The organism is Delftia tsuruhatensis NBRC 16741, from assembly GCF_001571325.1.
Lineage (GTDB): Bacteria > Pseudomonadota > Gammaproteobacteria > Burkholderiales > Burkholderiaceae_C > Comamonas > Comamonas tsuruhatensis.
In genome coordinates this window covers 1-54,814 of sequence record NZ_BCTO01000068.1, presented here as the reverse complement: position 1 = coordinate 54,814, position 54,814 = coordinate 1, and the positions used below count along the sequence as shown (strand labels likewise).

At 67.7% G+C, this 54,814-nt stretch carries 52 protein-coding genes and 1 tRNA gene; 26 read left to right on the top strand and 27 right to left on the bottom strand.

What is annotated here, in order from left to right; translation table 11 throughout:
• Nucleotides 1-497: 497 nt before the first annotated feature.
• The 9 genes from tolA to DTS01S_RS25900 form a co-directional block, all read right to left on the bottom strand.
• On the bottom strand, nt 498-1,640 hold the full coding sequence (tolA, locus tag DTS01S_RS25940; protein ID WP_017406058.1) for a cell envelope integrity protein TolA: 1,143 nt from the start codon (nt 1,638-1,640) through the stop codon (nt 498-500).
• Nucleotides 1,641-1,664: 24 nt separating this feature from the next.
• On the bottom strand, nt 1,665-2,090 hold the full coding sequence (locus DTS01S_RS25935) for a biopolymer transporter ExbD (RefSeq protein WP_016453907.1): 426 nt from the start codon (nt 2,088-2,090) through the stop codon (nt 1,665-1,667).
• Between the two features lie 30 nt (nt 2,091-2,120).
• Entirely contained in the window at nt 2,121-2,825 is a 705-nt protein-coding gene (tolQ, locus tag DTS01S_RS25930) for a protein TolQ (RefSeq protein WP_016450454.1), read from the bottom strand.
• Nucleotides 2,822-3,238, bottom strand: coding sequence for a tol-pal system-associated acyl-CoA thioesterase (gene ybgC / locus DTS01S_RS25925; RefSeq protein ID WP_016450455.1), 417 nt, complete (start codon nt 3,236-3,238; stop codon nt 2,822-2,824). Before ybgC ends, tolQ begins: the two co-directional genes overlap by 4 nt.
• Nucleotides 3,239-3,250: 12 nt before the next feature.
• The gene (locus tag DTS01S_RS25920) at nt 3,251-4,435 is read right to left on the bottom strand and encodes a pyridoxal phosphate-dependent aminotransferase (RefSeq protein ID WP_061289592.1); all 1,185 of its coding nucleotides are present in this window, start codon (nt 4,433-4,435) and stop codon (nt 3,251-3,253) included.
• Between the two features lie 115 nt (nt 4,436-4,550).
• The gene (gene nusB, locus DTS01S_RS25915; protein ID WP_016453904.1) at nt 4,551-5,141 is read right to left on the bottom strand and encodes a transcription antitermination factor NusB; all 591 of its coding nucleotides are present in this window, start codon (nt 5,139-5,141) and stop codon (nt 4,551-4,553) included.
• Complete coding sequence (gene ribH / locus DTS01S_RS25910; protein WP_016450458.1) at nt 5,138-5,608, bottom strand: 6,7-dimethyl-8-ribityllumazine synthase; 471 nt, start codon at nt 5,606-5,608, stop codon at nt 5,138-5,140. The genes nusB and ribH overlap by 4 nt, the downstream gene beginning before the upstream one ends.
• Nucleotides 5,609-5,611: 3 nt before the next feature.
• Nucleotides 5,612-6,733: a bifunctional 3,4-dihydroxy-2-butanone-4-phosphate synthase/GTP cyclohydrolase II gene (gene ribBA, locus DTS01S_RS25905; RefSeq protein ID WP_061289589.1), complete on the bottom strand. Its 1,122-nt coding sequence runs from the start codon at nt 6,731-6,733 to the stop codon at nt 5,612-5,614.
• Between the two features lie 212 nt (nt 6,734-6,945).
• Nucleotides 6,946-7,260 (bottom strand): 2Fe-2S iron-sulfur cluster-binding protein, encoded by a 315-nt coding sequence (locus DTS01S_RS25900; RefSeq protein ID WP_016450460.1) that lies wholly within the window; start codon nt 7,258-7,260, stop codon nt 6,946-6,948.
• A gap of 156 nt (nt 7,261-7,416) precedes the next feature.
• Here DTS01S_RS25900 and DTS01S_RS25895 point away from each other — a divergent pair, with 156 nt between their 5' ends.
• The 3 genes from DTS01S_RS25895 to gshA all read left to right on the top strand — a co-directional run bounded on the left by DTS01S_RS25895 (nt 7,417) and on the right by gshA (nt 11,125).
• Nucleotides 7,417-7,842, top strand: coding sequence for a hypothetical protein (locus DTS01S_RS25895; protein ID WP_016453902.1), 426 nt, complete (start codon nt 7,417-7,419; stop codon nt 7,840-7,842).
• Between the two features lie 575 nt (nt 7,843-8,417).
• Entirely contained in the window at nt 8,418-9,329 is a 912-nt protein-coding gene (locus DTS01S_RS25890; protein WP_016453901.1) for an SDR family NAD(P)-dependent oxidoreductase, read from the top strand.
• 266 nt (nt 9,330-9,595) lie between these two features.
• Nucleotides 9,596-11,125, top strand: coding sequence for a glutamate--cysteine ligase (gshA, locus tag DTS01S_RS25885; RefSeq protein ID WP_017405584.1), 1,530 nt, complete (start codon nt 9,596-9,598; stop codon nt 11,123-11,125).
• A gap of 7 nt (nt 11,126-11,132) precedes the next feature.
• Here gshA and DTS01S_RS25880 read toward each other — a convergent pair whose 3' ends face one another.
• A complete protein-coding gene (locus tag DTS01S_RS25880) occupies nt 11,133-11,345 on the bottom strand; it encodes an oxidoreductase-like domain-containing protein (RefSeq protein ID WP_017405583.1) in 213 nt (70 codons plus the stop codon).
• Between the two features lie 2 nt (nt 11,346-11,347).
• Nucleotides 11,348-11,590, bottom strand: coding sequence for a hypothetical protein (locus tag DTS01S_RS25875; RefSeq protein WP_013803403.1), 243 nt, complete (start codon nt 11,588-11,590; stop codon nt 11,348-11,350).
• A 168-nt stretch (nt 11,591-11,758) separates the two neighbouring features.
• Between DTS01S_RS25875 and ylqF the strand changes: the two genes are divergently transcribed.
• Together ylqF and DTS01S_RS25865 are read left to right on the top strand one after the other, a co-directional pair.
• The gene (ylqF, locus tag DTS01S_RS25870; RefSeq protein ID WP_016453899.1) at nt 11,759-12,712 is read left to right on the top strand and encodes a ribosome biogenesis GTPase YlqF; all 954 of its coding nucleotides are present in this window, start codon (nt 11,759-11,761) and stop codon (nt 12,710-12,712) included.
• A 126-nt stretch (nt 12,713-12,838) separates the two neighbouring features.
• Complete coding sequence (locus DTS01S_RS25865; protein WP_026062425.1) at nt 12,839-15,127, top strand: putative bifunctional diguanylate cyclase/phosphodiesterase; 2,289 nt, start codon at nt 12,839-12,841, stop codon at nt 15,125-15,127.
• Between the two features lie 41 nt (nt 15,128-15,168).
• Here the strand turns inward: DTS01S_RS25865 and DTS01S_RS25860 are convergent, their stop codons facing one another.
• Nucleotides 15,169-16,377 (bottom strand): M20 aminoacylase family protein, encoded by a 1,209-nt coding sequence (locus DTS01S_RS25860; RefSeq protein ID WP_017405580.1) that lies wholly within the window; start codon nt 16,375-16,377, stop codon nt 15,169-15,171.
• A gap of 233 nt (nt 16,378-16,610) precedes the next feature.
• On the opposite strand from DTS01S_RS25860, the gene DTS01S_RS25855 reads away from it, so the two are divergent.
• Nucleotides 16,611-17,603: a DHH family phosphoesterase gene (locus tag DTS01S_RS25855; protein WP_017405579.1), complete on the top strand. Its 993-nt coding sequence runs from the start codon at nt 16,611-16,613 to the stop codon at nt 17,601-17,603.
• Here the strand turns inward: DTS01S_RS25855 and DTS01S_RS25850 are convergent.
• Entirely contained in the window at nt 17,543-18,412 is an 870-nt protein-coding gene (locus DTS01S_RS25850; RefSeq protein WP_227469543.1) for a pseudouridine synthase, read from the bottom strand. The genes DTS01S_RS25855 and DTS01S_RS25850 overlap by 61 nt on opposite strands.
• A 228-nt stretch (nt 18,413-18,640) precedes the next feature.
• Here DTS01S_RS25850 and DTS01S_RS25845 point away from each other — a divergent pair, with 228 nt between their 5' ends.
• Entirely contained in the window at nt 18,641-19,639 is a 999-nt protein-coding gene (locus DTS01S_RS25845) for a diaminopimelate dehydrogenase (RefSeq protein ID WP_061289598.1), read from the top strand.
• Here the strand turns inward: DTS01S_RS25845 and DTS01S_RS25840 are convergent.
• Nucleotides 19,636-21,009, bottom strand: coding sequence for an MFS transporter (locus DTS01S_RS25840; protein ID WP_016450471.1), 1,374 nt, complete (start codon nt 21,007-21,009; stop codon nt 19,636-19,638). The two genes, DTS01S_RS25845 and DTS01S_RS25840, sit on opposite strands and share 4 nt — an antisense overlap.
• A gap of 90 nt (nt 21,010-21,099) precedes the next feature.
• Between DTS01S_RS25840 and DTS01S_RS25835 the strand changes: the two genes are divergently transcribed.
• Together DTS01S_RS25835 and cls are read left to right on the top strand one after the other, a co-directional pair.
• Complete coding sequence (locus DTS01S_RS25835; RefSeq protein ID WP_012204400.1) at nt 21,100-21,447, top strand: MoaF-related domain-containing protein; 348 nt, start codon at nt 21,100-21,102, stop codon at nt 21,445-21,447.
• A 355-nt stretch (nt 21,448-21,802) separates the two neighbouring features.
• On the top strand, nt 21,803-23,254 hold the full coding sequence (gene cls, locus DTS01S_RS25830) for a cardiolipin synthase (RefSeq protein WP_061289586.1): 1,452 nt from the start codon (nt 21,803-21,805) through the stop codon (nt 23,252-23,254).
• A 64-nt stretch (nt 23,255-23,318) separates the two neighbouring features.
• Here cls and DTS01S_RS25825 read toward each other — a convergent pair whose 3' ends face one another.
• Nucleotides 23,319-24,161: an META and DUF4377 domain-containing protein gene (locus tag DTS01S_RS25825; protein ID WP_016450473.1), complete on the bottom strand. Its 843-nt coding sequence runs from the start codon at nt 24,159-24,161 to the stop codon at nt 23,319-23,321.
• A gap of 330 nt (nt 24,162-24,491) precedes the next feature.
• Here DTS01S_RS25825 and DTS01S_RS25820 point away from each other — a divergent pair, with 330 nt between their 5' ends.
• A complete protein-coding gene (locus DTS01S_RS25820) occupies nt 24,492-25,070 on the top strand; it encodes a DUF2242 domain-containing protein (RefSeq protein WP_016450474.1) in 579 nt (192 codons plus the stop codon).
• Between the two features lie 24 nt (nt 25,071-25,094).
• Here DTS01S_RS25820 and DTS01S_RS25815 read toward each other — a convergent pair whose 3' ends face one another.
• From DTS01S_RS25815 to DTS01S_RS25795, 5 genes are all read right to left on the bottom strand, one after another.
• Nucleotides 25,095-25,976, bottom strand: coding sequence for a peptidoglycan DD-metalloendopeptidase family protein (locus DTS01S_RS25815; RefSeq protein WP_016450475.1), 882 nt, complete (start codon nt 25,974-25,976; stop codon nt 25,095-25,097).
• Between the two features lie 94 nt (nt 25,977-26,070).
• On the bottom strand, nt 26,071-28,197 hold the full coding sequence (locus tag DTS01S_RS25810) for a DUF3300 domain-containing protein (protein WP_061289583.1): 2,127 nt from the start codon (nt 28,195-28,197) through the stop codon (nt 26,071-26,073).
• 161 nt (nt 28,198-28,358) lie between these two features.
• Entirely contained in the window at nt 28,359-28,676 is a 318-nt protein-coding gene (locus DTS01S_RS25805) for a DUF2322 family protein (RefSeq protein ID WP_016453887.1), read from the bottom strand.
• 56 nt (nt 28,677-28,732) lie between these two features.
• Nucleotides 28,733-29,449 (bottom strand): class I SAM-dependent methyltransferase, encoded by a 717-nt coding sequence (locus tag DTS01S_RS25800; protein WP_061289595.1) that lies wholly within the window; start codon nt 29,447-29,449, stop codon nt 28,733-28,735.
• 127 nt (nt 29,450-29,576) lie between these two features.
• A complete protein-coding gene (locus DTS01S_RS25795) occupies nt 29,577-31,385 on the bottom strand; it encodes a glutamine--tRNA ligase/YqeY domain fusion protein (protein ID WP_016450551.1) in 1,809 nt (602 codons plus the stop codon).
• Between the two features lie 230 nt (nt 31,386-31,615).
• Between DTS01S_RS25795 and DTS01S_RS25790 the strand changes: the two genes are divergently transcribed.
• The 7 genes from DTS01S_RS25790 to DTS01S_RS25760 all read left to right on the top strand — a co-directional run bounded on the left by DTS01S_RS25790 (nt 31,616) and on the right by DTS01S_RS25760 (nt 36,755).
• Entirely contained in the window at nt 31,616-31,987 is a 372-nt protein-coding gene (locus DTS01S_RS25790) for a hypothetical protein (protein ID WP_061289581.1), read from the top strand.
• Between the two features lie 125 nt (nt 31,988-32,112).
• Nucleotides 32,113-32,556, top strand: a complete 444-nt coding sequence (gene aroQ, locus DTS01S_RS25785) for a type II 3-dehydroquinate dehydratase (RefSeq protein ID WP_016450549.1) — start codon at nt 32,113-32,115, stop codon at nt 32,554-32,556.
• Nucleotides 32,553-33,437, top strand: coding sequence for an alpha/beta fold hydrolase (locus DTS01S_RS25780; protein ID WP_026062445.1), 885 nt, complete (start codon nt 32,553-32,555; stop codon nt 33,435-33,437). Before aroQ ends, DTS01S_RS25780 begins: the two co-directional genes overlap by 4 nt.
• Nucleotides 33,430-33,840 carry an alternative ribosome rescue aminoacyl-tRNA hydrolase ArfB gene (gene arfB, locus DTS01S_RS25775; RefSeq protein WP_017405644.1) on the top strand — a complete coding sequence of 137 codons (411 nt, stop codon included), beginning with the start codon at nt 33,430-33,432 and terminating at the stop codon, nt 33,838-33,840. The genes DTS01S_RS25780 and arfB overlap by 8 nt, the downstream gene beginning before the upstream one ends.
• An 82-nt stretch (nt 33,841-33,922) precedes the next feature.
• Nucleotides 33,923-34,861 (top strand): dioxygenase family protein, encoded by a 939-nt coding sequence (locus DTS01S_RS25770; protein WP_026062446.1) that lies wholly within the window; start codon nt 33,923-33,925, stop codon nt 34,859-34,861.
• Nucleotides 34,862-34,956: 95 nt separating this feature from the next.
• Nucleotides 34,957-35,622: an alpha/beta hydrolase gene (locus DTS01S_RS25765; RefSeq protein WP_016450545.1), complete on the top strand. Its 666-nt coding sequence runs from the start codon at nt 34,957-34,959 to the stop codon at nt 35,620-35,622.
• Between the two features lie 221 nt (nt 35,623-35,843).
• Nucleotides 35,844-36,755 (top strand): DUF3014 domain-containing protein, encoded by a 912-nt coding sequence (locus DTS01S_RS25760; protein ID WP_026062447.1) that lies wholly within the window; start codon nt 35,844-35,846, stop codon nt 36,753-36,755.
• 18 nt (nt 36,756-36,773) lie between these two features.
• Here DTS01S_RS25760 and DTS01S_RS25755 read toward each other — a convergent pair whose 3' ends face one another.
• Nucleotides 36,774-37,244 (bottom strand): Lrp/AsnC family transcriptional regulator, encoded by a 471-nt coding sequence (locus DTS01S_RS25755; RefSeq protein WP_012204416.1) that lies wholly within the window; start codon nt 37,242-37,244, stop codon nt 36,774-36,776.
• Between the two features lie 104 nt (nt 37,245-37,348).
• On the opposite strand from DTS01S_RS25755, the gene mdeB reads away from it, so the two are divergent.
• Both mdeB and DTS01S_RS25745 read left to right on the top strand, forming a co-directional pair.
• Nucleotides 37,349-39,979: an alpha-ketoglutarate dehydrogenase gene (mdeB, locus tag DTS01S_RS25750; protein ID WP_017405647.1), complete on the top strand. Its 2,631-nt coding sequence runs from the start codon at nt 37,349-37,351 to the stop codon at nt 39,977-39,979.
• A gap of 322 nt (nt 39,980-40,301) precedes the next feature.
• On the top strand, nt 40,302-42,482 hold the full coding sequence (locus tag DTS01S_RS25745) for a c-type cytochrome (protein WP_017405648.1): 2,181 nt from the start codon (nt 40,302-40,304) through the stop codon (nt 42,480-42,482).
• A gap of 241 nt (nt 42,483-42,723) precedes the next feature.
• Here DTS01S_RS25745 and DTS01S_RS25740 read toward each other — a convergent pair whose 3' ends face one another.
• Complete coding sequence (locus DTS01S_RS25740) at nt 42,724-43,479, bottom strand: sulfite exporter TauE/SafE family protein (RefSeq protein ID WP_026062448.1); 756 nt, start codon at nt 43,477-43,479, stop codon at nt 42,724-42,726.
• A gap of 126 nt (nt 43,480-43,605) precedes the next feature.
• Between DTS01S_RS25740 and DTS01S_RS25735 the strand changes: the two genes are divergently transcribed.
• On the top strand, nt 43,606-44,574 hold the full coding sequence (locus DTS01S_RS25735; RefSeq protein ID WP_026062449.1) for a LysR family transcriptional regulator: 969 nt from the start codon (nt 43,606-43,608) through the stop codon (nt 44,572-44,574).
• Here the strand turns inward: DTS01S_RS25735 and DTS01S_RS25730 are convergent.
• From DTS01S_RS25730 to DTS01S_RS25710, 5 genes are all read right to left on the bottom strand, one after another.
• Nucleotides 44,565-45,434 carry a M90 family metallopeptidase gene (locus tag DTS01S_RS25730; protein WP_017405651.1) on the bottom strand — a complete coding sequence of 290 codons (870 nt, stop codon included), beginning with the start codon at nt 45,432-45,434 and terminating at the stop codon, nt 44,565-44,567. The genes DTS01S_RS25735 and DTS01S_RS25730 overlap by 10 nt on opposite strands.
• A complete protein-coding gene (locus DTS01S_RS25725) occupies nt 45,431-46,306 on the bottom strand; it encodes a UDP-2,3-diacylglucosamine diphosphatase (protein WP_016450538.1) in 876 nt (291 codons plus the stop codon). The genes DTS01S_RS25730 and DTS01S_RS25725 overlap by 4 nt, the downstream gene beginning before the upstream one ends.
• A gap of 157 nt (nt 46,307-46,463) precedes the next feature.
• Nucleotides 46,464-46,970 (bottom strand): peptidylprolyl isomerase, encoded by a 507-nt coding sequence (locus DTS01S_RS25720; protein ID WP_016450537.1) that lies wholly within the window; start codon nt 46,968-46,970, stop codon nt 46,464-46,466.
• A 57-nt stretch (nt 46,971-47,027) separates the two neighbouring features.
• The gene (locus DTS01S_RS25715) at nt 47,028-47,615 is read right to left on the bottom strand and encodes a peptidylprolyl isomerase (protein ID WP_016450536.1); all 588 of its coding nucleotides are present in this window, start codon (nt 47,613-47,615) and stop codon (nt 47,028-47,030) included.
• A 148-nt stretch (nt 47,616-47,763) separates the two neighbouring features.
• Complete coding sequence (locus DTS01S_RS25710; RefSeq protein WP_016450535.1) at nt 47,764-48,297, bottom strand: tetratricopeptide repeat protein; 534 nt, start codon at nt 48,295-48,297, stop codon at nt 47,764-47,766.
• A gap of 204 nt (nt 48,298-48,501) precedes the next feature.
• On the opposite strand from DTS01S_RS25710, the gene cysS reads away from it, so the two are divergent.
• The 6 genes from cysS to DTS01S_RS25680 all read left to right on the top strand — a co-directional run bounded on the left by cysS (nt 48,502) and on the right by DTS01S_RS25680 (nt 54,536).
• Complete coding sequence (gene cysS, locus DTS01S_RS25705; protein WP_026062450.1) at nt 48,502-49,887, top strand: cysteine--tRNA ligase; 1,386 nt, start codon at nt 48,502-48,504, stop codon at nt 49,885-49,887.
• 49 nt (nt 49,888-49,936) lie between these two features.
• Complete coding sequence (locus DTS01S_RS25700; protein ID WP_016453875.1) at nt 49,937-50,746, top strand: DNA-3-methyladenine glycosylase family protein; 810 nt, start codon at nt 49,937-49,939, stop codon at nt 50,744-50,746.
• A gap of 83 nt (nt 50,747-50,829) precedes the next feature.
• Complete coding sequence (locus DTS01S_RS25695) at nt 50,830-51,807, top strand: acetyl-CoA carboxylase carboxyltransferase subunit alpha (protein WP_016450532.1); 978 nt, start codon at nt 50,830-50,832, stop codon at nt 51,805-51,807.
• Nucleotides 51,808-51,916: 109 nt separating this feature from the next.
• Nucleotides 51,917-52,948, top strand: coding sequence for a tRNA lysidine(34) synthetase TilS (tilS, locus tag DTS01S_RS25690; protein WP_016453874.1), 1,032 nt, complete (start codon nt 51,917-51,919; stop codon nt 52,946-52,948).
• A 176-nt stretch (nt 52,949-53,124) separates the two neighbouring features.
• Nucleotides 53,125-54,390: an aspartate kinase gene (locus DTS01S_RS25685; RefSeq protein WP_016450530.1), complete on the top strand. Its 1,266-nt coding sequence runs from the start codon at nt 53,125-53,127 to the stop codon at nt 54,388-54,390.
• Nucleotides 54,391-54,443: 53 nt separating this feature from the next.
• Nucleotides 54,444-54,536: transfer RNA gene (locus DTS01S_RS25680), tRNA-Ser, on the top strand.
• Nucleotides 54,537-54,814 lie beyond the last annotated feature (278 nt).

Here is a 54,814-nt window from a genome sequence, read left to right as displayed (position 1 = left end):
ACGACACCCTCGGTGCGGGGCGGCCCTTCCTCGGTGTCTCTGGCTTGAGTGATTGCGGGTGCCGCGTTTGCGCCACGGAATACTATGGAATTGCCCATGAATGGCTTTCGATCGAGTGCTTGGGGCACATTCCGGCAGATGCGGAATGCGCAATGGGCAGTCGCCGCAAGCTCGATGGACAGGCATCAGGAAAAGCGCACGCGCAGCCGAAAGCCGGGCCTCTTGCGGGGCCGGGAATCAGGTCTGCAGCGTGGCCTGGAGGCGCTAGGGCTTCAAGCGTGCACGACTGCAAAGGGACGTGTCGAATGGGACATGGGTTCTCTCCTTTGCGATGGTGGACGGGAGCCGCGAATGCGGCAAAGACGGGGATGCTAGGGACAAGCGGCCGGTGCCGCAAGCGAAGTCGCAGGCGCGTGGCGGATTGCATACAACGCAAGATGGAAAAAGCCCCGCAGGCAGGTGCCGGCGGGGCTTTTTGATGAAGGGCCTGTGCCCGTTCAGTCCTGCGGGCGGAATCCGATGACCAGGTCCGAAGGCACGCGGCCATCGATGTCGCGCGGCAGCGTCTCGGTCTTTTGCAGCGCGCGGATGACGGCATCGTCCCAGGCCTTGTTGCCGCTGGACTTGGCGATGGTGGCGCCGGTGATGGTGCCATCGGGTGCGGTGCGCACGCGCACCTCGGCCCGCGGGTTGCCGCTGATGGCGTCCGGGTAGACGATGTTGGGCTTGACGCGCGCGGCCACCTTGGCGCCATAGCCGGCCGAGGGGCCTCCGGCCGAGCTGCCCGAGCCGCCGCTCTTGCTGCCACCGGCGCCTTCGCCGGCCGAGCCGCCGCTGCCGGCCAGGCCCTGCATGCGGCGGATGTTCTCCAGGCGGCGTGCCTCGGCTTCCTTGGCCTCGCGCGCTTCCTTGGCGGCCTGTTCCTTCTTGCGCTTGTCCTCGGCGGCCTTCTTCTCGGCTTCTGCCTTGGCGGCCTTTTCTTTCTCCGCCTTCTCGGCTTTCTCGCGCTCGGCCTTGTCCTTGGCAGCTTTTTCCTTGTCCGCCTTTTCCTTTTCGGCCTTGTCCTTCTTTTGCTGCTCCAGGCGTTCCTTGCGGTCCTGCTCGGCCTTGTCCTTTTTCTGCTGCTCGAGCTTGTCGCGGCGGTCCTTCTCGGCTTTTTCCGCCTTCTCGCGCTCGGCCTTGTCCTTGGCCGCCTTCTCGGCCTTTTCCTTGTCCAGGCGCTCCTGGCGTTCCTTTTCGCGCTGCTCGCGGGCGGCCTGTTCGGCGCGCTCCTTCTTTTGCTGCTCGATCTTGCGCTTCTTCTCCAGCGCGATCTCGGCCTCGCGGTCGTCGTCCACGGCCTGCGGCTTGGGAGGTGGGGGCGGCGCAATCACCGGCGCGGGCGGCGGCGGTGGCGGCTGGGGAACGGGCTCGGGCGCAGGTGGCGGGGGCGGCGCGGGCACGGGCAGGGCAGGGGCCGGTGCGGCCGTGGACCAGAACTCGGCCTCGACCATGGGCTCGTCGGCCTGCTTCGGGGGGCGCACGGTCCACAGCATGGCGGCCACGAGCAGCCCGTGCGCGGCCACGGCCATGGCCCACGAACGGGTGCGGCCGCGCGTGCGCGGCGGTGCGAACTGGTCGTGGTCTTGCAGGTTGGGCATGGAGTCGAAGGCGGGCGGCGCTGCTTACTGGGAGGACTTGACGCCGAAGGCCACGCGCTTGACGCCGGCCGATTGCAGGGCCGACATGGCGGCCATCACGGTCTCGAAGGGCAGCTTCTTGTCGGCCGAGATCAGCACGGCGCTGTCGTCGCTTTGCTGGTCCTGCCAGCTCCTGGCGACCGCGCCCAGTTCCTGGATCGTGACGGTCTTGTCGGTGCTGCCGGCCTTGATGCGGATGCCGCCGTCCTTGTCGATCATCACGTCGGCGCGCTTCGGGGGCGTGCGCGCGGCCTTGCCGGCACTGGGCACGTTGATGGAGCCCGGCGTGAGCATGGGCGCTGTCACCATGAAGATGATGAGCAGCACCAGCATCACGTCGATGAAGGGCACCATGTTGATCTCGTTGACGGTGCGGCGGCTGCGGCCGCCGCGCGAGGCTACTGCGGGCATGTGCTCACTCCTTGCAAACTGTGCGCGACTTCAATGGCCTGACGGGGTGCTGGAGCCGGTCGCACCCACGTTGCGCTGCAGGATGTTGGAGAACTCTTCGATGAAGGTTTCCTGCTGGCTGGCCACGCGGTCGATCTGGTGGGCGTAGCGGTTGTAGGCCGTGACGGCCGGGATGGCGGCGAACAGGCCCATGGCCGTGGCCACCAGCGCCTCGGCAATGCCGGGGGCCACGGTGGCCAGCGTGATCTGCTCCATGTTGGCAAAGCCGGTGAAGGCGTGCATCACGCCCCAGACGGTGCCGAACAGGCCCACGTAGGGAGAGACCGAACCCACGGTGCCCAGGAAGGACAGGCCCGACTCGACCTCGTCCATCTCGCGCTGGAAGCTGGCGCGCATGGCGCGGCGCGTGCCGTCCATCAACTGGTTCACATCGGCGATGCGGCGCTCGCGCAGCTTCTGGTACTCGCGCATGCCGCTGGCGAAGATGCGTTCCATGGGGCCGCCCTGCTTGGCGTGGTGGGCCGCCGAGGCATAGAGATCGTTGAGGCTGGTGCCCGACCAGAAGTCCTGCTCGAAGCCGTCGTTGAGCGTGCGCACGCGCTTCAAGGTCTGCGACTTGCGGAAGATGGTGGCCCAGCTGGCCACCGAGGCGCCCACAAGGATCAGCATGACCAGCTGCACGACCCAGCTGGCCTGCAGCACGAGGCTGAGTATGGACATGTCATGGGAGTTCATGAGAGTTGCTCCAGGATGCGGTTCGGAATTCTTGCGGGGCGCATGGTCGAGCCATCCACCCATCCAATGCGGATCGTGCCTTCGCACAACAGGGGCGGCGGCGCATTGCCATCGCCGGCGGATGCCAGCAGCGCCTGCTGGCGTATTGTCAGCGAAGCGCGGCCGCTGCTTTGCAGCTCGGCGGTAACAAGGAGTTGGTCATCGAGCCGGGCCGCCCGCAGGTATTGCAGCTGGGCCTGGGTTACGACAAACATGCCGCCCGTTTGTTCCCGCAACTGCTGCTGGCCTATGCCCAGGGCGCGCAGCCACTCGGTGCGGGCACGCTCGAAGAACTTCAGATAGTTGGCGTAGAACACGATGCCGCCGGCATCGGTGTCCTCCCAGTAGACGCGGATGGGAAATTCGAAGGCCATGTGCGGCGGGCCTCAGGCCAGCAGGCGCTGCAGGCGGCGCACGGCCTCCTGCAGCTGTTCCATGGAGTTGGCCGTGGAAAAGCGCACGAAGTCGGCGGTCTCGAACGTGCCGAAGTCGCGGCCCGGCGTGATGGCCAGGTGGGCGCGCTCCATGACGGCGTAGGCAAAGTCCCAGCTGCCCTGGACGCCGAGCCTGGCGGCAGCGGCACGGCAGTCGGCCCAGGCGTAGAAGGCGCCGTCGGGCTGCACGGGCACGGGCAGGCCCAGGGCCTCGAGCGCGGGGATGAAGAAGTCGCGCCGGGCCTTGAACTCGGCGCGGCGGCGTTCGTACTCGGCAATGGACTCGGGCTCGAAGCAGGCCAGGGCGGCGCGCTGCGAGACGGTGCTGGCGCAGATGAAGAGGTTCTGCGCCACGCGCTCGACCACGGGCACCATGGCCTCGGGCACCACCATCCAGCCCAGGCGCCAGCCCGTCATGTTGAAGTACTTGCTGAAGCTGTTGATGCTGATCACGTCCTCGCCCAGCGCCAGCGCGGTCTGGCCGAAAGCCGCATCGTACGAAAGGCCCAGGTAGATCTCGTCGATGATGGTCAGCCCGCCCCGGGCGCGCACCACGTCGAGGATGCGGCGCAGCTCGGCCGGCGCAATCGAGGTGCCGGTGGGGTTGGAGGGCGAGGCCAGCAGCACGCCGCGCGTGTGCTCGTTCCAGGCGGCCTCGACCTTGTCGGCGCTCAGCTGGTAGCGCTCGGCCGCCGTGGTCGGCACCATCACGGCCCGGCCTTCGGCTGCGCTCACGAAGTGGCGGTTGCAGGGATAGCTGGGGTCGGGCATGAGGATTTCGTCGCCCGCGTCGATGGTCGCCAGGCAGGCCAGCTGCAGCGCGGCCGAGGCGCCGGCCGTGACCACGATGCGCCGCGCCGGCACATCCACGCCGAAGCGCTGCGCATACCAGTGGCTGATGCGCTCGCGCAGCTGGGGCAGGCCCAGGGCCGGCGTGTACTGCGTGGCGCCGTCCTGCACGGCACGGGCCGCAGCCTCCTGCACCAGCGGGGGCGCGGTGAAGTCGGGCTCGCCGATGTTCAGGAAGATCATCGGCGTGTCGCTGTCCGCGCAGCCGCGCGCCATCTCCTGCGCCGCCTTGGCGATCTCCATCACGTAAAAGGGCTCAATGCGGTCGGCGCGGGTCGAAAACTTCATGACGGGTGAAATCCTGAAAGAGGCGCCCGCGCCCGGCAGGCGCGGGCGGGCCAGGGACGGCCGGATGCGGCGGGGCCTGTGCCCCGGTGGATGCAGGCGCGTGGCAGGACGCGCTTCAGCCGGCCTGGCCGGCCGCGTCGTCGGCCGCAGGCGCGGCCGGTGCAGCAGGCGCTGCGCTGCTCTTTGCGGCGCGGTCGTGTGCCACCTCATCGGCGCGCAGCGTGGGCGCCAGGCCGTTGAGCACGGCGTTCACGTACTTGTGGCCGTCGGTGCCGCCGAATTCCTTGGCCAGCTCGATGCACTCGTTGAGCACCACGCGCCAGGGCACGTCCATGCAGTGCTGGAATTCATAGACGCCTATCCACATGCTGGCGTGCTCGATGGGCGAGATCTCGGCCATGGTGCGGTCCAGCTTGGGGGCGATCAGTGCGTCCAGGTCCACCTGGGAGTTGATGCAGCCGCGCAGCAGCGCGTCGTAGTGCACCGAGTCGGCCTTGTGAAAGCCCGACAGGTCGCGCGTGAAGCGGTCGATGGCCTCCACGTCGTTGCCGCCCACCAGGTGCTGGTACAGGGCCTGCAGCGCGAATTCACGCGCGCGGCTGCGGTTGGACTTGGAGGCGGCCTTGCGCGCGCCGGTGCTGGTCAGGCCGGTGCGGCTCTGGCGGGGAGGGCGTGCGGAGGCCGGTGTGGAGTGTTCGTCGCTCATGGTCGGTCAATGGTTTGGAGCAGGTTGGCCATTTCCACGGCGACCCGGGCCGCGTCGCGTCCCTTTTCGGTCTGGCGTGCAATGGCCTGCTCGGTGTTCTCGGTGGTGATGATCGCGTTGGCGATCGGCAGCTGGTAGTCCAGGGCCAGGCGCGTGACACCCGCGCCCGATTCGTTGGCCACCAGCTCGAAGTGGTATGTCTCCCCACGGATGATGCAGCCCAGCGCCACCAGGGCGTCGTAGCGGTCGGACTCGGCCATCGCCTGCAGCGCCACGGGCACTTCGAGGGCGCCGGGCACGGTGACGTGGTCGATGTTTCCGGCCTGCACGCCCAGGGCCAGCAGCTCTTCGCGGCAGGCCTGGGTCAGGCTGTTGGTGATGCTTTCATTGAAGCGGGCCTGCACGATGCCAATGCGCAGTTGCGCACCATCAAGATTCAGGGCCTGGCCCTTTTCTGCGTTCAACATTTCTTATTCCTTGGGGATGTAGCCGCTGATTTCGAGGCCGTAGCCGGCCATGCTGGGCAGGCGGCGCGGCTGGCCCATGAGCTGCATGCGCTGCACGCCGCACTCGCGCAGGATCTGCGCGCCCACGCCATAGGTGCGCAGGTCCATGCGGCCGCGCTCGGGCGCCTGGGCGGCGCGTGCGCTGCCGTCGAACTGGGCCAGCAGCTGGTCGCCGCTTTCGCCGCAGTTGAGCAGCACGGCCACGCCGTGGCCCTGGCGGGCGATGTATTCGAGGCTGGTGTCCAGGCTCCAGGAATGCAGGGTGCGGCCGGTCTCCAGCGCGTCCAGCACGGACAGCGGCTCATGCACGCGCACGGGCACGGGCGTGTCGGCATCCCACTGGCCCTTGACCAGGGCCAGGTGCACGGACTGGCTGGGCAGGTCGCGGAAGGCATGGGCGATGAACTCGCCATGCGCCGTCTGCAGCGGGCGCTCGCCGACCTTGCTGAGCAGGGATTCGTTGCGGCTGCGGTACTGGATCAGGTCGGCAATGGTGCCGATCTTCAGGCCGTGCTCGGCCGCGAACAGCTGCAGGTCGGGCAGGCGGGCCATGGTGCCATCGTCCTTCATGATCTCGCAGATCACGGCGGCGGGGCTGCAGCCGGCCAGGGCGGCGAAGTCGCAGCCGGCCTCGGTGTGACCGGCGCGCATGAGCACGCCGCCGTCGACGGCCTGCAGCGGGAAGATGTGGCCCGGCTGGACCAGGTCCGTGGGCTTGGAGTCCTTGGCCACGGCGGCCTGCACGGTGCGGGCGCGGTCGGCGGCGGAGATGCCGGTGGTCACGCCCTCGGCCGCTTCGATGGAGACGGTGAAGGCCGTGCTGTACACGGTGCCGTTGCGCGCGGCCATGGGCGGCAGCTTCAGGTATTCGCAGCGCTCGCGCGTGAGCGTCAGGCAGATCAGGCCGCGGCCGAAGCGCGCCATGAAGTTGATCGCCTCGGGGGTGACATGGTCGGCGGCCAGCACCAGGTCGCCTTCGTTCTCGCGGTCTTCCTCATCGACGAGGATGACCATGCGGCCCGCGCGCATGTCGGCAATGATGTCTTCCACCGGCGAGATGGGCACGGGGGACGTGGAGTTGTTCATGGAGTGCCTTCTGGAGGAGCCGGGTCGTGCGGACGGGGCGCGGCACACGCGCCGGCTTCCTCGGCCTGGCAGGCGTCAGAAGTGGGCTTCCAAAGAACGTGTGGCGCGGCGCAGCCGCTGTCGGCAATCGGCATGACCCGGAATGACCTTGCGAAAGCGCACATTCTATTCCAGCGGCCATCGGCCGCAGGCGGCGCGGGCTTTGGCCGGATTCAGGGGCCGGGGTCCTGCAGCACCACATCGCCTTCGGGATAGGCGATGCAGGGCAGCACGCAGCCCTCGGCCCGCTCCTCGCGCGTCACGCCCGGCCATTCGATCTCGTAGCGCACGCTGCCCGACACCAACTGCCCGATGCAGGTGCGGCAGGTGCCGTTGCGGCAGGAACTGGGCCAGTCCACGCCGCCCTGCTCCAGCGAGTGCAACAGCGGCTGGTCGGCCCAGGCATCGACCTGCAGACCGCTGGGCGTGAGGCGGGCAGTGAAGAAGGGCGGGGAAAAAGGGGAGGAGGCGGGGGAATCCTGGCTCATGGTTATCAAGGGGGGGCTGCAATTCTGTGGGGCGAAGGGTGTTTGTACCCTGTATCGGGCTCTGTATCGGGCCTATATCAGGCAATGTCTGGCACCAGGGGCCGGGTTGAGGTGGGTCTCCCGGGCAGCGGTCAGCGGTGCGCTAGGCTTGGCGCCATGCATATCAAGCCCTACCTCCTGCCTGTGCTCGTTTTCCTGCTGGTCGGTCCCGGTGTGGGCGTGCTGACCGTGATGCTTGTGGGCGCGGACGGTGCGCCGGTCCTGCCGGTGAACTGGCTGCTCGTCGTGTTCGGCTATGGCATAGGTGCTGTTCCTGCCGCTTTGGCGGGGGTGATCTATGTGGTCGGCTGGCCTCTCAGGGGCCTGCTCCAGGTACTGAGCACCAGGGAGTTCGGCGCCGTGCTGGGTGCGGTGAGCGGTGTCGCCGCACTGGCGGCATGCTTTTCAGCGACCTCCGGCACGCCGTTTCCCAAATCCCTCGGCGTCTATGTCTTTCCCCTGGTTGCCGGTGCCGTCTGCGGGGCGCTTGCAGCGCATGCGCGTGATGAGGCCTGTGAGGGGAGCGGGTCGCAAGGCGTTTGAACGCGTCCGGCTGCGACGCACAGGTTTGCCTGTTTTTTGAGCAATTGGCTGGCTTGTTTGTCAAATCAATGACTTATGTTGCGAATTCGGCATTTTTGGCGGCTTGTCCACATGCTTGTCCAGTACGAATGGGGGTAAATGCGTACATGCGGGTTGCGCGGTGGATAAGCGGGACGCGGCCCGAAAATCCGGGGTCTTCTGCCTATTTTTTAAGCGTTCCTCCTGTTTCTCTTTTGAATCAATGACTTGCGTTTCTTATCCCGCCCGCCGTGAAAGTTGTTCACAAGATTGTTCAGGGTGAGGCGGGATAAGTCGGGCACACGACTTGTGGATTTGATTAAAAAATAGGCAAAACGAAAAAATCTAATCAAAACAATTACTTAACCAGCCAGTCCCGAGCCTGCACATGGTTTTCCACAGGCTTGTCACGAAATGATGGGGACAAGGCCGGCGGGCCTGCCGCAGTCGCTTCGGCAACCGGAATGCGGCCGGCGTCCGTCTACATTGCTGGGTGGCCGGTGCCCTGCCATCCGGAGGGCGCAACCGGCATCCAACGACACAAAGGGAGCATCTCCATGGCGATTGAGTTTGAAGGCCGCGTGGCCATCGTGACGGGGGCCGGCGGCGGCCTGGGGCGCCTGCATGCGCTGGCGCTGGCGGCGCGCGGCGCCAAGGTGCTGGTCAATGATCTGGGCGGCGCGGTCGATGGCAGCGGCGGTTCGGCCACGGCGGCCCAGGCCGTGGTGGACGAGATCCGCGCGGCGGGCGGCCAGGCGCTGGCCAACGGTGCATCGGTCACCGATTTCGAGGCCGTGCAGGCCATGGTGCAGCAGGCCGTCGATGCCTGGGGCCGCGTGGACATCCTGGTCAACAACGCCGGCATCCTGCGCGACAAGAGCTTTGCCAAGATGGGCATGGACGACTTCCGCCTGGTGGTGGAAGTGCACCTGATGGGCGCCGCGCATTGCTGCAAGGCCGTGTGGCCGCACATGCAGGCGCAGAACTACGGGCGCATCGTGATGACCACCTCGTCCACGGGCCTGTACGGCAACTTCGGCCAGGCCAACTATGGCGCGGCCAAGCTGGCCCAGGTCGGCCTCATGCAGACCCTGGCCATAGAAGGCGCCAAGCACGGCATCCATGTGAATGCGCTGGCACCCACGGCGGCCACCCGCATGACGGAAGGCCTGATGCCCGAGGCCGTGCTGGCCGCCCTCAAGCCCGAGGCCGTGGTGCCCGCCATGCTGGTGCTGGCCCACGAAAGTGCGCCCACACGCACCACGCTGTGCGCAGGCGCGGGCGGCTTCGAGGCCGCCTTCATCACGCTGACCGAAGGCGTTTACCTGGGCCAGGGCGAGCAGGTGCCGGAACAGCTGGCCGCGCAGCTGGCCCAGGTGCTGGACCGCAGCGGCGAACAGGTGCCCGCCAGCGGCGCCGCCCAGGGCACGCTGGAAGTGGGCAAGGCCATGGCTGCAGCCCGTCGATGACCAGGGGCCGGCCAGAGGTTTCGCCGCTGGCCGGCCTGCCCTTGCCCGGTATCAAGGCAGCGCCGGCCGGGAGGGCAAAACTCTGACATATTCCTTTCGCTCGCGGCGATCCCATGCGGGGCAACAGGCCAAAACGCGTGGTTAAGCGGACAGGCGCCATCGCGTTTCCTGCCGTTTCTCTATCATTCGGCGTCCGGGTCGGGTCCGCCGGGAATCCTGGTGGTTTCCGTGTGGGCCGATGCCCATCAACGAATCGGTAAACAAGAATGAAAACATCGCAGGCATCCATGGCGGTTCCCGGTCCTGAGCGGCTCAAGGGCATACGCCGTGGCATAGAAAAGGAGGGCCTGCGCGTGCTGCCTTCCGGCAGCCTGGCACTGACGCCGCATCCCCTGGCGCTGGGCTCGGCGCTCACGCATCCGCACATCACCACCGACTACAGCGAATCGCAGATCGAGCTGATCACCGGCGCGCGGCTGGGCGTGCAGGAATGCCTGGACGAGCTGGTGCAGATCCACCAGTTCGTGCTGCGCAGCCTGCGCGATGCGGGTGGCGAGATGCTGTGGTCGTCCAGCATGCCCTGCCAGCTGCCCACGGACGAGACGATTCCGCTGGCGCGCTACGGCTCCTCGCACTCGGGCCGCTCCAAGAGCGTGTACCGCATGGGGCTGGGCCACCGCTATGGCCGGCGCATGCAGACGATTTCGGGCATCCACTACAACTGGTCGCTGCCCGGCGTGACCAGCGACCAGTATTTCTCGCTCATCCGCAATTTCCGGCGCCATGCCTTCGTGCTGCTGTACCTGTATGGCGCGTCGCCCGCGCTGTGTCCCTGTTTCGTCGAGGGGCGCGAGCACCGGCTGCAGCCGCTGGGCAATACGGGCCAGGCGCTGTACCTGCCCCACGCCACCTCGCTGCGCATGGGACGCCTGGGCTACCAGAGCGATGCGCAGGCCAGCATCAACGTCAGCTACAACGGCCTGGAAGGCTATGCGAATTCGCTGTACGACGCGCTGACCCAGCCCTATCCCGCCTACGAGATGCTGGGCGTGCGCAACCCGGGCGGCGACTACAACCAGCTGGGCACGGGCCTGCTGCAGATCGAAAACGAGTTCTACGGCACCATCCGCCCCAAGCGCACCGTCAGCCGCGGCGAGCGCCCGCTGCACGCGCTGCGCGAGCGCGGCGTGGAGTATGTGGAAGTGCGCCTGATGGACCTCGATCCCTTCGAGGACGTGGGCATTGCCGCGCCCACCATGCGCATGCTGGACGTGTTCCTGCTGCACTGCCTGAACGCCGACAGCCCGCCGGATACGCCGGACGAGATCGCGGAACTCAAGCACAACCAGCACCTGACGGCCGAGCGCGGCCGCGAGCCGGGCCTGCAACTGGTGCGCGCCGGCCGAGAAGTGCCGCTGCGCGACTGGGCCCATGAAGTGCTGGACCAGTGCCGACCCTACGCCCAGGCGCTGGACAGCACCCACGGCACGCAGGACTACAGCACCGCCCTGGCCCAGGCGCTGGAGCGCCTGGAGCACCCCGAGCGCACGCCGTCGGCCCATGTGCTGGGCGAGCTGACGGGCGCATACGGCAACAGCTTTGCGAACTTCACGCTGGCCCGGTCCGAGCAGGCCCGCGACTCGCTGCTGGCCCTGCCCTGGAGCCAGGCGCAGCAGCAGCGCTTCGAGCAATGGTCGGCGCAGTCCGTGCAGGAGCAGCGCGACATCGAGGCCGCGGACACGCTGTCGTTCGAGGAATGGCGCCTGCGCTACATGGCGCCGGAGAACCTGCGCTGAGCGCGCTTCAACCCCGCCCGGCGCCCAGCGCCTGGCCTGCGTCCTCGCACCAGAACAGCACGGCGTCGTAGAAGCCCTCCCAGACGCAGCCGTTGCAGCCGCGGCCGCAGCAGCTCGTGGGCTGGGGCGGCGCAGGGCGCAGTGCAATGCCTGCGGCCTGGGCGCGCTGCTGCCACAGCTGGATCTGCGACAGCGCCTGCTCCAGCGACCCCTGCACCATGCTCAGCGCCGCGCCTTGCTGCGGCGCACCGCAAACAGCACGATGAAGGCCGTGCCCAGCAGCAGGGCGAACCAGCCGACCAGGTACGACTGGGCCATCATCTGCACGATGCCCCCGGGCGCCATGAACTGTGGCGCCAGCAGAATCACCAGCCCGATCACGGCGCAGGTCACGCCCTTGATCAGCAGTTCGATGTCTGCCTTGCGCGAGGCGGAGCGGGACGAGGGGGTATCGGGCAAGGACATGGGCAGTGAGGCTGGGCGTAAAAGCGGGGGACAATTGCGGCTTGCGCAAGAAAAAATGGAAGTCTGCGGGTTGCGCCGGGGCGCCGCGCGTTGTTGCATCCTGTCTGCGCAAGCCATGAATTATCCTTGCGCCCCTGCCAGTCCCCCCGTTTCCCAGAAAGTAATCCCATGGCCATACAGTGGTTCCCCGGTCACATGAATCTCACGCGCAAGGTGATCACCGAGCGCGTCAAGGAAATCGATGTGGTCATCGAAGTGCTGGATGCGCGCCTGCCGGGGTCGAGCAGCAACCCGCTGCTGCAGGAGCTGACGGGCCACAAGCCGCGCCTGCAGGTGCTCAACAAGCAGGACCTGGCCGATGCCGCGCGCACGCCGCTGTGGCTGGACTGGTACAACGCCCAGAGCGACACGCGCGCCATTGCGCTGGACGCCTCCGAGCCCGCGCCCACGCGCCGGCTGATCGAGGCCTGCAAGCTGCTGGCGCCGAACCGTGGCGGCATGGCCAAGCCCATGCGCGTGCTGATCTGCGGCATCCCCAACGTGGGCAAGTCCACGCTGATCAACTCCATGAGCGGCAAGCGGCAGGCCAAGACGGGGGACGAGGCCGGCATCACCAAGCTGGAGCAGCGCATCGTGCTGGCCGACGACTTCTACCTCTGGGACACGCCCGGCATGCTGTGGCCGCGCATCATCGTCGAGCAAAGCGGCTACAACCTGGCCGCCAGCGGCGCCGTCGGCCGCAACGCCTATGACGAGGAACTGGTGGCGCTGGAGCTGCTGGGCTATCTGCAGAAGAACTACGCGGACATGCTGGAGGCGCGCTACAAGCTGGGCCTGGACAACGAACGCATCGCCGCCCTGCACGACGACGAGCTGCTGGACGCCATCGGCCGGCGCCGCGGCGCCATGATGGGCGGCGGACGTGTCAATGTGCAAAAGGCGGCCGAGCTGGTGCTCACGGATTTCCGCGCAGCGGTCCTGGGCCGCATCACGCTGGAGACTCCCGAGGAGTACGCGCAATGGCTGGCCGTGGGCCAGCAGCGCGATGCCGAGCGCCAGGCGCGCAAGGACGCCGTCAAGGCGCGCAAGCGGCCGCCGCGCGAGCGCAAAAGCGCGCCCTGAACCGGCGCCCGCATACCCTGTTTGGTGCAAGAGCGCGTCCGACCGGGGCGGTGGCACAACCACCACAGCCGCAGGCGGCGCCGACCGCTAGCATGTTGAGTGTTCTTTCTCTGTTGGGGCTTTTTCATGCGGCGTCATCGAGTCGAGGCGGAAACCCATTTGTCCCTGCGCAGGGTGGTCCTGGTGGGCAGCATATGGATCACCAGCCTCACCGTGATGCTGGCCATGGCGCTGCTGATGCAGGACCCCGTTCCCTGGCTCAGCGTGCGGCTGAACCTGGTTGCCGCAGGCGTGAGCTTCGGTGCCGTGCTGCTGGGCTGGCGCCGGCACTGGCGGCTGGCCTCCAATGTGCTTGTCTGGGGCACCTGGACGGCGGCCGTGACCGTGGTGGCCGCCACGGGCGGCGTGCAAAGCGGTTCGGTGCTGGCCTTTCCTGCCCTGCTGGTCATGTGCGCCTGGGTGCTGGGCGTGCGCACCACGCTGGTCATGCTGGTCCTGTCCGTGCTGACCATGGCCGGTTTCTGGGTGGCGGGCCGGGAAGGCGTTGACTGGATCGGCCAGCGCGAGACCTCGCCCGTGTTCTCCATGCTCTACTTCGTGGGCATGCTGGGGCTGACGGGCACGGTCACGCTGATGGCGCGGCGCAGCCTGATCCGCCGCGCCCAGGAGCTGCAGGACACACTGGGCGCGCTGGAGCAGCACCAGGACGATCTGCGCAAGTTCTACCGCGCCGTGGAGCAGAACCCCGAGAGCATCGTCATCACCGACGTGCACCAGAACATCGTCTATGTGAACGAGGCCTTTTTGCAGCGCACGGGCTTTGCGCGCAACGAAGTCCTGGGCCAGCCCACGCACCGCTACTCCACCATGGGGCTGGATGCTCCGGCCTGGGAAGAGGCGCTGCACCAGCTGGGCCGGGGCGCGCTGTGGCGTGGCCAGATGACCAACCGCACGCGCCAGGGCGAGGACCTGCCCGAGGCCGTGCTCGTGGCGCCGATACGGGCCTCGGACGGCAGCATCGTCAACTATGTGGAGCTCAAGCAGGACCTGTCCGAGCGCATGCGCGCGGAGCGCCAGATCCATGCGCTGGCGCATTTCGATGCGCTCACCGGCCTGCCCAACCGCCTGTCGCTGACCCAGCGGCTGCGCGCGCTGGCGCGCGAGTTCCGCGAGGGCGGCAAGGGGGGCGAGCCGCGCCACGGCCTGCTGCTGCTGGACATGGACCGCTTCACGGCCTTCAACGACGTGCGCGGCACGGTGCGCGGCGACGCGCTGCTGGGCGCGCTGGCGCTGCGCCTGGCCGATGCCCTGCCCGACGGCGTGCTGCTGGCCCGCATGGGCGCCGACGAATTCGCCGTGCTGCTGGAGAAGGCAGGCCACGAGGCCGCCGAGGTCGACCAGCACATGCGCGCCCTGGCCCAGGTGCTGCAGGACGCGCTGGAGCGGCCGCTATGGCTGGAGGAAACCGGCGAGGAAGTGCAGGCCAGCTGCAGCATTGGCGCGGCCAGCTTTGCCGCCTCGCGCACCGACAGCGGCGGCCATGACGTGCTGCGCCGCGCCGGCGTGGCCCTGCACCAGGCCAAGCAGGCCGGTCTGGGCCAGGTCGTCATCTTCCAGCCCGACATGGCCGAGGCCGTGGGCAAGCGCTTTCGCATCGAAAAGGACCTGCGCCGCGCCATCCCTGCCGGCGAGCTGCAGCCCTACCTGCAGTCCCAGGTGGACCGCATGGGGCGCTGCGTGGGCGCCGAGGTGCTGGTGCGCTGGAACCATCCGCGCCTGGGCATGGTCGAGCCCGGCGACTTCATTGCCGTGGCAGAGGAGTCGGACCTGATCGTGCAGCTGGGAGACTGGATGCTGGAGCAGGCCTGCCGCATGCTGGTGCGGCCCGAATTCGTGCAGCACGGCTGGCGGCTGTCGGTCAACGTCAGCTGGCGGCAGTTCCGCCAGCCCGATGTGGTGAACAAGCTCAAGCGCATCCTGGCCACCACCGGCGCCGACCCGCGCCGGCTGACGCTGGAGGTCACGGAAAGCGTGGTCATGCGCGACGTGGACGAGGCGCGCGAGCGCATGACCGAGCTGCAGCTGCTGGGCGTGGAGATGGGGCTGGACGACTTCGGCACCGGCTATTCATCGCTGGCCTATCTGCAGCGGCTGCCGTTCCGTGAACTCAAGATCGACAAGTCCTTTGTGCAGGACTGCCATGCCTCGCCCGGCAATGCCGCCATGGTCGAGGCCATTTTGCTCATGGCCCGTCGCCTGCACCTGCGCGTGGTGGCCGAAGGGGTGGAGACCGAGGAGCAGGCCGGCACCCTGCGCGCCTGGAACCAGGATGTGCTGTTCCAGGGCTACCACTACGGCCGGCCGCTGCCTGCCGCCGAGTGGGTGGATCTTCAAGTGGGGGCGGCCGGCGTGTGAGGCCGTAGGCACGCCAGGGTGGCGGCCCTGGCGCGGCCTGTTCAGTCCCTGGCCTGGTTGGCGGGCTGCTCCAGCCAGCGGCGCGCCAGCAGATCCCAAAAGCGTGCGCCACGTCCCAGGTTGTCGTCGTTGAAGTCGTAGCCGGGATTGTGCAGGCCCACGCCGGGCTGGCCCGTGGCGGGACCGTTGCCTATCCAGCCATAGGCGCCGGGCACGGCCTCGAGCATGAAGCCGAAGTCCTCGGCCGTCATGGCCGGCAGGATGTCGGCGTGGGTGCGGTCCTCGCCCACCGCCTCGCGCATCACATCGGCCATGAAGCGGGCCTCGTGCGCGTGGTTGGTGGTGTTGGGGTAGCCGGGCCTGAGGATGAACTCGGCGCGGCACAGATGGGCCGCCGCCACATGCTCGCTGATGCGCTGCATGCCTTCGATGAACATCTGCTGCGTCTCGGTCCTGAGGGCGCGCACCGTGCCGAAGATGCTGGCCTCGTCGGGAATGATGTTTTCCACCGTGCCGCTGGTGATCTTGCCCACGGTGAGCACGGCGCTGTCCAGCGGATCGGTGCTGCGCGACACCAGGGTCTGCAGCTGGCCGACGATGGCGCAGGCCACGGGAATCGGGTCCAGCGTGGTGTGGGGCATGGCAGCGTGCCCGCCCTTGCCGTGCACGCGGATCTCGAAACGCAGCGTGGACGCCATGATGGGCCCCACGCGCACCGCCATTTCGCCGGCAGGCAGGGCAGGCCAGTTGTGCAGCGCGAACACGGCCTCGCAGGGGAATCGCTCGAACAGGCCATCGTCCATCATGGCCTTGGCGCCTGCGCCGCCTTCCTCGGCGGGCTGGAAGATCAGGTGCACCGTGCCATCGAAATCGGGCTGCTGCGCCAGCAGCGTGGCCGCACCCAGCAGCATGGTGGTATGGCCGTCATGGCCGCAGGCATGCATGCAGCCCGGGTTCTGGCTGGCGTGGCCGAAGGCATTGAGTTCCGTCACCGGCAGCGCATCCATGTCGGCACGGATGCCGAGGCTGCGGCCCGGGTTGGCGGCGCTGCGCCCCCGGCCGTGGATGCTTGCCACCACGCCGGTCCGGCCCAGCCCGCGGTGCACCTGCAGCCCCAGCGCCTGGAGATAGGCCGCCACCTTGTCGCCGGTGCGGTGCTCCTCGTAGCGCAGCTCGGGGTGGGCATGCAGGTCGTGGCGGAACTTCAGCAGGGAGCCGAGATGGGGGGTGATGTCGGGTGTGGATCGCATACAGGGGCCGCGACGGCCTGCACGCCAAGCGGGTCCGCAGGCGGTCGCAGCAATTCAATGACAAGGCGGACATGATAGGTCCTGGGGTTTGCCTATGCCGTCTGCCGCGCCGATAGGCCTTGTGCTGCCGAGGCTTTGCGCTACGTTCTTTGATAGCTGCCCGCGCAATGCCCTGGCCCGGGAGTTGGCGCAGATGCAGGGGAATGGCGCCAGGACCGACAATCGCCCCCATCATGAAAAACACCATCCTGCCCCTGCAATTGTTCGTGCGCCCCGAGCATGACGATCCCCAGCCCCTGATCCTGTACCACGGCCGCCGCTGCCCGGACGGCTATGGCGCGGCGCTGGCGGCCTGGCTGTTCTACGGCGGGCAGGCCGAATTCCGCGGGCTGGACCATGGCGAGATCCAGAAGGCCGACGACCTGGGCGAGCTGGCCGGCCGCGCGGTCTACGTGCTGGACTTCGCCTTCGAGCCCGAGCTGATGGCCGAGATCGAGTCGCGCGTGTCCAAGCTCGTGGTGCTGGACCACCACAAGAGCGCTGCCGAAAAGCTCACCGGCTACCAGTGCCGCTGCGGCGTCGTGCACTTCGACATGAACAAGTCCGGCGCGCGCCTGGCCTGGGAGTTCTTCCAGGCCGACAAGCCCGTGCCGGGCCTGATCCGCTTCATCGAGGACCGCGACATCTGGAAGTGGGAATTCGCCGAGAGCGCGGGCTTTCTCGCGGCGCTGGACATGGAGCCGCGCAGCTTCGAGCGCTGGGCCGAGATCGCGGCCTTCACGCCCGAGCAGGAAGCTGCCTTCATGGCACGCGGCGGCGCCATGGACGAGAAATTCCAGAAGCTGTGCGCCGACATTTCCGAGTCCGCCCAGCCCCTGGTCTTCAACGGCATGCAGGGCCTGATGGTCAACTGCCCCGGCATGTTCCACAGCCAGGTCGGCGACCTGCTGGCGCGCCAGAGCGGCAGCTTCGCGCTGATGTGGCATGCCAGCACCAAGGGGGTGAAGGTCGGACTGCGATCGCGCTCGGAGTTCAACTGCATTGCGCTGGCCGAAAGCTTCGGCGGCGGCGGCCATGCCCAGGCCTGCGGCTTCAAGATGGGCAACGAGCGTCTGGTGGAGCTGCTGTCGGGCGTGCTCAAGGCCGATGCCTCGGCCGACTACGCCTACGTGGCCGCGCCGCTGATGGAGCAGCCTGAAACGGGCGCGCCTGCCGAAGCTGCCTGATCCAGCCCGGCCGTCGCCGGCAGGCCCGCACAGGCCTGCCAGCCGGGCAGGGCGCACAGCGCGCGCCATTGCTGCACCTCGGGCACATGGCCCAGCCGGCTCCAGTCGGCCTCGAAGCGCAGCGGCTCGCCCGTCATCGGGTGCGCCAGCTCCAGCGCATGGGCATGCAGCCACAGCCGCTGCAGGCCCAGGCGCTCGGCCCACCAGCGGTTCAGCGGCCCCTTGCCATGCGTGGCGTCGCCAATGATGGGATGGGCCACATGCTTGAGATGGCGGCGTATCTGGTGGCGGCGGCCCGTGGCAGGCAGCGCCTGGACCAGCGAAATCCGCGTGGCCGCATGGCGCGGATCAAAGGCCTCGGGCCATTCGAGCCGGGCCAGGCAGCGCAGCGCAGTCCGTGCGGGCTGGGCTGGCGCGTCCTCGGGCGCATCGTCGGGTCGGAGCGCGTGGTCCACCTCCACCGCATCGGGCAGCCAGCCGCGCACCAGCGCCAGGTATTGCTTGCGCACTTGCTGCCCGGCAAACGCCTGGCCCAGCCGCTGCGCGGCCTGGGCATGCAGGGCCATCACCAGCACGCCGCAGGTGCCCTTGTCCAGCCGGTGCGCAGGGTGCACATGGCAGCCCAGCTGGTCGCGCAGGGTCTGCAGCACGAAGCGCGTCTCGTGCGCGTCCAGTCCCGTGCGGTGCACCAGCCAGCCTGCGGGCTTGTAGACCGCCACCAGGTGCTCGTCGCGCCAGAGGATGTGCAGCGGTGCGTCGCCGCACTCCGAGGGCAGCGGCTGGGCGATGGGGGATGAGGGCTGGGACATGAGGGCGTGAGTGTAGGCGCTGCTGTCCACCACGGCCCACGACCCTCTCCCAATACCCCTGCCCAACATCGCCGCTCAGTACCCCCGCGCAGGGCAACGCAGTGCTGCCCGGCAGTGCACGACTGGCGGCTCCTTGGCGATGCAAGATCGCGCCTGGTTCTGCGCTGGCGCATGAGCCTCATTTTCGAGCCGCAGTTTTTGAACCTCATCGCAAAGGCACCGCACCGCATGGACCATCGCAGCACCGCTCCCATCCGCATCGCCATCGTCGGCCACGGCAACCTGGGCCGTGGCGTGGAGGCGGCCATTGCCCGCAACCCCGACATGGTGCTGGCCGGCATCTACACCCGCCGTGATCCGGCGCAACTGCGCCCGCTGCAGCCCGGCACGCCCGTGCACGGCATGGACAGCCTGCTGGCCCATCGCGCAGGCATCGACGTGCTGGTGCTGTGCGGCGGCTCCAAGGACGACCTGCCGCAGCAGTCCCCCGCGCTGGCTGCACATTTCAGCCTGGTGGACAGCTTTGACACGCATGCGCGCATTCCCGGGCATTTCGAGCTGGTCGACGCGGCGGCCCGCGCGGCGGGCACCACGGCGCTGATCTCGGCCGGCTGGGACCCGGGCATGTTCTCCCTGCAGCGCCTCATGGGCGAGGCCCTGCTGCCCGATGGCGCCTCCTACACCTTCTGGGGCAAGGGCCTGAGCCAGGGGCACTCCGACGCCATCCGCCGCATTCCCGGCGTGGCCGGCGGCGTGCAGTACACCATTCCCGTGGACGAGGCCGTGCAGCGCGTGCGCAGCGGCGTGCGGCCCGAACTGTCTGCGCGCGAGCGGCACCGGCGCGAGTGCTTTGTGGTGCTGGAGCATGGGGCCGATGCCGACGGCGTGCGCCAGGCCATCACCGGCATGCCGCATTACTTCGACGAGTACGACACCACGGTGCACTTCATCAGCGCGCAGGAGCTGGCCCGTGACCATGCGGCCATGCCGCATGGCGGCTTCGTCATCCGCAGCGGCAGCAGCTCCGATGGGCTGCGCCATTCCATTGAATACCGGCTGCAGCTGGACAGCAACCCGGAGTTCACGGCCAGCGTGCTCGTGGCCTACGCGCGCGCCGTGCACCGGCTGCAGCAATCGGGGCAGACGGGCTGCAGGACCGTCTTTGACGTGGCGCCCGGCCTGCTGTCGCCCAAAACTGCGCAGCAGCTGCGGGCCGAGCTGCTTTAGCCCTGGCCCACGCGGGCCGCGTCTTCCAGCCGGTCCACGTCGCGCAGCGGCTTGAACAGGGTCATCCAGCTGCCGACCACGCCCAGCGTGCACAGGCTGCCCACCACGGCGGCGGGCACCGCGCCCAGCCAGGCGGCGCTGGTGCCGGCACGGAACTCGCCCAGTTCGTTGGACGAGCCGATGAACAGCATGTTCACCGCGTTCACGCGCCCGCGCATGGAGTCGGGCGTGGAAAACTGCACCAGGGCCGAGCGGATGTACACGCTCACCATGTCGGCCGCACCCGCCAGCATCAGCGCCGCCATGGACAGCCAGAACCAGTGCGACAGCGCAAACACCAGATTGGCCACGCCGAAGATGGCCACGGCGGCGAACATCACGCGGCCCACATGGCGCTGTATGGGGCGGGCCGACAGCCACAGGCCCATGGCCACCTCGCCCACGGTCATGGACGAGCGCAGCAGGCCCAGGCCTTCGGGCCCGACCTTGAGCACCTCGTGCGCGTACACGGGCAGCAGGGCCACCACGCCGCCCAGCAGCACGGCGAACAGGTCCAGCGAAATCGTGCCCAGGATGATGGGGCGCGTGCGGATGAAGTGGATGCCTTCGCCAAAGCGCAGCCACAGCGAGCCGCCGGCCGGCGCCATGGCTTCGGCATAGCGCACGGGCACCGTGCCCAGCAGCAGCACGGCCAGCACCAGGGACACGCCGCAGACCGCATAGGTCAGCACGGCGCCGCCCCAGGCGTAGAGCAGGCCGCCCAGCACGGGCGCCGCGATGGCGGCCGTGCGCATCAGCATGCTGTTGGTGGCCAGCGCCTGGGCCAGTTGCTCGCGCGGCACGATCTGCGGCAGCAGGCTTTGCAGGGCCGGCCCTGTGAAGGCGCGGCTGCAACCGAACAGCACCAGCACCGCGTAGATCCAGTGCACATCGTGCGCGGCAGCGCCCTCGTGCCAGGACAGCCACAGCAGCAGCAGGGAGCACAGCGCCGCCACGGCCCAGCTGCCCGACAGCAGGCGCTTGCGGCTCATGCGGTCGCTGAGGTCGCCTGCCGGAATCAGCAGCGCCAGCATGGGCAGGAACTGGGCCAGTCCCACATAGGCCAGGGACATGGGGTCGCGCGTCAGGTCGTAGACCTGCCAGGCGACGACCACGGCCTGCATCTGCTGGGCGAACATGGACAGCATGCGCGCCATGACGAAAGGGACGAAGGCGCTGTTGCGCAGGCCGGCAGCGGGGCTGTCGGCCGAAGTGGGGGGAAGCGGGGAGGAGGGCAAGATCGGAAGTCCGTGGCAGAGCACGCGCAGTATCTGCGAAATGCCGCCGCCCTGCAGGCCGAACCGCCTGCGCCATGCTGCCGACGAAGGCATGCGGCCTGCTCCCACAAACACCGGGGACGCGGCGCGTGAACATGCCATCACGGGTCAGGCCAGAACCCCGCATCAGAGGAGCAACACACCATGTCCATGTTGTCCATGCAATACGCCGGCACCTTGATCGGGCGCGAAGCGGTCATCGATTTCCCCGATAGCAAGGCTGATGTGCGGTACACGCCGCAGGGCCAGATGGTCTGGCATGTGGTCGATTCCCTGGGCCATGTGTCCGACGGCTGCGAACGGCTCAGCTACCTGCAGGTCAGCGACAGCCTGCACTTCCTCAACTGGATCGAGAAAACCGGTTTCACCGTCAGCCAGGTCATAGACACGGCGCAGGGAACGGTGCAGGCCTTCTGGTCCTTTGCCGATCCGGCCAGCGAGGGCGGCCACCGGTCCTCCATGTTCGTCGAAGGCCGTTTCCGCTTTCGCTGACAACCCTGCCGGTGCTGCGTGAAACATTGCGGCGGCGGCGCAACATGCCTGTTTTTTGAGCGCCACCGGCAAAGCCAAGGCTGGCGCCGCAAACACGGGTTGTCCCGAAGCTTGTCCACAGGCAGGCCCACAGTCGCTGGGCATAACCGTCACGCCACCGTCATTTTCTTCGTCCAACGGAAAAGTTTCGTGGGATGTGTGCGTGTACTTTCGTCATGATTCAGGTTTTTCGTGGAATTCTGTTCCTGGATCCATCACCGGTGTGCAGCCGCCCGCCGCAGATCAAGGCCCGTGCCCCCGTGAAACATTGCGCGCCTGAGAAACAGGTCCGCAATGCCGCCGCTATGCTGGCCGCATGACCTGGCTGCTTATCGCATTGCATCTGCTGCTCATCGCGGGTTTCGGCCTGCGCATCCTTTTGCGTGACGATGTGCGCCCCGACGTTCGCATGGGCTGGCTCACCGTCATCGTGCTGCTGCCCTACGTCAGTTGCGCGCTGTACTACCTGTTTGGCGAAGTCACGCTGCGCCGCCGCGGCCGGGCCCGGTACCGCAAGGTGCAGGACTTCGCGGCAGGCGCTGCCATGGACCACGGCGCCGCCGTGCCGATAGCGGGCATCGCCCCACAGTGGCAGGCTGCCTTCGGCTATGCGGCCTCCATCAACCGCTTTGCCGCGCAGCCGGGCCACACCGCGCAGCTCATGGCCGATGGCGCCGAGGCCCGCGCCCGCATGCTGGCCGACATGGACGCCGCCCAGCATGAAATCAACGTGCTGTACTACATCTGGCTGGCTGATCACACGGGCACGGCCGTGGCCCAGGCGCTGGTGCGCGCGGCACGGCGTGGCGTGGTCTGCCGCGCCATGGTGGACGGCCTGGGCTCGCGCGCGCTGCTGCGCACCGACCTCTGGCAGCAGATGGCCCAGGCGGGCGTGCAGCTGGCCGTGGCCCTGCCCACCAGCCATCCGATCCGCGTGATGTTCACCAGCCGCCTGGACCTGCGCAACCACCGCAAGATCACCGTGATCGACCAGCGCATCACCTACTGCGGCAGCCAGAACTGCGCGGATGAAGCCTTTGCCGTCAAGGCCCGCTATGCGCCCTGGGTCGATGTCATGCTGCGCATGCAGGGTCCGGTGGTGGCGCAGATGCAGCAGGTGTTCGCCAGCGACTGGGCGCAGGCACGCAGCGTCGCCCAGATTCCTCCCATGCCGTTGGCTGTCCGGTCCGCAAACGGTCTGCCCGAGCGGCCTGCAGGCGGCTTTGCCGCCGTCGTCATTGCCGAAGGCCCGGCCGAGCGGCCCCGCTCCACCTCGCAGCTCGTGTCCACGCTGCTGGCCAGCGCACGGCGCGAGGTCGTGATCTCCACCCCTTACTTCATTCCCGACGCCACGGTGCTCGAGGCCCTGTGCGCCGCCGCCTGGCGCGGCGTGCAGGTCAGTCTCATCCTGCCCGCGCGCAACGATTCGTGGATCGTGGGCGCGGCCAGCCGCAGCACCTACCGCTACCTGCTGCGGGCCGGCGTCATGCTCCATGAATTCCGCCCCGGCCTGCTGCATGCCAAGACCCTGTGCGTGGACGGGCAGGTGGCTTTGCTGGGCTCCACCAACCTGGACCTGCGCAGCTTCGACCTGAACTTCGAGAACAATGTGCTGCTGCAGGACGAGGCCGTGACCCAGGCCATCCGCCGGCGCCAGGCCGACTACATCCGCCAGTCCGACCGCATCACCGCCGCCCAGGTCCACGCCTGGCCCTGGGGCCGGCGCATCTGGAACAACCTGCTGGCGATGCTCAGTCCGGTGCTGTGAGGCGCAGCCCACAAAAAAGGCCTGCGCAGTGCAGGCCTTCAGGGCTGTGGGGCAGCAGGCGCGCTCAGCGGCCCACGCGCTCGCTCTCGACCACCATGTCCAGCACATAGGCGTAGGCCGATGCGTCGGCCGGCACGTTCTGGCGCTTGTAGCGCTGGATGCGCAGCACGTTGCGGATGCCGGGCTCGTGCTTGTAGCCCTCGATCTCGCTGTAGAAGTTCTCCCACTCGCCGGTGGAGGTCTTCACGCCGTTGTCGCCGTAGCGGATCTCGCGCACGCGCAGGCACTGGAAGTCCTTGATCAGCGGGTGGTTGCAGGCCGTGCGCTGGGGCGCCACTTCCAGGAAGATGCGTTCGCCTGCGCTGCCGTACTGGGTCTGGGCCGTGGGCGAGCCGTCGAGCTGCCAGCGCGTGCCGTCGATGAAGGTGAGCGTCAGGCGCGCAGGCTGCTTGCCTTCGCCCAGTTGCACGGACCATTGCTTGGCCGTGGGCAGGATGCGGGCCACCTTTTGCTCCAGCGCCATCAATTGGTCGTCATCGCAGGCCATCAGCGTGCTGGCGGCGCGCTGGGTGGCGATGCGGTTGCCTTCGGTGCGGTAGCCCGTGGTCACCACGTTGCACAGGTTCTTGACGGCCAGGCGCTGGTCGGCGAACTCCAGTTGCAGGGGCCGCTTGCGCGAGGCGGCCGTCAGGAACCAGCTCTGGTCTTCGGTGCCCTGGGGCGTGAAGGCCTGGCGAAGACTCCAGTGGTAGGCGGTCAGCGATTGGGCGTCACCGGGCGGGCCGGCAGGAGCCGACACCTGGGGCTTGGCGCCGTCTTCGGCGTTGCCGCCCTTGTCGATATGGCTGCAGGCGCCGAGCCCCATGGTGACGATCACGGGCAGGCACCAGGTCCAGCTTGGCTTCATGTTGAGTTCCTTGGTTGATGGGTACAGGTACAGGCGCAGCGGCGGCAGGCTTGGGCAGCCCGGGTGCGGCATGAGCCGCACCGGCCCTGGCCGAACCGGGGCACCATAACGCAGATGGGCGGCGGTGCTTGTCAGAACGGGGCGCTATTCACATTCGTTTGCATCTATTTGATGCAGACGGAAAAACCGATTGCTGCAAAGTTGCCGGCCATTGCATTGCGCTCGGGTGAGAATAGGCGGCCAGCCGCCATGCCATCCGCAGGCAGCGGCACCGGAGCAAGGAGCAGGTTCGTGTATCGACGTTGGAGTGCAGCAAACAGGGTGCGTGGCATGCGCTGCGCAGGGGCTTTGGCCGTCATCATGGTGCTGGCGGGCTGCGGCTCGACGATTCCCCAGCATGTGCCGGTGCAGGAGAGCTTCGGCTCCACCGAGACCTTCTCGCGCATGTTCGATGCCTCGCCGGCCCAGACCTGCGAGGCCGCGCGCCGCGCGCTGCTGAGCCAGGGCTACATCGCCATGGCGCGCACGGCCGAACTCATAGAAGGCAGCAAGAGCTTCCAGCCCGACCCGGAGCTGAACCTGCAGATGAACATCCGCGTGGTCTGCGTGCCGGAGACCGCCGACGGCCAGGTCAGCATCGGCTTTGTCACGGCGCTGCAGGACCGCTATACCCTGAAGAAGAGCGCCAACTCGGCCAGCCTGGGCGTGGGTGCGCTGGGGTCCGTGTCGCTGCCGTTCTCCTCGGGCAGCGACTCCATGGTCAAGGTGGGCAGCGAGACGATTGCCAAGAGCGGCTTCTACGACAGCTTCTTCGAGCTGGTCTCGCGCTACCTGGCGCAGGACCGCGACTCCATCGCCGTGCCCACGCCGGTGGCGCCGCAGAACACGATTCCCTCGGCCGACCACTGACGCCGGCGGGCGCCACAGCCCCGTTCACGCCGCCAGGAACAGCGCCGGGTCCACCATGCTGCGGTTGAGCATCACGCCCCAGTGCAGGTGCGGGCCGGTGACGCGGCCCGTGGCGCCGACCTTGCAGAAGGCCTCTCCCGTGTCCAGCTGATCGCCCAGCTTGCACTGCACGCTGCTCAGGTGGCAGTACATGCTCAGCAGGCCGCCGCCGTGGTCCAGCCACACGGTGCCGCCGTTGAAGAAATAGTCGCCGACGTCCACCACCTTGCCCGGCAGCGGCGCGACGACGTTGGTGCCCGTGGCTGCCGCGATGTCCATGCCGCTGTGCGGATTGCGCGGCTGGCCGTTGAACACGCGGCGCAGGCCGAAGCTGCTGCTGCGCCGGCCCGGCACGGGCTGGCGCATGCGCAGGTCGCCGGGGCGTGCGGGCGGCTCGGTGAACAGCGCCATGATGGTCTGCTGGTGGGCGCGCTCACGCTGGTAGCGCGCATCGTCCTCGGGCGACAGGTCCACGGTCTTGGGCGAGACCTTCAGGCGCTGCTCGGTGTACTTCTTGTCACGCACCTCGTAGGCCAGGGAGCGCGCTGCGCCTTCGCCCTTCACGGTCACGCTGTGGGTGCCAGGTGCGGCCGACAGCGCAATGCCGACCACGGCCGTCCATTCGATCATGTCGCCCACCACCAGCACGGGCACGTCGCCGGCCAGTACCTGGGGCCGCTGGGATGCGGGCCCCAGCGACAGACGGGCCACGCCGCCGGGCACGCGGCTGTCATGGGGCCAGGGGGATTCGCTGGAGGGCGCTGCGGCCTTGGCGGCCCAGGAGGGAAGGATCAGGCCCGCGCCCGAGGCGCACAGGGATTGCACGAACAGTCGGCGGGAGCGGGGATTCGTCGTCGGTATCTGCATGGATGAAGCGGCGGGCTTGGCGCCGGCATGGGGCCGTTATCGATCGCCCCATTGTCCGCCAAGCGTGCGCCAAGCCAAACCTCTGCCGGGCCGTTCAGCGGTCCCGGCGTTCGTCACGTCCGCCGCGCCGTTCCTGCGGGCGGGATGCGTTGGCCATGCGCTGCTGCTGTTGGCGCTGCTCCTGCTGCGCGCGGGCCTGCTGCTGCTGGGCGCGCGCCTGGGCCTGCTGTGCCTGCTGGAGCTGCATGCGTTGCTGCTGCGCCTGACGCTCCTGCATCTGGGCCTGTCGTTGCGCTTGCTGCTGCGCCTGTTGTTGGGCCTGCATTCTGGCCTGCATCTGTTCCTGCGCACGGGCTTGTTGCTGTTGCTGTTGTTGCTGCAACTGCTGCTGGCGGGCCTGCATCTGCGCCTGTTCGCGGGCCTGGTCCCTGGCCTGCATCTGCATCTGTGCCTGGCGCTGGGCCTGTTGTTGCTGCCGTTGTTGCTGTTGCTGTTGCTGCCGCGACTGCTCCTCGCCACGCAGGCGGGCGGTCTGCATCTCCATCTGCTGTTGCTGCTGCTGGCGCATGCGCGCGGCATCGGCCATGGAACGGTCGCGGTCCTGCCGGTCCTGCTGCCGCGTGCCCTGCTGCGCGGCGGCAGACGACCACGAAGGCACGCGGGAATCGCGGCCCCGCTCGCCCGGCATGGCGGCAGCGGGCAGGGCGGCTGGCGGGCGCTGCACCCCTGCAGCCTGGGTCGAATGCGGAGCCTGCGGCCACTTGCCGAACTGGCCCGGCTGCGAGGCCGGCACCGGGTTCATCCTGGGCTGCAACGCTGCCTGCGGCCGGTCATCGGGCCGCAGGCCCGGGCGGCCGCGATCGGCGCCGTCATGCCGGGCAGATCCTTGCGTGGCGCCGGGCGGCAGCATGCCTTGGGAAGACGCCGGCGGGCCGCCCTGCGGTGGCCTCAGGCCCAGCCGCTGCGGCATGCCGCCATGCGCGGCGGCGGCCGCGCCTGCCATGCCGGCGGCGCCGGCCAGGGCCGCCGCGGCCATGCCGCCCGGGCGCGGATCGCCGCCCTGTGGCGGGTTGGGCGGGTTGCCGGCAGGGCGGGGCTCGACGTGCGGGTTGTTCGCGATGTGGGTGACGTTGCCACCGTTGTTGATCTGCGTGTTGCGGATGTTCTGCACCACCGTGGTCGAGCGTGTCACATAGGTGTTGTTGTTGTAGATCACGGCTGGCCGGCGCGAGGGCGGTGGCGGCGGCTCGTTGCGGTGCCAGCGGTAGCCGGGCTCGCCCCAGCGCATGCCCCAGGAGTTCCAGCCCCAGGGGCGACGGTCCACGGACTCGGCGAGGATCACGCCTGCGCCAAAGCCGATCAGCCCCGCCACCACGGGCGCGGCCGAACTGCCCACGTAGACGGGCTGCGGCGCCACGATGGGGCGGTAGCCGCCATACACCGGCAGCGGCTCGCCATACACCACACCCGGGTCGTACTGCGGCACATAGACGGTGTCGGGCTGGGCGGGAGTGATCTCGATGAACTGCGAGGGCGCATCGATCACCGGCACCGGCAGCATGGACGACAGGGGCTCGCCCATGTCCTGGGGCGCTGGCTGGGGATCGCGCGGCGGGGCGTCGGCCGCGGCCACGGCCACCTTGAGCCGGCTGGAGTCCTTGAGCGTACCGGCCTTGTAGGCGCGCTGGCGCATCACCTGGATGGCGTTCATCACGTCGGCCGGATCGTTGTAGTAGGCCCTGCCCAGGGCCGTGGTCCAGGGAATGTTGGAAGACAGCTGCGCCAGCACGTTGGGAAACTGGGCCAGGGACTTGACCGACGGGTCCCAGTCCTGGCCGTTGACGGCGTCCTGCAGCTCCTGGGGCTTGAGGCCCGGGTTCTGCCCCAGCCAGACCTCGGCGGCGCCGACCTGGTCGGGATAGGTGGAGGCGGCCAGCACCTGGGCCACGAGCTTGTCGGGGTACAGCGCAATGGGCGCCACCATCTGGTAGAGCGTCTCGGCCGACGGCGGCACATAGGCCACGGGCGTGGCGACGGGCTGGGCGCTTTCGGTGGCAGGCGGCAGCGGCGCGCTGGCGGCCTGCGGGGGCTTGTCCTGGGATTCGTTGCAGGCGCTCAGCGCCAGGGCGGCGGCCAGGCCCAGCACGCTCAGGCGCAGGGCGCCGGCGTGGGAAGCTGAGGGGGCCATGGTGCGTGCTCTGGGCACGGCGGATTGCAGCATTGCGTTCTCCTGGGCAGGAACGCCTTGCGCGCCGAAGCGGCAAGGTACATGTCATTTGAACGCCAAAGTGCGCGCTGCGTTGACACCGGCGTGTCAGCCGATGCCCCCAGTCCGCGCAACTTCTGTGACGCGGTGTTTACCCAGGCGGAATCAGGCCGCGATCAAGCCGCGAGCAGGCGGGCCTGGTAGCTCTCGGCACCCTTGGACCAGGCCAGCAGGCGGTCGATGTTGGGGTGCTTGCCAGGGAAGGCGATGGCGTCCTGCGTGTGCTCGGCATACCACTCCAGGCCCAGTTCAGCGGCGGCGGGCGTGATGCTGCCGCCGTAGAGGGCGGCCAGCGCGTGGTACACGGCCAGGGAGCCGGTCTGGCCGGGCTTGTTCTCGATGGTGGCCACGACCTGGCCCTGGGCATCGGCCAGCTGCAGCGCGGCGAGGTGGGTGACGGTGGGCAGTTGCTGAAGGCGTGCGGAGAAGTTCATGCTGAAAGGCAAATCAAAGAAAGGAAGGCGGAGAAAGAACGATCGGCTCGGGGCGATCAGGCCTTGGCGGCAATCCACGCACACCAGAACAGGCTGGAGAAAAAGCGCTTGGCCTGAACGAAGCCGGCCTGGGCCAGCATCTGCTCCACTGCCTCTTCCGAGGCGGGTGGAGCCGCGCCGTGCCGGATCTTGCCGAGTTTCGCATGGACGGCGGCCTCGTCCGCGCCTGCCATGCGCCAGCGCATGGCCCAGGCGTCCAGGAACAGCGGCTCGCTGTCGTAGCGATGGCGATTGCAGGCCAGGATGAAGGGCGCACCCGGCGCCAGCCTGGCCGACAGGGCCTGCAGCAGCCTGAGCTTGTCCGCATCGTCAGGAATGTGGTGCAGCACGCCGATCAGCGTGGCCGCGTCGAACACCGTGCCGGCGGGCAGGTCCTCCACCGCACAGGGTGCTGCACGCACCTGGGCCGACAGGCCGGCGGCTGCGATGCGGTCCATGGTCTGGTCCAGCATGGGGGGCGAAGGGTCGGCGGCCGTGAATGTCCACTGCGGCCTGAGCCGCGCCGTGGCCAGGATTTCCTGGCCCGTGCCACCGGCGCCGCCAATCAGCACGGACTTCGGCCCGGCATCCAGGCTGGCTGCCAGCAGGCAGGCCGCCAGCTCGTGGCAGGCGTCGTAGCCGGCCAGGGCGATGCGGCTTTGCGTCTCGTACTCGGCCGCGCGGGAGGTGTCGAACTTGGCGGCGGAAGCCGCCTGTGGCAAGGCTTGGTTCATGGCCTGGAATTGTGCTGAGGCCATGGTCACTGCAAAAGCGCCGATGTGCGATGGCCCACCCCTGCAAAGCAGGATGGTGGGCCATCTTCGGGGGAGCGGTGCAGGTGCCCGCCAGCGGGCCGTGCGCCTACTTGCCCCAGGAGTCCTTGAGACCCGTTGCGCGGTTGAACACGGGCTTGCCCGGTGCGTGGTCCTTGCGGTCGGCCACGAAGTAGCCGAAGCGCTCGAACTGGAACTTGTCGTCAGGCTGTGCCTGGGCCAGCGACGGCTCCACGTAGGCCGTCACGACCTTGAGGCTGTCCGGGTTGAGCAGGGCCAGGAAGTCCTTGCCGCCCGCATCGGGCTGCGGGTCGGTGAACAGGCGGTCGTACAGGCGCACTTCGGCCTGCACGCCATCGGCCGCGCCCACCCAGGTGATGGCGGCCTTGACCTTGACGCTGTCGGCGCCCGGCGTGCCGCTCTTGGTGTCGGGCACCACGGTGGCCAGCACCTTGGTGACGTTGCCCTCGGCATCCTTCTCGCAGCCCGTGCACTCGATCACGTAGCCGCCCTTCAGGCGCACCTTGTTGCCGGGGAAAAGGCGCTTGTAGCCCTTGGGCGGCACTTCGGCGAAGTCCTCGCGCTCGATCCACACCTCGCGGCCCAGCGTGAAGCGGCGCACCGGCACCTGCTGGCCTTCGGCGGCGTGGGGCAGGGCGGGCAGCTCGCAGGCTTCCAGGTGGTCGGCGCTGCCGAAGACCTCGGCCCAGTTGGTCAGCTCCAGCTTCAGCGGGTCCAGGGCCACCATGCCGCGATGGGCCTGGTTTTCCAGGTCTTCGCGCAGGCAGCCTTCCAGGGTGGAGTAGTCGATCCAGGCGTAGTCCTTGGTCACGCCGATGCGCTCGCAGAAGGCCTGGATGCTCTGCGGCGTGTAGCCACGGCGGCGCAGGCCGACGATGGTGGGCATGCGCGGATCGTCCCAGCCGCTGACGATGCCGTTGTCCACCAGGTGCTTGAGCTTGCGCTTGCTGGTGATCACATAGGTCAGGTGCAGGCGCGAGAACTCGTACTGGCGCGGCTGCGGCGCGGCGATCAGGCCGCCTGCGCGCAGGTGGTCCAGCAGCCAGTCGTAGAACGGGCGCTGGTCCTCGAACTCCAGCGTGCAGATGCTGTGGGTGATGTGCTCCAGCGCGTCCTCGATGGGATGGGCGAAGGTGTACATCGGGTAGATGCACCACTGGTTGCCGGTGTTGTGGTGCTCGGCATGACGCACGCGGTAGATGGCGGGATCACGCAGATTGATGTTGGGCGATGCCATGTCGATCTTTGCGCGCAGCACGGCAGCGCCATCGGGCAGCTTGCCGTCGCGCATTTCGCGAAAGCGCGCCAGGTTCTCGGCCACCGTGCGGCTGCGGAACGGGCTGTCCACGCCGGGGCGCGAGAAATCGCCGCGGTTGGCCTTCATGTCGTCGGCGCTTTGCTCGTCCACATAGGCCAGGCCCTGCTCGATCAGGTACTCGGCCGCGCGGTACATGAAGTCGAAGTAGTTGCTGGCGAAGTACAGGTTCTCGTGACCGTCGGCTTCCTTCCAGCCGAAGCCCAGCCAATGGACGGCATCGATGATGCTGTCCACGTACTCCTGGTCTTCCTTCTCGGGATTGGTGTCGTCGAAGCGCAGGTGGCAGGCGCCTTGGTAGTCGCGCGCCAGGCCGAAGTTCAGGCAGATGGCCTTGGCGTGGCCCACGTGCAGGTAGCCGTTGGGCTCGGGCGGGAAGCGTGTGCGGATCTTCGCCACGTCCACCTGGCCCTGGTTGTGGTGGTCGCCATCACCGGGGCTTCCACCCCAGCGGCGCTGGGCGTAGGTACCGTTGGCCAGGTCGGCCTCGATGATTTGGCGCAGAAAGTTACTCGGTTTGACCGGATCTTTGGAGATGGGGGAGGCGTCAGCAGAGCTCATCGCAGCATTGTAGGCGCGCGCCTGCCGACCCGCTCCGGACGGCTTTCGGACAGCCGCGCCAGCCAAGGGTTGAGGCATTTGGAAACAAACTTGTATAAAAGCCTGCCATCCGTAGACCCCTGTCGCGCGTTGAGAATGCAGGGCGTATGCCGTCCCCCTGTGCCAAAGTGCGGGAAGGCGGCACCAGCGGCAATGCCTGCCACGCCTGTCCAACTTCGAGGAGAGACACCATGACAACGACAGCTTCCCCGTGGGTTGCAAGAGCAGCAGCAGCCGGCCTCGCATTGGCCGCCCTGGTGGCTTCGGGCGCCGCCCAGGCCCGGGGCGATGTGCACTGGTCCATCAGCCTGAATTCGCCGGGCATGTATGGCCCGCCCGTCTATGTGGCGCCGGCCCCCGTCTATGTGGCGCCGCCCCAGCCCATCTACTACGCTCCCCCGCCTCCGGTCTACTACGCGCCGCGCGCCGTCTACCGTGCGCCGCCCGTCGTGGTCGTTCCCGGCTATGGATACGGCTATCGCGGCGGCTACCGTGGCGGATACCGCCATGGCCATGGCCATGGCCATGGCCATGGTCACGGTCACGGTCACTGGCGCCGTTGAGCCGGACCGGGCTGGATTGACTTGTGCCGCCCTCCGGGGCGGCTTTTTCCGTGGAGCCAGCGTTGCGGCCGGGCCCGGGATGGCCCGCATAATCCAGCCCGTTGGAAACCTGGAGTGTCCCCGCCGTGAAAACCGTCTATGTCCTCAATGGCCCGAACCTGAACCTGCTGGGCCTGCGTGAACCCGCCATCTATGGCTCCCAGACCCTGGCCGATGTACGTGCGCTGTGCGAAGCCGCCTGTGCGCGCTACGGTCTGGCCCTGGAGTTCCGCCAGAGCAACCATGAAGGCGAGCTGGTGGACTGGATCCACGAGGCCGGCCGCGTGCACGCCGAAGGCCGCCTGGCCGGCCTGATCTTCAACGCCGCCGCCTACACCCACACCAGCGTGGCCCTGCTGGATGCCGTCAAGGGCACGGGCGTGCCGCTGGTGGAGCTGCACATCAGCAATGTGCATGCGCGCGAGAGCTTCCGCCACCACTCCTACCTGTCGGCTGCGGCGCGCGCCGTGATGTGCGGCTTTGGCGTGGCCGGCTACGGCCTGGCCATCGACGCCGTGGCCCAGTGGTGAACACGCCTGTCGCCATAGAGCGCCTGCGCGCCCGTGCGCGGCGCCTGACCACGCCGCTATCTGCCGCGCGGCCCGACGACGGCCACATGGTCTGGCATGTCTGGGGCGAGGCGCGCGCGGGCGTGCTGCCGGTGGTCATGCTGCACGGCGGCAGCGGCAGCTGGACGCACTGGCTGCGCTGCATGGACGCTCTGCTGGCCCAGGGCCGCCAGCTGTGGATACCGGACCTGCCGGGCTTTGGCGATTCCGATGGGGTACCGGGCGGCCAGGATGCCGACACCCTGGTCGAGCCGCTGCGCCAGGGCCTGCGGCAACTGCTGGCCGATGGCGCAGCGCCCGCCGCCCCGCTGTGCGATCTGGTCGGCTTCTCTTTTGGCGGCATGACGGCCGGCATGCTGGCCGCCGCCGACGGCACGCTGGCGCGGCGCCTGGTGCTGGCCGGGGCGCCCGGCATGGGCGTGGGCAAGGGCCTGGCCGTGCGGCTCAAGGGCTGGCGCCACCTGGCCACGCCCGAGGCGCAGGCCGTGGCCCACCGCTACAACCTGCAGGCGCTGATGCTGCATGACGCCAGCCTCATCGACGAGGACACGCTGGCCCTGCATGTGCTCAATGTGGAGCGCGACCGCCTTCCGCGCCGCCGCCTCTCGCACACCGATGTGCTGGCGCGTGCCCTGCAGGCCGTGGACGGCCCCGTATGGGCCATCTATGGCGAGCACGACGCGCTCTACCCGGGCCCGATGATGCAGGAGCTGGCCCAGGCCTTTGCACGCCATGCGCGCGACTTCCGCGGGCTGGCCCTGGTGCCCGGCGCGGGCCACTGGGTCATGCATGAGCGTCCCGATGCCTTTGTGGCGGCATTGGCCGCTGCGCTGGATGCCTGAGCGCATGCGCCCCATCGAGCTGCATGAGGTGCAGTGGACCGCCATGCGCGCCCAGGGCGCGGGCGGCCAGAACGTGAACAAGGTCTCCAGCGCCGTGCACCTGCGCTTTGACGTGCGCGCCTCGCGCCTGCCCGAGGCCGTGCAGCAGCGCCTGCTGGCCCTGCGCGACGGCCGCATCACCAACGAGGGCGTGGTCGTCATCAAGGCCCAGCAACACCGCACGCAGGAGCAGAACCTGCGCGCCGCGCTGCAGCGGCTCAACGTGCTGGTGGCCGCCGCCTATCCCGAGCCCATCCTGCGCCGCGCCACCCGGCCCACGCTGGGGTCGCAGCGGCGGCGCCTGGAAAGCAAGAGCCGGCACGGCGCCACCAAGGCCCTGCGCGGGCGCCCGCGCGACGATTGATCCGGATTGACCCGGCCAGCGCAACAATGTGTGCTGCCGCTGGCGGCTTGGCGCGGCGCCCGGGCGTCCCTACATTAGGGGAATGCAAGACTCCCACGCTCCCCACTCTCCCCGGGTTTCCTCCGCTGCCGGTGCCCGGCTGCCCGTGCTCTATGTCTCCCATGGCTCGCCCATGTTCGCGCTGGAGCCGGGTGAAACAGGCCCCGTGCTCGCGCAATGGGGCAGGGCGCTGCGCCAGGCCCACGGCCCGCTGCGCGGCGTGGTCGTCATGTCGCCGCACTGGATGTCGCATGGCGTGGAAGTCATGACCGGAGCCACGCCCTCCACCTGGCACGACTTCGGCGGCTTCCCGCCCGCGCTCTACGAACTGCAGTATCCGGCCCCCGGCGCGCCCCAGCTGGCGCAGGAAGTCATGGACCGCCTGCAGGCCGCAGGCATTGCCTCCACCGCCAACGCGCAGCGGCCCTTCGACCACGGCGCCTGGGTGCCGCTGATGCATTTGCTGCCGGATGCCGACCTGCCCGTGGTGCAGCTGTCCCTTCCCGCCTCGGCCGGGCCGGCCGAAACCCATGCGCTGGGCGCGGCCCTGGCGGCGCTGCGCGATGAGGGCGTGCTCATCGTCGGCTCCGGCAGCATGACGCACAACCTGGGCGAATTCCGGGGCGGCACGGGCGAGGCCACGGTGCGGGTGGACGACGCCGTGCAGGCCCTGCGCAGCCAGGATGGCCTGCAGGACGACCATGCCGTCGGCGGCTCCAGCGCCTCCTCGCCCTACGTGCAGGATTTCAGCCGCTGGATCGAGTCGCGCCTGCAGGCGCAGGACCTGTCCGCGCTGCTGGACTACCGCGCACGCGCTCCCTCGGCCCGGCGCGCCCATCCCAGCGAAGAGCACTTCATGCCGCTGTACTTCGCCCTGGGCGCGGCCGGCGCCACGGCGCGGCCTCGGTATCTGAGCCGCGAAGTCATGTACTCCATCCTGGCCATGGATGCGATGGCCTTCGAGGACGCGCAGGCGGCATAACCTCCTGCCCCCGCGGACTTGGCGAGGCGCCACAATGGCGCGTTGCCCGGGACCACCCCGGTCCCGGAAATCGCTTAAAAACCAAGGAGTCCGTGATGATCGACCTGCCCCTGCTGGCGCTGGAGCGCCCCGCACAACCCGCACCGGGGCAGCAGCCCTGGCTGCTGGTGCTCATGCATGGCGTTGGCAGCAATGAACAGGACCTGTTCGGCCTCGCATCGTTCGTGCCGCCGCAGTTCCACGTGCTCAGCCTGCGTGCCCCGTTTTCCATGGGGCCCAGTGCCCATGCCTGGTTCCAGTTCACGGTGGATGCCAACGGCACGCGCCACATCCACGCATCGCAGGAAGAGCACAGCCGCGCCCTGGTGGCCCAGACCGTGCAGCAGGCCGGCGCGCGGCTGGGCATTCCTGCCCAGCGTACCGTGGCGGGCGGCTTCAGCCAGGGCGGCATCATGGCGCTCAGCCTGCTGCTGACCCAGCCCGCGCTGCTGCGCGCCGCCATGTGCTGGCACAGCCGCCTGCTGCCCGAGGCCTTGCCGCACCAGGCTCCTGACGCGGCCTTCGACGGCAAGTCGCTCTGGGTCAGCCACGGCACCTACGACAACGTCATTCCGCTGACCAGCGCCCACGCCATTCGCAGCCACGTGCAGCGCCTGCCGCTGCAACTGAGCTACCACGAATACCCGAGCATGCATGAGATCCGCCCCGACGAGCTGCAGGCCGCCATGGCCTGGCTCCAGGATCTGGGCACGCAGGGCTGAGCCTGCTGCACCGCCCCCTTCTTGTGCGCAGGCTGGCCGCGTAAGCCGGGTAACGCCTTGTTGCCTGGCGCGCACAAGGGCCTGCGCGGGCAGCGGGGCGGCTTATAAACGCCAGTCAGGGGCTGGTGTCAGGAAAGCCCGGGAACCCCGGTTGTGCTTTGCTGTCGCACGTCCTGCGGCAACTGTGCTGCCAGCCCCTGCCCAAGCCAAAGGACCCCTCCATGCCAGAACGCGACCCCCAAGACTTCCGCCCCCGCGCCAGATCCTCCGGCCCATCGGCTTTCGGCATCGCCGCAGCGGTACTGGCGGCTGCCGCCGTGGGGGGCGCAGCCTGGTGGTACTGGTGGCGTCCCGCCGACGTGCCCGAGGCGCCGCCCGAAGTGGCAGAGGCGCCCGCCCAGCCTGCCGAGCCTGAACCCGTCCCCGCGCCCGAGCTGACCGAGCCCCAGAACCCTGTCGATGCGCTGGAGCCACCCGCGCCCGGCCTGCCCGCGCTGCAGGACTCCGACGCCCACGTCGTCCAGGCCCTCAACGGCCTGCTGGGCCGTGACAAGGCAGGCAGCTTTCTGCAGATGGACGGTTTTGTGCGCCGCGCCGTGGCCACCGTGGACAACCTGACCCGCTCCCAGGCCCCTGCACGGCTTTGGCCCGTGCACCCCGCGCCGCAGCGTTTCACGGTGGAGGGCGTGGCGGAGGCCGGGGAGGCACAGGCCATCTCCCCCGCCAACGCCGCACGCTACAAGGCCTTCGTGGCCTTCGCCGAGTCCATTCCCATGGACGGGGCCGTCAAGCTCTATGCCCGGCTGTATCCCCTGTTCCAGACCGCCTATGAAGACCTGGGCTATCCCAGCCGCTATTTCAACGATCGTCTCATTGCCGTCATAGACCATCTGCGCGCCGCGCCCGAGCCCGCTGGCCCGGTGCAGGTCAGGCTGACCAAGGTGGAGGGCGAGGTGCCTTCCGTCCAGCCCTGGGTGCGCTACGAATACGCCGACCCGGAGCTGCAGGCCCTGTCCAGCGGCCAGAAGATGCTGGTGCGCGTGGGGCTGGACAACGAGCGCCGCCTCAAGGCCGTGCTGGGCGAGCTGCGCCGCCGCATCGCCACCGGCGAGATGGCCAAGCCTGCGGGCTGAGGCCAGTCTCCATCCGCCTCAGCCTGCGGCCGGCAGGGGCAGGGCGGTCTTGTACCGCACCTGCTTGAGGGTGAAGCTGGAGCGGATCTTCTCTATGCCCGGAATCGGCGTGAGCTGCTCCACGATGAAGCGCTCCAGCGCGCCGATGTCGGCCAGGGCCACGCGGATCAGGTAGTCGGCGTCGCCGCTCATCAGGTAGCACTCCATGACTTCGTCGTGCTCGGCAATGCGGCGCTCGAAGTCGGCCAGCGATTCCTTGGCCTGGGACTTGAGGCTGATGTTGATGAACACGTTCAGCCCCAGCCCCAGCGCCGACGCATTGGCCAGCGCCACATAGCGCGCGATCACGCCGGCCTTCTCCAGCGCCTTGACGCGCGCCAGGCAGGGCGAGGGCGACAGGTGCACACGCCGCGCCAGTTCCACGTTGGACAGCGAGCCGTCCGTTTGCAACTCGGCCAGAATGCGCAAGTCGATGGTGTCCAGTTTCATGTGCCGGATTTTATGTAGATGCCGGCATGAAATGCTGGAATATGGCGTTTCCCTTATCCATGAACGGCTGCTCATGCCGGTCCGCCAGTCCTAAAGTGGCGGGCATGAACGCACCCACGCCGCTGGCCACGCTGGCCGATATCGATACCGATCCCCAGGAAACCACCGAATGGCGGGAGGCCTTCGCGGCCCTGGTCGCCACCGAGGGGCCGCAGCGCGCGCGCTTCGTGCTCGAAGAGCTGGCGCGCATGGCGCGCGAGCAGCGCCTGGGCTGGCAGCCCGACCTGAATACGCCCTATGTGAACACCGTGGCCGCGCAGCAGCAGCCGGTGTTTCCGGGCGACCTGGCCATGGAGGAGCGGCTCGCGTCCATCATGCGCTGGAACGCGCTGGCCATGGTGGTGCGCGCCAACCAGGCCTATGGCGAGCTGGGCGGGCACATCGCCAGCTACGCCAGCGCGGCCGACCTGTTCGAGACCGGGTTCAACCATTTCTTCCATGCCCGGGAGGGGCTGGCGCCGGGCCAGCACCGGGGCGACCTGGTGTTCTTCCAGCCGCACAGCGCCCCCGGCGTGTATGCGCGCGCCTTCCTGGAAGGGCGGCTGAGCGAGCAGGACCTGCAGCACTATCGCCAGGAGATCAGCGCGCCGGCCGCTGGCGCGCAAGGCCTGTCCAGCTATCCCCATCCCTGGCTGATGCCCGATTTCTGGCAGTTCCCGACGGGCTCCATGGGCATAGGCCCCATCAGCAGCATCTACCACGCGCGCTTCATGCGCTATCTCACGCACCGCCGCCTGCTGGACTGCCAGGAGCGCAAGGTCTGGGGCGTGTTCGGCGACGGCGAGATGGACGAGCCCGAAAGCATGAGTGCCCTCACGCTGGCCGCGCGCGAGGGGCTGGACAACCTGGTCTGGGTGGTCAACTGCAATCTGCAGCGCCTGGACGGCCCGGTGCGCGGCAACGGCCGCATCGTCGATGAACTGGAGCGGCTGTTCGCCGGCGCGGGCTGGAACGTGGTCAAGCTGCTGTGGGGCAGCGACTGGGACGGGCTGTTGGCTCGCGACATCACCGGCACCCTGGCACGCACGCTGGGCGGCACGGTGGACGGGCAGATGCAGACCTTCGCCGCCAAGGACGGCCGCTACAACCGCGAGCATTTCTTTGGACAGAACCCCGAGCTCGCCGCCCTGGCCCAGGGCCTGACGGACGAGCAGATCGACCGCTTGAAGCGCGGCGGCCATGATCTGGTGAAGATCCATGCGGCCTATGCAGCGGCTGCCGCCCATCGCGGCCAGCCCACGGTGATCCTGGCCCATACCAAGAAGGGCTACGGCATGGGCTCGGCCGGGCAGGGCAAGATGACCACGCACAGCCAGAAGAAGCTGGACGAGACCGACCTGATCGAGTTCCGCAACCGCTTCAACCTGCCGCTGAGCGACGAGCAGGCCAAGGGCCTGGCCTTCCACAAGCCTGCCGATGACAGTGCCGAGATGCAGTACCTGCGCGAGCGCCGAACGGCCCTGGGCGGCGCACTGCCGCGCCGCGAAACGGTGTGCGACCGCGTGCCCGTTCCAGCGCTGGAGCAATACGCCCAGTTCGCGCTGGCGCCTGCCGGCAAGGAAATGAGCACCACCATGGCCTTTGTGCGCATGCTGGGCAGCCTGCTCAAGGATGCGCAGCTGGGCCCGCGCATCGTGCCCATCGTGGCCGACGAGGCGCGCACCTTCGGCATGGCCAACCTGTTCAAGCAGGTGGGCATCTACAGCAGCCTGGGCCAGCGCTACGCGCCCGAGGACATCGGCTCGGTGCTGTCCTACCGCGAGGCGCTGGACGGCCAGATCCTGGAGGAGGGAATCAGCGAGGCCGGCGCCATTGCCAGCTGGACGGCGGCGGCCACCAGCTACAGCGTGCACGGCCTGGCCATGCTTCCGTTCTACATCTACTACTCCATGTTCGGCTTCCAGCGCGTGGGCGACGCCATCTGGGCGGCGGCCGACCAGCGGGCGCGCGGCTTTTTGCTGGGCGCCACCTCGGGCCGCACCACGCTGGGCGGAGAAGGCCTGCAGCACCAGGACGGCTCCAGCCATCTGGTGGCGGCCACCATTCCCAACTGCAAGGCCTGGGACCCTGCGCATGCCGGCGAACTCGCCGTGATCCTGGACGCCGGCATGCGCGAGATGCTGGTCGAGCAGCGCGATGTCTTCTACTACGTCACGCTGATGAACGAGAACTATGCCCAGCCCGACCTGCCCGCAGGCGCTGCCGAAGGCGTGCTGCGCGGCGCCTATGTGTTCAGCCGCTTTGGCGATGCGGACCGTGCCACGCAGCATGTCACCTTGCTGGGATCGGGCGCCATCCTCACCGAAGTGCTCAAGGCCGCCGAGCAATTGGCCAGCGAGGGCATGGCCGCCACCGTGGTCAGCGTGACCAGCTGGAGCGAGCTGGCGCGCGATGGCGTGGCCTGCGAGCAGCGCATGCTGGCGGGCGAGGCACCTGGCCAGCCCTGGATCGCGCAGCTGCTGCAAGGTACGCAGGGCCCGGTGATTGCCGCCACCGACTATGTGCGCGCGGTGCCCGAGACCGTGCGCGCCTTCCTGCCCGCAGGCCGCCGTTTCCTCACGCTGGGCACGGACGGCTTCGGCCGCAGCGACACGCGTGCGGCGCTGCGCGGCTACTTTGGGGTGGATGCACACAGCGTGGCGCAGGCTGCGCGCCGGATGATCCAGCCAGGTTGAGCCGAGCCTTTCCACGCACCCGGCATCCCCGGGATGTACACATGGCGGCCCCTTCGCGGGGCCGCTTTGCATGGCTGCTCCCCCATTTGCGCCGCCACTTTTCCTGTGGATGGATTAAGCCCGCGTTAAATGCGCAAGTGGCTTATCTTTTTCGTCGGCTTGCATCAAAAAATAGGGTGATTCCACTAGAATTTGTATATATAAGAAGATATTGCGCAAAGAGATTGATATTTGCTGCAATGGTTGCATGCGTTGGGTGGAATATCTCGTCAATATCCGATTTTCTCTTTCAATAATAATTTATTTCACGGGATAGAAGACGATGAAACTCTCGCTCAAGCAAGGCCTGCTGTGCGTGGCCGTGCTGTCGGCTGCCGCATGGCAGCTCGCCATCTCGGCGCCGGCGCCCGAGGTGGATCATGCGGAAATGCCGCAGATCATCGATGACCTGCCCGCCGACTATGCGGCGGACCTGACCGCCGAGCAAAGAACCCTGGTAGACCGTGGCCGTTATATCGCGCGACTCGGTGATTGCGTGGCCTGCCATACCGGAAATAAAACACAGCCCATGGGCGGTGGCCTGGCGCTGGAGACGCCATTCGGCAAGATCTATTCCACCAATATCTCGCCCGACGCCGATACGGGCATGGGCAAATACAGCTTCGAGCAGTTCGACCGCGCCATGCGCAAGGGCGTGGCGGCCGATGGCCGCAACATGTACCCGGCCATGCCCTATCCCTCCTACGCCAAGATGACGGCCGAGGACATGCAGGCCCTGTACGCCTATCTGCTGCAGGGCGTGGCGCCCGTGAAGGCGGCCAACAAGGAGTCCGACCTGGGCTTTCCCTTCAACCAGCGCTGGGGCCTGGCGCTGTGGAACTGGGTGTTTCTGGATGACAAGCCCTTCCAGCCCCAACCGCAGCAAACTGCCCAGTGGAACCGGGGCGCCTACCTGGTGCAGGGCCTGGGCCACTGCGGCGCCTGCCATACGCCGCGCGGCGTGGGCTTCCAGGAAAAGACCATGACCGGCGAGGGCCGCAAGGGCGAGTACTTCCTGGCCGGCGAGACCGTGGAGAACTGGCGCGCACTGAGCCTGCGCGACCTGTGGACACCCGAGGAGACCGCCCGGTTGCTCAAGACCGGGCGCAACAGCCACGGCACGGTCTCCGGCAACATGGTCGATGTGGTCCAGCACAGCACCCAGTACATGAGTGACGAGGACCTGTTGGCCATCGGCATCTATCTGAAGTCGCTGCCCGCAGGCAAGAACGACCTGCCCATGCAGGTGGCCCAGGGGCCGGGGCCGGTCATCGCCCCGCATCCGGCGTCGCAGGCCTCCGGGCATGCGCCGTCCGCCACGTCGGCAGTGTCTTCCGACGTGCCTGCCGATCTCTACGCCAGCCGGGGCGGCCTGGGCTATCTGCAGTTCTGCGCCGACTGCCACCGTGCCGATGGCGGCGGCGTGAAGGACGTGTTCCCGCCACTGGCCGGCAATTTCTCGCTGCAGTCGCAGGACCCGTCCACGCTGATCCATCTGATGCTGGCGGGCTGGAAGGCGCCCGTCACGCAAAGCCACGCCCGGCCGCTGACCATGCCCGCCTTCGCACAGCTCAAGGATGCAGAGATCGCCGACATCCTCAACTTCGCCCGCAGGAGCTGGGGCCGTGCCGATGCGCGCGAGATCCATGCCAGGGAGGTGCAATCCATGCGCAAGCAGCTCGATGCCAAGGGCGAAAGCGCACGCCCCTTCGAGACGCCGCGCCTGGCCGCCATGCTGGACGAATCCAATGCGAAGCAACTGGTCTACGGCGCCCGCCTGAACATTGAGACGCGCGACCTGCTGCCCAGGAATGTGGGCAACGCGCTGAACTGCGCCAGCTGCCACCTGAACGCGGGCACGGTGGCCGATGGTTCGCCCTACATCGGTGTCTCGGCCTTCTTCCCCGGCTATGCGCCGCGCGCGGGCCGCGTCATCACGCTGGAGGACCGCATCAATGGCTGCTTCCTGCGCTCCATGAACGGCAAGCCGCTGCCGCTGGAGTCCGACGAGATCAGGGCCATGGTCGCCTACTTCGACTGGATGCGCCGCGAAACCAAGCCCGAGGACAAGGTCGAAGGCCGGGGCGTGGGCAAGATCAGCCAGTCCATCGTGCCCAACGTGGACAACGGCAAGAAGATCTATGCGGCCCAGTGCGCGGTCTGCCATGGCGGCGAGGGCGAAGGCGTGAAAAACGCCAAGGGACAGTGGGTCTATCCGCCGCTGTGGGGTGACCAGTCCTTCAACATCGGTGCAGGCATGGCGCGCACCTATACGGCAGCGGCCTTCGTCAAGCGCAACATGCCCATCGCCTTCCATGGCAATTTCCCGCTGGGCCAGGGCGGCCTCAGCGACCAGGAGGCCGTGGACGTGGCCGAGTACTTCAGCCACCAGCCGCGCCCGGACTTTGCCAACAAGCACAAGGACTGGCCCAAGGACAAGAAGCCGGCCGACGCGCGGTACTGATGCGCCATCGAGGGAGAAGAAGGCGTTCCCGCCACGCGGCGGGCGCCTGAAGGCGGGGCAGGGAGCGATTCCTGCCCCGCCTTTTTTCGAGGGCAGTGCCCAGTCTTGCGCGCGCTGCAGATCCTTCTTGGCGGTGGCCAGTTCATTGCCCAGCCCCTGCACGTGTTGCTGCCGTTGCCTGGCCATCTGCTGCAGCCGGCAGGCTTGGTTCCAGGCCTTCCCGGCAGCGCGTTCGGGGCGCTCAGCCCGCGCGCTGCAGCAGCACCGGCACCGAGGAGGCCAGCAGCGCCACGCCGGACAGGCACAGCAGGCCCAGCACGATCTGCCGGAAACGCATCTCGCTGATGCCGATATACAGCCTGGAGCCCAGCAGCGATGGAATGAGCATGGCCGGCGCCACGATGGCGAACAGCGGCAGCATGCTGCGCGCGACCATGCCGGTGCCCAGGTAGGTGGCCATGGTCACGGCCAGCATGGACAGGTTGAAGTTCTGGATGACCGAGCGCTGCTCATCCTTGGGGTAGCCGCGCAGCGTGCACCACAGCGTGGGCAGCGTGCCCGTGAAGCCGCCCAGTCCGCCCATCACGCCGCCCGCCAGGCCCACGGCGCCGTCTGCCACACTGCCGCCGCGCGCCAGCCTGGGCAGGCGGGCCGACAGCAGCATCACCGGGCACCACAGCACCAGCATGCCGCCCAGCAAGGCCTTGAACCAGGCCATGTCCAGGTGCGGCAGCAGCAAGACACCCAGGGGTATGCCGGCAAGACCGCCCAGGATGAAGGGCAGCAGCTTTGCCAGCGCAAACCCGCGCCGCACGGTGATGGCCGACAGCACCTGGCCCAGCAGCGAGCCGAAGACGGTGAGCACGGCCGCATCGCGCGGCTCCAGCACCCAGGCCCAGAACGACATGGCCACCATGCCGAAGGCAAAGCCCGACAGGCCCTGCACGAATCCGGCCGCCGCCGCGCCCAGCGCGATGATGAAAAACATGCCATCCATGGTCTGCCTGGTCCTTTCGTTCTGGGTGTGCAAGACGCCGGAATTCTGGAACGCATGCATAAGCAGAAATTCGTTTGTTTTTATTGTTCAATATGGTTTTGCTTATGACGCGCCACGCCTGAAGCCATGCCGCAACACCCCACTGCATCGACCGCTGCCCAACTGGCCCACCGCATGGCCACGCGCCTGAAGATGAAGCATTTGCTGCTGCTGCGCTCCATCAGCGAGCTGGGCACGCTGACCCGCGTGGCCGAGCGCATGGCCACCAGCCAGCCCGCCGTGACCCAGGCCCTGGCCGAGCTGGAGTCGTTGTTCGGCGCGCCGCTGTTCCTGCGTTCTGCGCGTGGCATGGAGCCTACGGAGCTGGGCGCGCTGGTGCTGGCGCGCGCCCGGGGCATGCTGGCCGACCTGGACCATTGGGCCCACGACATCGAGGCCGTGGGGCAGCAGCGTGCGGCGCACCTGCAGGTGGGTGTCATCCCCTTCCTGCCTGCGCGCATGCTGGCCGAGGCCATCGGCAGGACGCGGCCGCAAGGCCGGCGCATCACGGTCACGCTGCATGAGGACACCAGCGACCGCCTGCTGCAAAAGTTGCGCGCACATGAGCTGGACTGCGTGATTGGCCGCGCCTCGGCCGTGCTGGACATGAGCGGCATACGGCACAGCGTGCTTTATGAGCAGGAGCCTCGCCTGATCGCCCACCGCAGCCTGGCCACGCGGCTGGGGCGCCGGCCTCTGCAGTGGGCCGAACTCACGGGGCTTGACTGGGTGCTGGGCCAGCGCCGCACGCCCATGCGCGAGCAGATCACCGACTTTTTTCTGCGCGCGGGCGTGGAGCCGCCGCCGCCGTTTGTGGAAACGCTCTCGGCCAAGGTGATCGGCGAACTGGTGGCGGCCAATGAGCGTGCCGTGTCCATCGTGCCGGCCGACATTGCCGAGGAACTGGTGCGCATCGCGGGCGTGGGCATTGTGCGCCACCGTTTCGGCTGGACCCTGCCACCCGTCACCCTGTTCGAGCGCAAGGCGGGCGGGCAGTACGAGGAGCAGCGCCTGTTTGCCCAGGCCCTGAAGGAGGTTTGCTCCGATCAGGGGTGACGGGTGGCCGGCTTGAAGAGCGCAGCCAGCAGCGGCTCCAGCGTGGGGAATTCCAGGGCAAAGCGGGCGCGGTCCACGAAGAAGGCTTCGCAGGCCACGGCGAAGAATTCGGCGGGCGCCGTGGCGCCATAGCCGTCCAGCCAGGGCCATTCGCCGCCAAAGCGTTCGGCGATGGTGATCTGCTCACGGAAGGCGTCGTAGGCCGGCGCCCAGGCGGCCTGCCATATCTCGCGGGCCTGGCGCGCGGAGCCGCTGCCCATGAAACCGGGCGGCAGGGGCGGGCAGCCATCGGCGCCGCCGTTGCGCATGTCGATCTTGTGGGCGAATTCGTGGATCACCACGTTGGCGGCCTGGCCGCCGTGACCGTGGTGGCTGGCATGCGGCCCGCGGCCTGCGCCGATGGCCTGCCAGCTCAGCATGACGGGGCCGCCATGCATGGCCTCGCCCATGATCACTTCGTCGTAGTCGTGGATGACGCCGGCCTCGTCCATGCTCTGGCGCCGTGCCACGGCATCGCCCGGGTGCACCACGATGCCGACAAAGTCGTCATACCAGGACAGCGCGCCCTGCGGCTCGCCCCAGTGCAGCAGTGGCAGGCAGGCCTGGGCGGCAATCTCCAGCGCCATGGCGTCGCTCACTTGCAGGCCGTGCGCGCCGTGGAAGCGCTTGCGCTGCAGGAAGACGGCGGCCAGTGCGCGCAGCTTCGATTGCTCCTCCAGCGTCAGCGAGGAAAGAAAGGGGTAGGCGGCCAGCGTGGACAGCCACAGCGGCGCTGGAATCTCAGGCACCGGCGAGACGGCGGAGCGTGCGCGGCGGCCCAGCCGCCGGGCCCAGTGGCCCAGTTGTCGCCAGAGGCTCATCGTTGGGGCGCCTGTTCAAGTACTTCGGAAAGCGGCAGGCGCCGCAGGCCCTGGCCCTGCTCCCAGCGCAGCACTTCGGCGCGCGGCACGGCGGCTGCCAAATCCCAGTCGCTGAGCACCACACGCCGCAGGCCATCGCCCAGTTCATGGTCGGCCGGGCGGTGCGTGTGGCCGTGGACCAGGGTGGCGGCGCGTGCGGCGCGCAGCCAGCTGCGCGTGGCCTCGGCATCCAGGTCGGCATAGGTGGGCATGGCGGCGGTGTGGCTGGCGGAGGGGGCGGCTGCGTCCGCTCCGGCCGATTCACGTTTGCGCGATTCGCTCTCCTGCCGGATGCCGCGTGCCTGCTCGCGGCGCAGCGGCAGCGGCTGCGCCAGGAAGGCCGCCTGCCACGCGGCGGAGCGCGCCATGGCGCGAAAGCGCTGGTAGTCCGTATCGTCCAGGCACAGGGCATCGCCATGGCTGAGCAGGATGCGCTGGTCGCCGCAGTCGAGTACGGTGGGGTCGGCCAGCGTGGTCGTGCCGCACAGCGCATCGAACTGCGCTCCGGTCAGGAAGTCGCGGTTGCCCTGCATGAAGAACAGCGGCCTGCGGGCGGCGGCCTCGCGCAGGGTGGCGGCGCAATCGGCCTCGAAACTGCCGGGCTCCAGCAAGGCGTCGTCGCCCACCCAGACTTCGAACAGGTCACCGAGCAGAAAGACGGCATCGGCCTGCGTGGCGTGCAGGTAGCGGCGAAAGGCCTGCACGGTGGCGGGCTCGCAGGCCTGCAGGTGCAGGTCGGAGATGAAGTCCAGCGTGCGCCAGGCCGCGGGCAGTGTCCATTCGGCCGCAATGGGCGGCACGCAGGGAGGGCGAGGTGCGGCAGTCTGGGCCATGGGCGGGTGCGCGCCCGGCAAGGGCGCTGCATGAAGGCTTGGGAGGGCTCTGGAGCAGGGCTGTTGTCCATGGGCACGGACAGGGGTGGGCCATGTGCATGGACAACAGGGCGGCTGCACGCCAAGGGGGCAGCCGCCTTGTCGGAAGGGCGCCTGATTACAGGGCCACGGCCTTTTCGATGATCACGTCATCCTTGGGCACGTCCTGGTGGCCGCCGTTGCGGCCGGTCTTCACGCCACGAAGCTTGTCCACGATCTCGGTGCCCTTGACCACCTTGCCGAACACGGCATAGCCCCAGCCCTGGGCGCTGGGCGAGGTGTGGTTCAGGAAGCCGTTGTCGGCCACGTTGATGAAGAACTGGGCGGTGGCCGAGTGCGGGTCGCCGGTACGGGCCATGGCGATGGTGTACTTGTCGTTCTTCAGGCCGTTCTTGGCCTCGTTCTCGATGGGCGCATCGGTGCCCTTTTGCTTCATGCCGGGCTCGAAGCCGCCGCCCTGGATCATGAAGCCATCGATGATGCGATGGAAGATGGTGTTGTCGTAGTGGCCCTTGTTCACATAGGCCAGGAAGTTCTCGGTGCTCTTGGGGGCCTTGGCGGCGTCGAGTTCGAGGGTGATGACGCCGTGGTCGGCGATGTGGAGTTCGACTTGGGGATTGCTCATGGCGATTCCTTGTTGGGTGGAGGGCAGGGGCGTGCCACGCTGGGCGCGGCGCGCGGTTTACTTGACTTCGGTGGCCGAGAGGATGGTCACCGGCTTGGTGGGTACATTCTGGTGCATGCCCTGGTTGCCCGTGGCCACCGTGCGGATTTTGTCCACCACATCCATGCCCTGGACCACGCGGCCGAAGACGGCGTAGCCGTGTCCGTCAGGCTTGGGTGCGTTGAGCATGTCGTTGTTCACCACGTTGATGAAGAACTGCGAGGTGGCCGAGTTGGGATTGCCCGTGCGCGCCATGGCGATGGTGCCCCGGTCATTCTTGAGACCGTTGTCCGCTTCCAGCGGAATCGGCGCGCGCGTGGGCTTTTCCTTGAGGCTGGCGTCCATGCCGCCGCCCTGGATCATGAAGCCGTCCATCACGCGGTGGAACACCGTGCCGTCATAGTGCTTGTCGCGCACGTACTGCATGAAGTTGGCCACAGTCTTGGGGGCCTTGGCCTCGTTCAGCTCCAGCACGATGTCGCCCATGCTGGTCTTGAGCTGCACCTTGGGTGTGGCGTTCTGCGCCATGGCGGGCAGGGCGGTGCAAAGGGAAGCGGCCAGGGCCATGCCGGCCAGGGAAAGCGACGCAATGCGGCGTGTGGTCATGCAAATCTCCTGAGAAAGCCAAAGGGCTGGGGGATGGAGTGGGAAAACCCGGGCAGGTTCCTGCGCGTGCGCGCAGGCGTGGCAAGACCCAAATGGCGCGCAGACCGCCGTGCCTGGGCGCCGGGGTCGTGCGTGTGGGCCGTGTCTTCTATTTGGTGCCGGTGACTGGAGCCAGCAATTCGCGCAGCAGCTTGAGCTTGGGCCGCACGCTGGCAGCACGGCCGTCCAGGCCTTGTGCCTTGCCGTAGGCCTCGTAGGCCAGGCGGGCGTGGATGTCGCCCAGATTCTCGTAGGCAACGCCGTAGTTGGGGTTGTTGCGCACGGCCGACTCCAGGGCGGAGCGGGCCTTGTCGAGCTGGTTCTGGCCTGCGTAGATGACGGCCAGGTTGTTGTAGGGCTCGGGAAGCTCGGGGTAGTCCTCGATGAGCTGGTTCAGCGCGGCGATGGCCTCGTCGGTCTTGCCGCTGTCGGTCAGGGCCACGGCCTTGAGAAAGCGCATCTGGGGGTCGCGTGCGTTCTTGGCAAGATAGGCTTCGGCGCGTGCCAGGGCCTGGGTGCTTTTGCCGTTGCGCAGCAACTGGTTCACTTCCGTATAGTCGTCGGCGTGGGCGTGGCCTGTTGCGAGCAGGGCCGCCAGTGCCGCGAGGCGCAGGGCGGAGCGAAACGAGTTGCGTAGAGGCATGTAGGTGCTTTCGGGGCCTCGGGGAAACGCCCCGCGGCGCGGGCTTATACTGCTGTGAATTGTAGCTGAGGGGTGTGCTGGGTCACACGGGCTCTGCGCCTGCCGCTCCTGCTCCCTGCTGAGCATGCCTGCATCGGCGCCAAGGGTCCGGCGGCGCGTGGGACGCGCCCCCTGCAGCGGCCCTTTCTCCCCTGATGAACATCCATGAGTTTGCGTATCTACAACACGCTGTCGCGTGCATTGGAAGCGTTTTCGCCAATCGAACCGGGCCATGTGCGCATGTATGTGTGCGGCATGACCGTGTACGACCTGTGCCACCTGGGACACGCGCGCTCCATGGTCGCTTTCGACGTGGTGCAGCGCTGGCTTCGGGCCAGCGGAAATCGCGTGACCTATGTGCGCAACATCACCGATATCGACGACAAGATCATCCGTCGTGCCGTGGAGAACGGCGAGACCATTCGTTCGCTGACCGACCGCATGATCGACGCGCTGCACCAGGACGCCGACGCCCTGGGCATCGAACGCCCCACGCATGAGCCGCGCGCCACCGAATACGTGCCGCAGATGCTGTCCATGATCGGCCGCCTGCAGGACAAGGGCCTGGCCTACCAGGGCAGCGATGGCGACGTGAACTTTGCCGTGCGCAAGTTCCCCGGCTACGGCAAGCTGTCGGGCAAGTCGCTGGACGAATTGCAGGCCGGCGAACGCGTGGCCGTGCAGGACGGCAAGCAGGACCCGCTGGACTTCGTGCTGTGGAAAAGCGCCAAGCCCAGCGAGCCCGATGAGGTCAAGTGGGCCAGCCCCTGGGGCGCGGGCCGGCCGGGCTGGCACATCGAGTGCTCGGCCATGGGCTGCGAGATGCTGGGCGAGAGCTTCGACATCCACGGTGGCGGTGCCGATCTGCAGTTCCCGCACCACGAAAACGAGATTGCCCAGAGCGAAGGCGCGACCGGCAAGCCTTTCTCGCAGGTCTGGATGCACAACGGCTTCATCAACGTGGACAACGAGAAGATGTCCAAGTCGCTGGGCAACTTCTTCACCATCCGCGACGTGCTCAAGGAATACGACGCAGAGACCGTTCGCTTCTTCGTCGTGCGCAGCCACTACCGCAGCCCGCTGAACTACAGCGACGTGCATCTGAACGATGCGCGCGGCGCGCTCAAGCGCCTGTACACGGCGCTGAGCCTGGTGGCCCCTGCCGAGGTCGCCATCGACTGGAATCATCCCGCTGCCGCGCGCTTCAAGGCTGCCATGGACGAGGACTTCGGCACGCCCGAGGCCGTGGCCGTGCTGTTCGAGCTGGCTGCAGAAGTCAATCGCAGCAAGAGCGCCGAGACGGCGGGCCTGCTCAAGGCCCTGGCCGGATGCCTGGGCTTGCTGCAGGGCGACCCCCAGGCCTTCCTGCAGGCAGGAGCGGCAGATGTGGATGCCGCCGCCATCGAGGCGCAGATTGCCGCACGCGCAGCTGCCAAGGCGGCCAAGGACTGGGCCGAGGCCGACCGTATCCGCAAGGCCCTGCTGGAACAGGGCATCGTGCTCAAGGACTCCCCTGCAGGCACGACCTGGGAGGCAGCCGCCAAGGGCTGATCCGTATGCCTTGCCAGACGTGCCGCGCCAGGTGCGGGGAGGTGCTTTGATGGCCTCCGCCAAACCCCTGGACACCATGGATTTCGAGCAGTTGCCGCTGGTGGCCGATCTGCCCGTGCCCGAACAGCAACCGGCCCCGCTGCCGGTGGTGACGCTGGGTGCGCGCGCAGGCTCGCCGCCTGCCGCCGCAGCGGCCGCTGCCGCCACGCCCAAGGCCAAGATATCGCTGCCCGCGCCTCCCGAAGGCGCGCCTGCCTACTGGGCCGAGGCCTGCCGCCAGCTCGTGCGGCGCGACCGCGTGATGAAGCGCCTGATCCCGCGCTTTGCCCACCTGGCCCTGCAGCCCGGTGGCGATGCCTTTGCCACGCTGGCGCGCTCCATCGTGGGCCAGCAGATCTCGATGAAGGCCGCGCAGACGCTGTGGAACAAGTTCGCACGCCTGCCTGCGCGGATGACGCCTGACCTGGTGCTCAAGCTCAAGGTGGACGACATGCGCGCCGTGGGCCTGTCCGCCCGCAAGGTGGACTACCTGGTGGACTTGGCCATGCACTTCACCGAGCACCGCCTGCACCAGGACGACTGGCAGGGCATGAGCGACGAAGCCATCGTGGCCGAGCTCATGTCCATCCGCGGCGTGGGCCGGTGGACGGCCGAGATGTTCCTCATCTTCTACCTGCAGCGGCCCAATGTGCTGCCGCTGGACGATGCAGGCCTGATCTCGGGCATCAGCCAGAACTATTTTTCAGGCGACCCCGTCAGCCGCAGCGAGGCGCGCGAGGTTGCCGAGGCCTGGAAGCCGTGGTGCACCGTGGCGACTTGGTATATTTGGCGCTCGCTCGAGACGCAGCCTGCCGCCTGAAGACAAACCGATCACACCCGATCAACCCCCGTTTTCCGGCCGGAACGCATGCACCGTGCCTGGCTGGGACAAGGAGAAACAAGTTGGCGAAAAAGAACTTTCTGGATTTTGAGCAGCCCATTGCCGAGCTCGAATCCAAAATCGAGGAACTGCGCTACGTGCAGACCGAAAGCGCAGTCGACATCTCGGAAGAGATCGAGCAGCTCAGCAAAAAGAGCCTGCAGCTGACCAAGGACATCTACAGCGACCTCTCGCCCTGGCAGATCACCAAGATCGCGCGCCATACCGAGCGTCCCTACACGCTGGACTATGTGCGCGACTGCTTCACCGACTTCATCGAGATGCACGGCGACCGGCACTTTGCCGACGACCAGTCCATCGTGGGCGGGCTGGCGCGCTTCAATGGCATGTCCTGCATGGTCATCGGCCACCAGAAGGGCCGCGACACCAAGGAGCGCACGCTGCGCAACTTCGGCATGACGCGCCCCGAGGGCTACCGCAAGGCCCTGCGTCTCATGAAGACGGCCGAGAAGTTCGGCCTGCCGGTCTTCACCTTCGTGGACACGCCCGGCGCTTTCCCCGGCATCGAGGCCGAGGAGCGCGGCCAGTCCGAAGCCATCGGCCGCAACATCTACGAAATGGCACAGCTGCAGACCCCCATCATCACCACCGTCATCGGTGAAGGCGGCTCGGGCGGCGCACTGGCCATTGCCGTTGCCGACCAGGTGCTGATGCTGCAATACGCCGTCTACTCCGTGATCAGCCCGGAAGGCTGCGCCTCCATCCTCTGGAAGACCGGCGAGAAGGCCCAGGACGCGGCCGATGCCATGGGCATCACGGCCCACCGCCTCAAGGCCCTGGGCCTGGTGGACAAGATCGTCAACGAGCCCGTGGGCGGCGCCCACCGCGACCCCAAGCAAATGGCCGCCTTCCTCAAGCGTGCGCTGGGCGATGCCTACCGCCAGCTGGCCGACCTCAAGCCCAAGGAACTGCAGGACCGCCGCTACGAGCGCCTGCAAAGCTACGGCCGTTTCGCCGACACCAAGGCAGACAATCGCTGAAGGACGGCGCCACGCTCTGGCACACTGAACGGCTCCCCTGTGGGAGCCGTTTTCTTTTTGTGCCGGGACTCGGCCTGAGTCCTGGCATACATGATCCAAGCCTGTGGAAATGCCGATCACCGACCTGCCGCAGAACCTGCCGGGCACCTCGCCAGACGCCGAGTCAGGCGTCGCGTCAGGCGCCGCCTTGGGTGCTGCCATCCAGCGCTTTGCGCCACCGCTGCCGCTGGCCGTTGCCTTCAGCGGCGGAGCGGACTCCACTGCGTTGCTGCTGGCCTGCGCCGAGCGCTGGCCGGGCCAGGTCGTCGCCATCCATGTGCACCACGGCTTGCAGTCGGCCGCCGATGCCTTTGTGCTCCAGTGTGAAAAAACCTGTGCGCAGCATGCCGTCCCCTTGAAGATCTGCCGCGTGGATGCGCGCCACGCGCCGGGCCAAAGCCCTGAGGATGCGGCGCGTCAGTTGCGCTATGCCACGTTGATCAAGGCCGCCACCGAGCCCTGGCCTGCGCAGGGCGGTGTGCCCATGCCTGCCGTTCGCAGCCTGGCCCTGGCGCAGCATGCCGACGACCAGGTCGAGACGCTGCTGCTGGCACTGTCGCGCGGCGCCGGCGTTGCGGGGCTGGCCGCCATGCCGGCGCAGTGGAGCAGGGCGGGACTTGCGTGGTATCGACCGCTGCTTGATCTGCCTGGCCAGGTATTGCGGGACTGGCTTGCTGCGCGCGGCCAGGAGTGGGTGGAAGACCCTTCCAATGCCGATGCCCGCTACACCCGCAATCGCATCCGCGCCCAGTTGCTGCCGGCGTTGCACCAGGCCTTCCCCCAGTTTCGCGCCACCTTTGCGCGCAGCAGCCGGCATTGCGCCGAAGCGGCCGAGCTCCTGCAGGAGATGGCCCAGGCCGACCTGGGTGCGGTGGGCAACCCGCCCCGCATCGCCGCATTGCAGGCGCTGAGCCCGGCGCGCCAGGCCAATGTGCTGCGCCACTGGCTGCGCAGCGTGCATGCCACCACCCCGAGCGCCGCGCAGCTCGATCAACTGCTCGCGCAGGTCGGCGTTTGCCGTACGCGAGGCCACCGCATCCATCTCAAGATGGGCAGGGGTTTTGTACGGCGCCTGGGGTCAGTGCTCGATTGGTACAATTGACAGGTTTTGGTCCAACTTTGCACGAAAACCGGCGGCGCGCCAAAACCAAATGGCTTGCGCAAGACGGGTCTGGACGGACATTTCGCTACATGCGCAGTCCTCTTGAGCACCTGGCTTGCACAAGCACCCCCTGTCGTACAGCGCCGTGCCTAGCAGTTTCGTCACCCTGATATCCAATGGCACTGATCGTTCATAAATACGGCGGCACCTCGATGGGCTCGACAGAGCGCATCCGCAACGTTGCCAAGCGCGTGGCCAAGTGGGCTAGGGCCGGTCACCAGATGGTGGTCGTCCCCAGCGCCATGAGTGGCGAAACCAACCGTCTGCTGGGCCTGGCCAGCGAGCTGGCTCCCAGCTCGGCCAAAACGGCGTACTACCGTGAACTCGACATGCTCGCCTCCACGGGCGAGCAGGCGTCGTCGGCACTGCTGGCCATTGCGCTGCAGGCCGAAGGCCTGGAAGCCATCAGCTTCTCGGGCTGGCAGGTTCCCGTGCGCACGGACAGCAGCTTCACCAAGGCGCGCATCGAGTCCATCGATGACAAGCGCGTTCGCGCCGAACTCGACGCTGGCCGCGTGGTCATCATCACCGGCTTCCAGGGTATTGATCCCAACGGTCACGTCACCACGCTCGGCCGTGGCGGCTCCGACACCTCGGCTGTGGCCGTGGCTGCGGCGCTGAAGGCGGCCGAATGCCTGATCTACACCGACGTGGATGGCGTCTACACCACCGACCCGCGCGTGGTGCAGGCCGCCAAGCGCCTGAACACCGTGAGCTTCGAGGAAATGCTGGAGATGGCCAGCCTCGGCTCCAAGGTGCTGCAAATCCGCTCCGTGGAATTTGCCGGCAAGTACAAGGTGCCCATGCGTGTGCTCTCCAGCTTCACGCCCTGGGACATCGACCTGGAGGAAGAGTCCACCTCCGGCACGCTGATTACTTTTGAGGAAGACGAAAAAATGGAAAAGGCCGTCGTATCCGGCATCGCATTCAACCGCGGCGAAGCCAAGATCTCCGTTCTCGGCGTGCCCGACACCCCCGGCATCGCCTACGGCATCCTGGGCCCGGTGGCCGACGCCAACATCGAAGTCGATGTGATCATCCAGAACATCAGCAAGGAAGGCAAAACCGACTTCAGCTTCACCGTCAGCCAGGGCGACTACCAGCGCGCCATGGAACTGCTGCGTGACAAGGTCGTGCCTGCCCTGGGTGCCTCCGAAGTCGTCGGCAATCCCAACATCGCCAAGGTCAGCATCGTCGGCATCGGCATGCGCAGCCATGTGGGCGTGGCCTCCACCATGTTCCGTGCGCTGAGCCAGGAAGGTGTGAACATCCAGATGATCTCCACCTCCGAGATCAAGACCTCCGTCGTCATCGACGAGAAGTACCTGGAGCTGGCCGTGCGCGCGCTGCACACCGCCTTCGGCCTCGACAAGACGGAATAAAATCGATGTTTTGCCGAAACCGGCAAAAAAGCACGTTACAATAACGTCATTCCGGAAACGTGACCGAGTGGCCGAAGGTGCTCCCCTGCTAAGGGAGTATGGGGTGTAGAGCCTCATCGAGGGTTCGAATCCCTCCGTTTCCGCCAGAATCAAAAAGCCACCCGCAAGGGTGGCTTTTTTTATGAGAGGGCTGCTTCGGTGGCCTGATCAAGTGGCTGGGGCTGATGCTCTGGTTGCGGTGGCGAAGTTCTTCTTGTCGGCTTGTTGAAAAAACGTGCTACAATGCAAGGCTCTGCTGAAAAGAGCGATGCAGATCGCTGGTGTTGAAAAGATCGAAGAAATTTGATTGCAACGACGCTAAAAACTGTGCTAGAATTCAAGGCTTCGCTGATCGCAGCAAGTCAGGAGCAAAGAAGAAATTCTT

Bases quoted from the DNA above. Each gene is read 5' to 3' on its own strand.
- tolA (WP_017406058.1), bottom strand. From the start codon at position 1,640: ATGCCCAACCTGCAAGACCACGACCAGTTCGCACCGCCGCGCACGCGC.
- DTS01S_RS25935 (WP_016453907.1), bottom strand. From the start codon at position 2,090: ATGCCCGCAGTAGCCTCGCGCGGCGGCCGCAGCCGCCGCACCGTCAAC.
- tolQ (WP_016450454.1), bottom strand. From the start codon at position 2,825: ATGAACTCCCATGACATGTCCATACTCAGCCTCGTGCTGCAGGCCAGC.
- ybgC (WP_016450455.1), bottom strand. From the start codon at position 3,238: ATGGCCTTCGAATTTCCCATCCGCGTCTACTGGGAGGACACCGATGCC.
- DTS01S_RS25920 (WP_061289592.1), bottom strand. From the start codon at position 4,435: ATGAAGTTTTCGACCCGCGCCGACCGCATTGAGCCCTTTTACGTGATG.
- nusB (WP_016453904.1), bottom strand. From the start codon at position 5,141: ATGAGCGACGAACACTCCACACCGGCCTCCGCACGCCCTCCCCGCCAG.
- ribH (WP_016450458.1), bottom strand. From the start codon at position 5,608: ATGTTGAACGCAGAAAAGGGCCAGGCCCTGAATCTTGATGGTGCGCAA.
- ribBA (WP_061289589.1), bottom strand. From the start codon at position 6,733: ATGAACAACTCCACGTCCCCCGTGCCCATCTCGCCGGTGGAAGACATC.
- DTS01S_RS25900 (WP_016450460.1), bottom strand. From the start codon at position 7,260: ATGAGCCAGGATTCCCCCGCCTCCTCCCCTTTTTCCCCGCCCTTCTTC.
- DTS01S_RS25895 (WP_016453902.1), top strand. From the start codon at position 7,417: ATGCATATCAAGCCCTACCTCCTGCCTGTGCTCGTTTTCCTGCTGGTC.
- DTS01S_RS25890 (WP_016453901.1), top strand. From the start codon at position 8,418: ATGGCGATTGAGTTTGAAGGCCGCGTGGCCATCGTGACGGGGGCCGGC.
- gshA (WP_017405584.1), top strand. From the start codon at position 9,596: ATGAAAACATCGCAGGCATCCATGGCGGTTCCCGGTCCTGAGCGGCTC.
- DTS01S_RS25880 (WP_017405583.1), bottom strand. From the start codon at position 11,345: ATGGTGCAGGGGTCGCTGGAGCAGGCGCTGTCGCAGATCCAGCTGTGG.
- DTS01S_RS25875 (WP_013803403.1), bottom strand. From the start codon at position 11,590: ATGTCCTTGCCCGATACCCCCTCGTCCCGCTCCGCCTCGCGCAAGGCA.
- ylqF (WP_016453899.1), top strand. From the start codon at position 11,759: ATGGCCATACAGTGGTTCCCCGGTCACATGAATCTCACGCGCAAGGTG.
- DTS01S_RS25865 (WP_026062425.1), top strand. From the start codon at position 12,839: ATGCGGCGTCATCGAGTCGAGGCGGAAACCCATTTGTCCCTGCGCAGG.
- DTS01S_RS25860 (WP_017405580.1), bottom strand. From the start codon at position 16,377: ATGCGATCCACACCCGACATCACCCCCCATCTCGGCTCCCTGCTGAAG.
- DTS01S_RS25855 (WP_017405579.1), top strand. From the start codon at position 16,611: ATGAAAAACACCATCCTGCCCCTGCAATTGTTCGTGCGCCCCGAGCAT.
- DTS01S_RS25850 (WP_227469543.1), bottom strand. From the start codon at position 18,412: ATGTCCCAGCCCTCATCCCCCATCGCCCAGCCGCTGCCCTCGGAGTGC.
- DTS01S_RS25845 (WP_061289598.1), top strand. From the start codon at position 18,641: ATGGACCATCGCAGCACCGCTCCCATCCGCATCGCCATCGTCGGCCAC.
- DTS01S_RS25840 (WP_016450471.1), bottom strand. From the start codon at position 21,009: ATGCCTTCGTCGGCAGCATGGCGCAGGCGGTTCGGCCTGCAGGGCGGC.
- DTS01S_RS25835 (WP_012204400.1), top strand. From the start codon at position 21,100: ATGTCCATGTTGTCCATGCAATACGCCGGCACCTTGATCGGGCGCGAA.
- cls (WP_061289586.1), top strand. From the start codon at position 21,803: ATGACCTGGCTGCTTATCGCATTGCATCTGCTGCTCATCGCGGGTTTC.
- DTS01S_RS25825 (WP_016450473.1), bottom strand. From the start codon at position 24,161: ATGAAGCCAAGCTGGACCTGGTGCCTGCCCGTGATCGTCACCATGGGG.
- DTS01S_RS25820 (WP_016450474.1), top strand. From the start codon at position 24,492: ATGCGCTGCGCAGGGGCTTTGGCCGTCATCATGGTGCTGGCGGGCTGC.
- DTS01S_RS25815 (WP_016450475.1), bottom strand. From the start codon at position 25,976: ATGCAGATACCGACGACGAATCCCCGCTCCCGCCGACTGTTCGTGCAA.
- DTS01S_RS25810 (WP_061289583.1), bottom strand. From the start codon at position 28,197: ATGCTGCAATCCGCCGTGCCCAGAGCACGCACCATGGCCCCCTCAGCT.
- DTS01S_RS25805 (WP_016453887.1), bottom strand. From the start codon at position 28,676: ATGAACTTCTCCGCACGCCTTCAGCAACTGCCCACCGTCACCCACCTC.
- DTS01S_RS25800 (WP_061289595.1), bottom strand. From the start codon at position 29,449: ATGAACCAAGCCTTGCCACAGGCGGCTTCCGCCGCCAAGTTCGACACC.
- DTS01S_RS25795 (WP_016450551.1), bottom strand. From the start codon at position 31,385: ATGAGCTCTGCTGACGCCTCCCCCATCTCCAAAGATCCGGTCAAACCG.
- DTS01S_RS25790 (WP_061289581.1), top strand. From the start codon at position 31,616: ATGACAACGACAGCTTCCCCGTGGGTTGCAAGAGCAGCAGCAGCCGGC.
- arfB (WP_017405644.1), top strand. From the start codon at position 33,430: ATGCCTGAGCGCATGCGCCCCATCGAGCTGCATGAGGTGCAGTGGACC.
- DTS01S_RS25770 (WP_026062446.1), top strand. From the start codon at position 33,923: ATGCAAGACTCCCACGCTCCCCACTCTCCCCGGGTTTCCTCCGCTGCC.
- DTS01S_RS25765 (WP_016450545.1), top strand. From the start codon at position 34,957: ATGATCGACCTGCCCCTGCTGGCGCTGGAGCGCCCCGCACAACCCGCA.
- DTS01S_RS25760 (WP_026062447.1), top strand. From the start codon at position 35,844: ATGCCAGAACGCGACCCCCAAGACTTCCGCCCCCGCGCCAGATCCTCC.
- DTS01S_RS25755 (WP_012204416.1), bottom strand. From the start codon at position 37,244: ATGAAACTGGACACCATCGACTTGCGCATTCTGGCCGAGTTGCAAACG.
- mdeB (WP_017405647.1), top strand. From the start codon at position 37,349: ATGAACGCACCCACGCCGCTGGCCACGCTGGCCGATATCGATACCGAT.
- DTS01S_RS25745 (WP_017405648.1), top strand. From the start codon at position 40,302: ATGAAACTCTCGCTCAAGCAAGGCCTGCTGTGCGTGGCCGTGCTGTCG.
- DTS01S_RS25740 (WP_026062448.1), bottom strand. From the start codon at position 43,479: ATGGATGGCATGTTTTTCATCATCGCGCTGGGCGCGGCGGCGGCCGGA.
- DTS01S_RS25735 (WP_026062449.1), top strand. From the start codon at position 43,606: ATGCCGCAACACCCCACTGCATCGACCGCTGCCCAACTGGCCCACCGC.
- DTS01S_RS25730 (WP_017405651.1), bottom strand. From the start codon at position 45,434: ATGAGCCTCTGGCGACAACTGGGCCACTGGGCCCGGCGGCTGGGCCGC.
- DTS01S_RS25725 (WP_016450538.1), bottom strand. From the start codon at position 46,306: ATGGCCCAGACTGCCGCACCTCGCCCTCCCTGCGTGCCGCCCATTGCG.
- DTS01S_RS25720 (WP_016450537.1), bottom strand. From the start codon at position 46,970: ATGAGCAATCCCCAAGTCGAACTCCACATCGCCGACCACGGCGTCATC.
- DTS01S_RS25715 (WP_016450536.1), bottom strand. From the start codon at position 47,615: ATGACCACACGCCGCATTGCGTCGCTTTCCCTGGCCGGCATGGCCCTG.
- DTS01S_RS25710 (WP_016450535.1), bottom strand. From the start codon at position 48,297: ATGCCTCTACGCAACTCGTTTCGCTCCGCCCTGCGCCTCGCGGCACTG.
- cysS (WP_026062450.1), top strand. From the start codon at position 48,502: ATGAGTTTGCGTATCTACAACACGCTGTCGCGTGCATTGGAAGCGTTT.
- DTS01S_RS25700 (WP_016453875.1), top strand. From the start codon at position 49,937: ATGGCCTCCGCCAAACCCCTGGACACCATGGATTTCGAGCAGTTGCCG.
- tilS (WP_016453874.1), top strand. From the start codon at position 51,917: ATGCCGATCACCGACCTGCCGCAGAACCTGCCGGGCACCTCGCCAGAC.
- DTS01S_RS25685 (WP_016450530.1), top strand. From the start codon at position 53,125: ATGGCACTGATCGTTCATAAATACGGCGGCACCTCGATGGGCTCGACA.